The sequence below is a fragment of the Marinobacter xiaoshiensis genome (assembly GCF_031631795.1).
Lineage (GTDB): Bacteria > Pseudomonadota > Gammaproteobacteria > Pseudomonadales > Oleiphilaceae > Marinobacter > Marinobacter xiaoshiensis.
This window is the reverse complement of the sequence record NZ_JAVMBO010000007.1, coordinates 673577-731247: the sequence shown is the minus strand read 5'-3', so window position 1 is coordinate 731247 and position 57671 is coordinate 673577. Positions and strand designations below refer to the sequence as shown.

55 protein-coding genes, 2 tRNA genes and 1 pseudogene (2 of these 58 running past the window's edge) are annotated in these 57671 nt (G+C 54.2%); 9 read left to right on the top strand and 49 right to left on the bottom strand.

What is annotated here, in order from left to right; translation table 11 throughout:
* The 27 genes from RKA07_RS07110 to aspS form a co-directional block, all read right to left on the bottom strand.
* A protein-coding gene (locus RKA07_RS07110; protein WP_200200882.1) for an ethanolamine ammonia-lyase subunit EutB crosses the window boundary here: on the bottom strand, positions 1-903 show its 5' portion. It extends 462 nt beyond the left edge of the window; only the first 903 of its 1365 coding nucleotides appear in the window; the start codon lies at positions 901-903; its stop codon lies off the left edge, out of view.
* 14 nt (positions 904-917) lie between these two features.
* Entirely contained in the window at positions 918-2351 is a 1434-nt protein-coding gene (locus RKA07_RS07105) for an ethanolamine ammonia-lyase reactivating factor EutA (protein ID WP_310965957.1), read from the bottom strand.
* Positions 2348-3646, bottom strand: a complete 1299-nt coding sequence (gene eutH / locus RKA07_RS07100; RefSeq protein WP_310965956.1) for an ethanolamine utilization protein EutH — start codon at positions 3644-3646, stop codon at positions 2348-2350. The genes RKA07_RS07105 and eutH overlap by 4 nt, the downstream gene beginning before the upstream one ends.
* A 31-nt stretch (positions 3647-3677) precedes the next feature.
* On the bottom strand, positions 3678-4916 hold the full coding sequence (locus RKA07_RS07095; RefSeq protein ID WP_200200885.1) for an iron-containing alcohol dehydrogenase: 1239 nt from the start codon (positions 4914-4916) through the stop codon (positions 3678-3680).
* 1 nt (position 4917) lies between these two features.
* Complete coding sequence (gene eutJ, locus RKA07_RS07090; RefSeq protein WP_310965955.1) at positions 4918-5763, bottom strand: ethanolamine utilization protein EutJ; 846 nt, start codon at positions 5761-5763, stop codon at positions 4918-4920.
* A gap of 13 nt (positions 5764-5776) precedes the next feature.
* A complete protein-coding gene (locus tag RKA07_RS07085; RefSeq protein ID WP_227714593.1) occupies positions 5777-7168 on the bottom strand; it encodes an aldehyde dehydrogenase family protein in 1392 nt (463 codons plus the stop codon).
* Between the two features lie 59 nt (positions 7169-7227).
* The gene (locus RKA07_RS07080) at positions 7228-7533 is read right to left on the bottom strand and encodes a EutN/CcmL family microcompartment protein (RefSeq protein WP_200200888.1); all 306 of its coding nucleotides are present in this window, start codon (positions 7531-7533) and stop codon (positions 7228-7230) included.
* Positions 7534-7564: 31 nt separating this feature from the next.
* On the bottom strand, positions 7565-7885 hold the full coding sequence (eutM, locus tag RKA07_RS07075; protein ID WP_200201290.1) for an ethanolamine utilization microcompartment protein EutM: 321 nt from the start codon (positions 7883-7885) through the stop codon (positions 7565-7567).
* Positions 7886-7976: 91 nt separating this feature from the next.
* Positions 7977-8273 (bottom strand): ethanolamine utilization microcompartment protein EutM, encoded by a 297-nt coding sequence (eutM, locus tag RKA07_RS07070; protein WP_200200889.1) that lies wholly within the window; start codon positions 8271-8273, stop codon positions 7977-7979.
* A gap of 23 nt (positions 8274-8296) precedes the next feature.
* A complete protein-coding gene (gene pta / locus RKA07_RS07065) occupies positions 8297-9280 on the bottom strand; it encodes a phosphate acetyltransferase (RefSeq protein ID WP_200200890.1) in 984 nt (327 codons plus the stop codon).
* Entirely contained in the window at positions 9277-10101 is an 825-nt protein-coding gene (gene eutT, locus RKA07_RS07060) for an ethanolamine utilization cob(I)yrinic acid a,c-diamide adenosyltransferase EutT (protein WP_200369434.1), read from the bottom strand. Before eutT ends, pta begins: the two co-directional genes overlap by 4 nt.
* Before the next feature lie 14 nt (positions 10102-10115).
* Positions 10116-10811: an ethanolamine utilization acetate kinase EutQ gene (eutQ, locus tag RKA07_RS07055; protein WP_200369433.1), complete on the bottom strand. Its 696-nt coding sequence runs from the start codon at positions 10809-10811 to the stop codon at positions 10116-10118.
* A gap of 24 nt (positions 10812-10835) precedes the next feature.
* Positions 10836-11372, bottom strand: a complete 537-nt coding sequence (locus RKA07_RS07050) for a EutP/PduV family microcompartment system protein (protein ID WP_200201291.1) — start codon at positions 11370-11372, stop codon at positions 10836-10838.
* Between the two features lie 11 nt (positions 11373-11383).
* Positions 11384-11746 (bottom strand): ethanolamine utilization microcompartment protein EutS, encoded by a 363-nt coding sequence (eutS, locus tag RKA07_RS07045; protein ID WP_310965953.1) that lies wholly within the window; start codon positions 11744-11746, stop codon positions 11384-11386.
* Between the two features lie 346 nt (positions 11747-12092).
* A tRNA-Lys gene (locus RKA07_RS07040) sits at positions 12093-12168 on the bottom strand.
* Positions 12169-12243: 75 nt separating this feature from the next.
* A tRNA-Lys gene (locus tag RKA07_RS07035) sits at positions 12244-12319 on the bottom strand.
* An 83-nt stretch (positions 12320-12402) separates the two neighbouring features.
* The gene (gene ybgF, locus RKA07_RS07030; RefSeq protein WP_310965952.1) at positions 12403-13173 is read right to left on the bottom strand and encodes a tol-pal system protein YbgF; all 771 of its coding nucleotides are present in this window, start codon (positions 13171-13173) and stop codon (positions 12403-12405) included.
* 27 nt (positions 13174-13200) lie between these two features.
* Positions 13201-13770 (bottom strand): peptidoglycan-associated lipoprotein Pal, encoded by a 570-nt coding sequence (gene pal, locus RKA07_RS07025; RefSeq protein ID WP_200369430.1) that lies wholly within the window; start codon positions 13768-13770, stop codon positions 13201-13203.
* Between the two features lie 67 nt (positions 13771-13837).
* A complete protein-coding gene (gene tolB / locus RKA07_RS07020; RefSeq protein WP_435404612.1) occupies positions 13838-15094 on the bottom strand; it encodes a Tol-Pal system beta propeller repeat protein TolB in 1257 nt (418 codons plus the stop codon).
* Positions 15095-15167: 73 nt separating this feature from the next.
* Positions 15168-16199 (bottom strand): cell envelope integrity protein TolA, encoded by a 1032-nt coding sequence (gene tolA, locus RKA07_RS07015; protein WP_435404611.1) that lies wholly within the window; start codon positions 16197-16199, stop codon positions 15168-15170.
* Positions 16200-16221: 22 nt separating this feature from the next.
* The gene (gene tolR / locus RKA07_RS07010; RefSeq protein WP_200200898.1) at positions 16222-16668 is read right to left on the bottom strand and encodes a protein TolR; all 447 of its coding nucleotides are present in this window, start codon (positions 16666-16668) and stop codon (positions 16222-16224) included.
* 34 nt (positions 16669-16702) lie between these two features.
* Positions 16703-17392, bottom strand: coding sequence for a protein TolQ (gene tolQ / locus RKA07_RS07005; RefSeq protein WP_200200899.1), 690 nt, complete (start codon positions 17390-17392; stop codon positions 16703-16705).
* Between the two features lie 37 nt (positions 17393-17429).
* Positions 17430-17864, bottom strand: a complete 435-nt coding sequence (ybgC, locus tag RKA07_RS07000) for a tol-pal system-associated acyl-CoA thioesterase (RefSeq protein ID WP_200200900.1) — start codon at positions 17862-17864, stop codon at positions 17430-17432.
* Positions 17861-18898, bottom strand: a complete 1038-nt coding sequence (ruvB, locus tag RKA07_RS06995) for a Holliday junction branch migration DNA helicase RuvB (protein ID WP_200200901.1) — start codon at positions 18896-18898, stop codon at positions 17861-17863. The genes ybgC and ruvB overlap by 4 nt, the downstream gene beginning before the upstream one ends.
* Positions 18899-19038: 140 nt before the next feature.
* Positions 19039-19668: a Holliday junction branch migration protein RuvA gene (gene ruvA / locus RKA07_RS06990; RefSeq protein WP_200369426.1), complete on the bottom strand. Its 630-nt coding sequence runs from the start codon at positions 19666-19668 to the stop codon at positions 19039-19041.
* Positions 19669-19698: 30 nt separating this feature from the next.
* Positions 19699-20226, bottom strand: a complete 528-nt coding sequence (gene ruvC / locus RKA07_RS06985; RefSeq protein WP_200200903.1) for a crossover junction endodeoxyribonuclease RuvC — start codon at positions 20224-20226, stop codon at positions 19699-19701.
* A gap of 27 nt (positions 20227-20253) precedes the next feature.
* Positions 20254-22056, bottom strand: coding sequence for an aspartate--tRNA ligase (gene aspS / locus RKA07_RS06980; RefSeq protein ID WP_310965948.1), 1803 nt, complete (start codon positions 22054-22056; stop codon positions 20254-20256).
* Between the two features lie 197 nt (positions 22057-22253).
* Between aspS and fabR the strand changes: the two genes are divergently transcribed.
* Positions 22254-22877: an HTH-type transcriptional repressor FabR gene (gene fabR, locus RKA07_RS06975; protein ID WP_200200905.1), complete on the top strand. Its 624-nt coding sequence runs from the start codon at positions 22254-22256 to the stop codon at positions 22875-22877.
* 23 nt (positions 22878-22900) lie between these two features.
* On the opposite strand, the gene RKA07_RS06970 is transcribed toward fabR, so the two are convergent.
* The 7 genes from RKA07_RS06970 to RKA07_RS06940 form a co-directional block, all read right to left on the bottom strand.
* On the bottom strand, positions 22901-23332 hold the full coding sequence (locus tag RKA07_RS06970; RefSeq protein WP_310965947.1) for an HIT domain-containing protein: 432 nt from the start codon (positions 23330-23332) through the stop codon (positions 22901-22903).
* Positions 23333-23354: 22 nt separating this feature from the next.
* Entirely contained in the window at positions 23355-24698 is a 1344-nt protein-coding gene (locus RKA07_RS06965; RefSeq protein WP_200200907.1) for a UDP-glucose dehydrogenase family protein, read from the bottom strand.
* Positions 24699-24732: 34 nt separating this feature from the next.
* Positions 24733-25731: a UDP-glucose 4-epimerase GalE gene (gene galE / locus RKA07_RS06960; protein ID WP_200200908.1), complete on the bottom strand. Its 999-nt coding sequence runs from the start codon at positions 25729-25731 to the stop codon at positions 24733-24735.
* A gap of 6 nt (positions 25732-25737) precedes the next feature.
* Positions 25738-26241 carry a tRNA adenosine(34) deaminase TadA gene (gene tadA, locus RKA07_RS06955; protein WP_200200909.1) on the bottom strand — a complete coding sequence of 168 codons (504 nt, stop codon included), beginning with the start codon at positions 26239-26241 and terminating at the stop codon, positions 25738-25740.
* A 124-nt stretch (positions 26242-26365) separates the two neighbouring features.
* Positions 26366-26977 carry a TetR/AcrR family transcriptional regulator gene (locus RKA07_RS06950; protein WP_200200910.1) on the bottom strand — a complete coding sequence of 204 codons (612 nt, stop codon included), beginning with the start codon at positions 26975-26977 and terminating at the stop codon, positions 26366-26368.
* 25 nt (positions 26978-27002) lie between these two features.
* A complete protein-coding gene (locus RKA07_RS06945; protein ID WP_310965946.1) occupies positions 27003-30104 on the bottom strand; it encodes an efflux RND transporter permease subunit in 3102 nt (1033 codons plus the stop codon).
* On the bottom strand, positions 30101-31468 hold the full coding sequence (locus RKA07_RS06940) for an efflux RND transporter periplasmic adaptor subunit (protein WP_200200912.1): 1368 nt from the start codon (positions 31466-31468) through the stop codon (positions 30101-30103). Before RKA07_RS06940 ends, RKA07_RS06945 begins: the two co-directional genes overlap by 4 nt.
* A gap of 180 nt (positions 31469-31648) precedes the next feature.
* Between RKA07_RS06940 and RKA07_RS06935 the strand changes: the two genes are divergently transcribed.
* Positions 31649-32680 (top strand): zinc-dependent alcohol dehydrogenase family protein, encoded by a 1032-nt coding sequence (locus tag RKA07_RS06935; RefSeq protein ID WP_310965945.1) that lies wholly within the window; start codon positions 31649-31651, stop codon positions 32678-32680.
* 111 nt (positions 32681-32791) lie between these two features.
* Here the strand turns inward: RKA07_RS06935 and RKA07_RS06930 are convergent, their stop codons facing one another.
* From RKA07_RS06930 to guaB, 3 genes are all read right to left on the bottom strand, one after another.
* Positions 32792-34372: a phospholipase D family protein gene (locus RKA07_RS06930; RefSeq protein WP_227715067.1), complete on the bottom strand. Its 1581-nt coding sequence runs from the start codon at positions 34370-34372 to the stop codon at positions 32792-32794.
* Positions 34373-34416: 44 nt separating this feature from the next.
* A complete protein-coding gene (gene guaA / locus RKA07_RS06925) occupies positions 34417-35994 on the bottom strand; it encodes a glutamine-hydrolyzing GMP synthase (protein ID WP_200200914.1) in 1578 nt (525 codons plus the stop codon).
* Positions 35995-36056: 62 nt separating this feature from the next.
* Positions 36057-37520 carry an IMP dehydrogenase gene (gene guaB, locus RKA07_RS06920; RefSeq protein WP_200200915.1) on the bottom strand — a complete coding sequence of 488 codons (1464 nt, stop codon included), beginning with the start codon at positions 37518-37520 and terminating at the stop codon, positions 36057-36059.
* A 223-nt stretch (positions 37521-37743) separates the two neighbouring features.
* Here guaB and xseA point away from each other — a divergent pair, with 223 nt between their 5' ends.
* From xseA to RKA07_RS06905, 3 genes and pseudogenes are all read left to right on the top strand, one after another.
* A complete protein-coding gene (gene xseA / locus RKA07_RS06915) occupies positions 37744-39099 on the top strand; it encodes an exodeoxyribonuclease VII large subunit (RefSeq protein ID WP_310965942.1) in 1356 nt (451 codons plus the stop codon).
* 107 nt (positions 39100-39206) lie between these two features.
* Positions 39207-41084 (top strand): annotated as a pseudogene (locus RKA07_RS06910) (acetate--CoA ligase); the annotation flags it as partial.
* A gap of 100 nt (positions 41085-41184) precedes the next feature.
* Complete coding sequence (locus RKA07_RS06905; protein WP_200200918.1) at positions 41185-41394, top strand: cold-shock protein; 210 nt, start codon at positions 41185-41187, stop codon at positions 41392-41394.
* An 84-nt stretch (positions 41395-41478) separates the two neighbouring features.
* Here the strand turns inward: RKA07_RS06905 and leuA are convergent, their stop codons facing one another.
* On the bottom strand, positions 41479-43185 hold the full coding sequence (gene leuA, locus RKA07_RS06900) for a 2-isopropylmalate synthase (RefSeq protein WP_310965941.1): 1707 nt from the start codon (positions 43183-43185) through the stop codon (positions 41479-41481).
* 146 nt (positions 43186-43331) lie between these two features.
* Here leuA and RKA07_RS06895 point away from each other — a divergent pair, with 146 nt between their 5' ends.
* Both RKA07_RS06895 and RKA07_RS06890 read left to right on the top strand, forming a co-directional pair.
* Positions 43332-43829, top strand: coding sequence for an Lrp/AsnC family transcriptional regulator (locus RKA07_RS06895; RefSeq protein WP_200369417.1), 498 nt, complete (start codon positions 43332-43334; stop codon positions 43827-43829).
* A gap of 99 nt (positions 43830-43928) precedes the next feature.
* Entirely contained in the window at positions 43929-45659 is a 1731-nt protein-coding gene (locus RKA07_RS06890) for a proline--tRNA ligase (protein ID WP_200369416.1), read from the top strand.
* Positions 45660-45751: 92 nt separating this feature from the next.
* On the opposite strand, the gene murB is transcribed toward RKA07_RS06890, so the two are convergent.
* The 9 genes from murB to RKA07_RS06845 form a co-directional block, all read right to left on the bottom strand.
* The gene (gene murB / locus RKA07_RS06885; protein ID WP_310965940.1) at positions 45752-46780 is read right to left on the bottom strand and encodes a UDP-N-acetylmuramate dehydrogenase; all 1029 of its coding nucleotides are present in this window, start codon (positions 46778-46780) and stop codon (positions 45752-45754) included.
* On the bottom strand, positions 46777-47256 hold the full coding sequence (locus tag RKA07_RS06880) for a low molecular weight protein-tyrosine-phosphatase (protein ID WP_310965939.1): 480 nt from the start codon (positions 47254-47256) through the stop codon (positions 46777-46779). Before RKA07_RS06880 ends, murB begins: the two co-directional genes overlap by 4 nt.
* Complete coding sequence (kdsB, locus tag RKA07_RS06875) at positions 47253-48068, bottom strand: 3-deoxy-manno-octulosonate cytidylyltransferase (RefSeq protein WP_200369413.1); 816 nt, start codon at positions 48066-48068, stop codon at positions 47253-47255. Before kdsB ends, RKA07_RS06880 begins: the two co-directional genes overlap by 4 nt.
* Positions 48069-48095: 27 nt before the next feature.
* Positions 48096-48284, bottom strand: coding sequence for a Trm112 family protein (locus RKA07_RS06870; protein ID WP_200369412.1), 189 nt, complete (start codon positions 48282-48284; stop codon positions 48096-48098).
* 19 nt (positions 48285-48303) lie between these two features.
* Entirely contained in the window at positions 48304-49341 is a 1038-nt protein-coding gene (gene lpxK, locus RKA07_RS06865) for a tetraacyldisaccharide 4'-kinase (protein WP_310965938.1), read from the bottom strand.
* The gene (msbA, locus tag RKA07_RS06860; RefSeq protein WP_200369410.1) at positions 49338-51116 is read right to left on the bottom strand and encodes a lipid A export permease/ATP-binding protein MsbA; all 1779 of its coding nucleotides are present in this window, start codon (positions 51114-51116) and stop codon (positions 49338-49340) included. The genes lpxK and msbA overlap by 4 nt, the downstream gene beginning before the upstream one ends.
* Positions 51113-51538, bottom strand: a complete 426-nt coding sequence (locus RKA07_RS06855) for an ExbD/TolR family protein (RefSeq protein WP_200200928.1) — start codon at positions 51536-51538, stop codon at positions 51113-51115. The genes msbA and RKA07_RS06855 overlap by 4 nt, the downstream gene beginning before the upstream one ends.
* Before the next feature lie 5 nt (positions 51539-51543).
* Complete coding sequence (locus tag RKA07_RS06850) at positions 51544-52170, bottom strand: MotA/TolQ/ExbB proton channel family protein (protein WP_200200929.1); 627 nt, start codon at positions 52168-52170, stop codon at positions 51544-51546.
* Between the two features lie 72 nt (positions 52171-52242).
* Positions 52243-54648 (bottom strand): DNA internalization-related competence protein ComEC/Rec2, encoded by a 2406-nt coding sequence (locus RKA07_RS06845; protein ID WP_310965937.1) that lies wholly within the window; start codon positions 54646-54648, stop codon positions 52243-52245.
* Between the two features lie 98 nt (positions 54649-54746).
* On the opposite strand from RKA07_RS06845, the gene RKA07_RS06840 reads away from it, so the two are divergent.
* A complete protein-coding gene (locus RKA07_RS06840) occupies positions 54747-55277 on the top strand; it encodes a DUF2062 domain-containing protein (RefSeq protein WP_227714590.1) in 531 nt (176 codons plus the stop codon).
* Here RKA07_RS06840 and lolD read toward each other — a convergent pair.
* Positions 55265-55954: a lipoprotein-releasing ABC transporter ATP-binding protein LolD gene (gene lolD / locus RKA07_RS06835; RefSeq protein WP_413785000.1), complete on the bottom strand. Its 690-nt coding sequence runs from the start codon at positions 55952-55954 to the stop codon at positions 55265-55267. The genes RKA07_RS06840 and lolD overlap by 13 nt on opposite strands.
* A gap of 13 nt (positions 55955-55967) precedes the next feature.
* Positions 55968-57209 (bottom strand): lipoprotein-releasing ABC transporter permease subunit, encoded by a 1242-nt coding sequence (locus RKA07_RS06830; RefSeq protein ID WP_200200932.1) that lies wholly within the window; start codon positions 57207-57209, stop codon positions 55968-55970.
* Positions 57210-57333: 124 nt separating this feature from the next.
* Between RKA07_RS06830 and RKA07_RS06825 the strand changes: the two genes are divergently transcribed.
* Positions 57334-57671: the 5' portion of a PilZ domain-containing protein gene (locus RKA07_RS06825; RefSeq protein ID WP_200200933.1), read on the top strand. It continues 250 nt past the right edge of the window; 338 of the gene's 588 nt are visible here — the first part of the coding sequence; the start codon lies at positions 57334-57336; its stop codon lies off the right edge, out of view.

The following is a 57671-nucleotide window of genomic DNA, read 5'->3' as shown; positions in this document are numbered from 1 at the left end:
GCCGTGGTGGGCATTGGCAGAAAGCGCAGAGCCCTGCCCCGTTTCAAAGTACATCATGTTGGAACCGGCCAATTTGCAGTAATGCTTGCCCATCTCATAGGCTTCATCGAGCAAATCGACAGTAACACCAAATTCGGTCAGGCCTTTTTCAGTGCCAGACAGACTCTGGAACAGCAAGCCGCCCGGTGCGCCTTTTTCAAGTGCTGCCATCTGGTTGGAGATGTGGGCCAGCACGCAACCCTGGGTGGGTATGTTCCACTTGTCGGTCGCTTCCTTGATGGCGTTCAGAATCCGCAGGGTATTCTCTACGGACTCGGTCACCGGGTTAACGCCAATTACCGCATCACCGCAGCCGTATGTCAGCCCTTCGTAGACCTGCACCATAATGCTGTCGAGATCGTCACGGGTGTCGTTGGGCTGCAGCCGGGCAGAGAAGGTTCCAGGGGTGCCGATGGTGCAATTTGCCTTGGAGATCACGTAGAGCTTTTTAGCGCCCACCATGAGATCGCCGTTCGAGCAAATCTTGCATACGGCGGCGACCATTTCGGCAGTCAGACCTTTGCGCAGGCGTTCATAATCCTCGCGGGTCGGCACATCCGAGAGTATGTACTCTCTCAGCTCGCTGACGGTCCAGTGTTTGATCTCATCATAGATCCCGGTGTTCACGGCATCTTGTATTACCCGGGTTACGGCGTCTTCCTCATAGGGCACTATCGGGTTTTCCCGCAGCACTTCCAGGCGCATTTCACTCAATACCTGCTTGGCAGCCACGCGCTCCTGAGCCGTTTCTGCAGCAACACCCGCAAGCACATCACCCGAACGAAGTTCGTTGGCTTTTGCAAGCACATCCTTTACGTCACGGAACTGATAAACCTGCCCGAACAGTGTTGTTTTTAAGATCATGAAAACCTCCCCCTCTAGGCAGGAAATGCCAGAGATTTGATGGTTAATGGCACAACTTCCCCGCCAAAAAAACTTTCGCCGACATCGATATAGTCACCGGCAACGGCACGCACTTCATCAATAACCAGTAGCTTCTGGGGGTCGATCAGGGGCTGCAACTCCATCCCCAACACTTTCCCCAGGTCGTTCTCCGTCACGATGATTGCAGGTGCCTGGCGATTGCCATGCTGCTGATAATATTCTGCAATCTCTATTGCTGTGTGATGCACCACGCGATAGCTCATGGGCATATCCCTTCCCAGCGCAATGGCGTAACTATCCTCTCGCAAGCGCAGATCCATACGTTCTGCTGCTTCGATAATCTGCTGGCAAACCGCTGGCAGATCGGCTGTCTGCCAATCAATCTGCGGCTCTACTACCGGTATATTGCGGATAGGTAGCGAATCAACATTCAGCCAGATCGAGCTTCCGGAGAGCGACATGGAATAGGCGCCTGCGCCAATAACTGTGGCCTGCTGGGTCTGCAAAGGTACGCGGACATTCATGGCAGACAACGTGGGATGCTTCAGTAACGCACCGCCGAGCAATATGCCTATGTCTTGCCAGTGGAACGGCTCGAGTGCTTCGGTTTTCAAGCTGTAGTAACTGGTACCCACGCCTCCGCTTATAAATACAGCGTCGAACTCACCTGGTTCCTTCAGATCAGACGTCATCATCAGCTTTTGACACAACTCTGAGCGGTTGCCGACGATGACATCGACAACCAGTTGCGCCATGCGACTGACAATTTTTTCAAGGTGATCTGCGCTTATCCGGGCTTCCGGCAACGACTCACCGAACAGGGACTCGATAACCCACTTCGCCGGCTCACGGATTTTTGTTACCGATCCTGAGCGGTCCGTTTTGATCAGGTTCCCGCCGATATTAAGGCAGGCGGTGTCTTCTACACGACCACTGTTAAACACCACGTAATTGCTGGTGCCACCGCCAATATCGATGTTCAGTACCCGTGCATGGTTTTGTTTGGAGTAGTCTCCGGCGCCGCTGCCCCTGCCTGCAATCACAGACTCCAGGTTCGGGCCTGCCGTGGCCACCACAAAATCGCCCAGCCGCTCTGCAAGGTTCAGAACAGTATCCCTGGCGTTCTTCACCTTGGAGGTTTCGCCGGTGATGATAATGGCCCCGGTTTCAATATCGCTGAGTGTGATACCAGCGGCCGCAAACTGATCGTCGATGAACCGCTGCAGCATGGGAACATTCACGGTTCCATCCTCCTGCAGAGGCGTGGGGCTGACAGGGCTCTGGAAAAAGATCTCCCGTTCCACAAACTCATACCGGGGCACCTGAGTAACAGGCGCCCGGTTGACCATGGTGAGCCGTGAAAAGATCACCTGGGTTGTGGTGGTACCGATATCAATACCGACACTGTGTACGGTTTTTCTATTCACAGTTGTCCCTTCGCCTCCTCTGGCGTGGATGAATCAGAGGCCGGCTTGCCGTTCTTTTCAATAGACGCAATCATCCGGTCTGCAAGCAGCATGGCGAACAGTACGGCAGTGATGCCACCAACGAGCTTGCCGATGATGACAGCCATGATCATGTCTGGCTTATTCGCTGCGGTGAAACCCAGGTGGTCACCAAAGGTAAACGCGGCGCTGACGGCAAATGCGGAGCAAAGAATCTTGCCGCGGCTGTCCATATCCTTCATTACCTGGAACATGGGGATGTTGTTGGCGAGGGTAGCAATCAGGCCAGTTGCTGCGGTGGGGTTTACATTCAGCACGTTGCCCATCTTCAGCAATGGCTTCTCGAACCAGCGGGTCAGCAACAACACCATGGGGTAAGCGCCCAACAGGATGATGGCGATGGAACCAATGACTTCGATGGCTCGCATATCTATGCCCGGCTCATCACCCGGGGACATGAAAATCGGATCCATACCGGGAATCAGCGTAATGCCCAGTGTGGTTTTCAGCACTGCAGCCGCAAGGCCAATGGTGATAAAGGCAACCAGAAACTTTGCAAAAATTGAAAACCCGTTGATCATCTTGTTGGGCATAAACCACAGGCCGGCTGCAATCAGGGCAGACACAATAATGACCGGAATAAGGTTCATGAAAATCAGCGGCAGGTTGAACTGTATGGCCTCTTCAGTGCCGGGAATCAGAACCGTAGACGCCATGGCAGCCAGCCCGCCTGCAATACAGCCAATGGGAATGGTCACAATACCCGCGAGTACCCCGGACGCCAGGTAGGGGCGATCCTGTTCTTTGATGATGCCAACGGCAACGGGAATGGTGAATACAATGGTTGGGCCCATCATGGCGCCGAGAATCAGACCGGCGTACATCCAGGCACCATAGTTAACGGTGCCGTCTACAGCCGTGGCCATTTCCTTGGCCAGAAAGTATCCTCCCATGTCGTTGGCAAGCAGTGTAGTGGCGAACATGGCCGGATCAGCACCCAGGAAGGTGTAGATGGGCACAACGACCGGTGACAGTATTTTGGCCAGTACCGGTGCCATGGCGATAATACCGACCATGGCCAGAGCCAGAGCACCCATGGCCTGAAAGCCTTCTTCAAACTCGTTGCCGGCGCCGGAGATGGATTTCCCCACCCGGCCTAGCCCAAGCTTGCCAAGCACCAACCCGGATCCGCCAAACTGCATGAATACCCGGTCCAGAGCGCCGATGACCATAAAGGTCATCATGATATAAAGAATGATCTGGTTTAACGTTTCCATATTCGGCTCTCCGCCTTCTAGCAAAGGGTTGTTATTTGGTACTGCATGCCTCTTCAAGTAACTGCACTATGTCCGCTTCAGTAACGTCCCTCGGGTTGTCCCTGATACACACATCGTCTAATGCATCCGCGGCAATGGCGGCAAAGTCCTCACGCTGAATGTTTGTCCCCGCAAGGCTTCCAGGCAATCCGATATCTGAAAGAAGTTGCCGCACGGCATCGATTGACGCCATACACTGCTCTCTTTGTGTCATTCCGGTGCGAGTCACACCGAGCATGTGCGCAATGGCCGCATACTCCTGCTGACACACCAGTGCATTGAATCGCATCACATAGGGAAGAAGGATCCCGTTGGCGATGCCATGGGCCAGGCGATAACGGGCACCTATCTGATGAGATATGGCATGAACCAGACCAAGCCCGGAATTGCTGAAAGCCAGCCCGGCTTTATAGGCCGCAGTTGCCATGGTGAGACGGGCTGCAACATCGCCACCGTTGCCCACTACCACTGGTAGCGCCTCTGCAATGCTCTGCACGGCGCAGATAGCCAAAGCCTTTGCCAGAGGATGTGAGTTACGTGCCGCGTAGGCCTCAATGGCGTGGGTCAGCGCATCAATGCCGGTAGCCGCAGTCACCAAAGCTGGCAGATTCAGCATAAGACCCGGATCCACGATGGCGAAATCCGGCATCAGATCGACCTGTTTGATCACGAACTTGTGCTTGCGATCAGCGCGCATGATCACACTGATGTCGGTTACTTCGGATCCCGTGCCAGCGGTTGTCGGCACAGCACCTAACCCGATAACCCGGCGACCTTTGAATCCCGGCTCTGCCAGTTGCTGCAAGCTGCTCTGGCAGCTTCCCGCTAGCGCAATGGCCTTGGCGGCATCAAGCGCGGAGCCGCCTCCAAAACCCAGTACAAAATCCGCGTGATTGCGGGTAAGCAATTCTGTGGCGGTCGCAATAACAGTTTCATCGGGCTCCCGGGTAATTCCGGGATAGATAGTGAACTCAATGCCTGCTCGCTCCAGGCTTCTCTCCATGCTCCGCATCAGGCCTTTTTCATGAACCACGCGGTCAGCGACCACCAACACATGCATTACGCCAAGATGACTGAGCATCTCGCCAATTTTGAGAATCGCACCTTCGCCCATCAATGTCTGGCGCGGAGCGTTGAAGTTGAACAGACCACGCGGCGCCAGCTCGTCTACCGTGCGGGTGACGATGCTTTCGATCAGGGCGTTATCGGGCGACTGCTCGGGCGTTCTCATATCATCCGACCCTCTGTTCCTTGGCTCGAATCACGTCCGAATAGGTTGCTATGGCAAGGGGTGTGAGGTAAAGCGGGTGCGAAGGCATCACAATTTCGGTGCCGGGAAACTCAGCCGCGAAGACTTCCAGGAATCCGGGCAGCGCGCACGAACCGCCTGTCAGATAAATGGCTGGTACCTTGTGGCCTTCAATGTGGCCGTGAACAATATCAGCCATTTTCCCAATCACCGGTGCAGCAAGCCGGCACAGTGCCAGGTCTTTACTGGTGCGTTTCATCTCTTCGGCTTCCTCGTAAGGCAAACCGAAATGCCCAGCAAGCGTCAGCGTAATATGCCGACCGCCAGTGGCGTCATCCATCGACCGAACCACCCGGCCTTGCTCAATAATGGCCGTGCCTGTAGTTCCTCCACCAATATCCACTACGGCGGCATGATCAAGCTGCAGCAACTGTGCAACGCTACTGGGTTCATCAATAACGCCTGCCACTTCCAGGCCAGCGGCTTCAATGACATTGGTCGAGATACGTGAATCGGTACCGGGAGGAAAAGACGTGATGACCTGTTCAATATTAATCCCCAGCTTCGCGTTAGCTCGCCGGACCTGCTCCCGGACAATCTGGCTGGCACCGAAGAAATCCACAACCACACCGTCGCGGACAACGTTGGTCCAATCCATGAATGCCGCAATCGGATTACCGGCTGCATCGAGCACTATTGTCTGAATGTCTGCGGTACCCAGGTCAACACCTACTCTGAACTCACCCTGAAACAGGCTTTCAGTGTCGTTATTGATCAGACCAGCGGTCTTCTTCAGTAATCGGTTGACCTCGGCCATTGTCCTGCTCATTTCACTCTCCTTGTCAGACGATCCGGAACGAATCCACCATGGTGCAGCGCCGTTTGCGTACAAACGTGCTGGCGTTGGTAACGCCCTCGCCGGTGGGTGTGGAAATCGTCATGGACGTCCAGCCTTCTCCGCCCGCGCCCAGTCCCGCAAGGCACGGCCCATTCTTCACAAACAGGCTGCAGTTGATTTCCAGCGCCATACGGGAAAGGTTATCGATATTGCGGGAGTGCATAGCTGCCGTGTGGCGATTGCCGGCTTCCAGTTCCACTGCCCAATCAATTGCCTGGTCGGCGTCACGGGCACGTATCAAAGGTATAACAGGGAGCATCATCTCTGTTGTGGCGAACGCGTGATCCCGCTCGGTTTCCGTGACGAGCAAGCGAGTGCCTGCCGGAACGCTGAAACCTGCGGCAGCCGCGATTTTTTCAGCGTCGCGCCCTACCCATTCCGGCTTCGGATGCGGGTTCGGCCCCGGGTATCCTGCAAGAACGAGCCTGGCCACTGCGTCAGCCTGATCGGCATTGATCTCCGCAGCTCCGTGCCGGCACATGGCCGTTTTCAACTCTGTCGCAATCGACTCTACGGCGATGATTTCTTTCTCATCAACACAGATGATGTTGTTATCAAACGATGCACCCTGAACAATGCTGATGGCCGCCCGCTCTATATCAGCGGTTTCATCCACAACCACCGGAGGGTTGCCCGGCCCCGCAGCAATCAGGCGTTTGTCGGTGACCTTGCGGGCTGCATTCACTACTGCTTCACCACCCGTAATGGTCAACAGGTGTATACCGGGAAAACTGAACAGCCGAGTGGCCGCTTCAATCGTGGGTTCTTCAACACAGGTTACGAGATTTGCAGGCCCGCCGGCGCTTACAGAGGCACGGTTGATCAGCTGGATAGTGCGCTGTGAAACGGCCCTGGCTGCTGGGTGCGGAGAAAACACAACCGAGTTGCCTGCCGCAATCATGCTGATCGCGTTATTCAGAATGGTTGCAGACGGATTGGTTGACGGTGTAACAGACGCTATTACACCCCAGGGCGCGTTTTCGATAAGTGACAGCCCGTGATCACCTGTCAAAGCCATAGGCACTACCGCTTCGGTGCCCGGCGTTTTGTCCAGAACCAACTGGTGCTTACGGATTTTATCGTCTACCCGGCCAAATCCTGTCTCCTGAACGGCAAGCTCAGACAGCGCCTGAATATTCTCGCGTCCGGTGCGCCGGATAGCCGCGATGATCGCTTCTCTCTGCGCCATCGTTCTTATCTTTCTATAAGCATCCTGAGCCCCGGCTACGGCATCATCAAGTGTTCTGAAAACGCCGTAGCTTTCACCGTCACGCTGCGGAGAGTGCAACTGCTCAATAACCCTGCGTACGATGGACTCAATCTGCTGTGCATCCATTTGCATCTTCCATCTCCCCCAGGCTGCCCGAGAACTGATGACAGCCCGATAACGGTGGCCTAATAGTTTCGCTGGTATTTCTTGAACCAGGTTTTAGTGCCCCCGGTGACTTCGTCGATAATCCCGACGATACTCAGGTCAACAGGTGTCTGGCCGGTGCCATCCACAGACATCCGGGCGGAACTGCCACTGACTACCAGCACCCACTCACCTTCCCCTGCGCCAAGCCTGTCAGCTGCCACCATGACTGAGCTCTCTTCCTTACCGTCCTGATCGATAAACTTGATCAACGCCAGCTTATCCATCCCCAAACGCTCGCTGCGGACAGTAGCAACGACTTGACCGATAACCTTTGCAAGTCTCATGGGATTTCTTCCAGTTCAGTTAGCCTTGGCCCTATGCTTTCTTACCCTGGTTGGGTTTTCCCGGCTCTACCGTCTTCTTCGGCACAATCGGGAAAATAGCTTCCAGATCCGCGTGAGGCCGTGGAATAACGTGGACAGCTATCAGCTCGCCGAGCCTTTGTGCTGCCGCTGCGCCTGCATCTGTTGCCGCCTTGCAGGCCGCCACATCACCCCTGACCAGAGCAGTGACATAGCCAGCTCCGATCTGCTCATAACCCACCAGTTCAACCCGGGCGGCTTTCACCATGGCATCCGAGGCTTCAATAAGAGCTGTCAGACCCCTGGTTTCAATAATGCCTAGTGCTTCCATCATGCTAGTACCCTCGCGCCTTACGGCTTGTTCTGAAGCCTGCTTCCAGACTGCGTTCATCTGAATAAACCTTTGTCAGGGCCTCCTGATTTCCTCAGGAACCGGAAGGCTTGACCGCCGGATTGATCGGGAAGATCGCTTCCAGGTCTCCGTGCGGACGTGGGATCACGTGTACAGCCACCAACTCGCCCAATCTCTGTGCGGCAGCTGCACCGGCATCTGTTGCCGCCTTACAGGCCGCCACATCACCTCGTACCATCGCAGTCACCAAACCACTGCCAATCTGCTTATAGCCAACAAGCTCAACTCTGGCGGCCTTGACCATTGCGTCAGACGCCTCAATCAGAGCTGTGAGACCTTTTGTTTCAATAATTCCAAGTGCTTCGTTCATGGGTAGTTCTCCTCAGGGTGTTACTACACTTTGTTTACCAGGCATGACGCCACTACGGCCACGTCGACGATTTCGTCGGCAGTGCAGCCTCGTGACAAGTCATGCATAGGTTTCGACAAACCAACCAACATAGGCCCCAGCGCCGTGTAGTTACAAAGGCGTTGGGCAACCTTGTATGCGATATTCCCGGCATCAAGTGACGGAAATATCAAAACATTCGAGTTACCTTTCAGGGGGCTTTCGGGCGCTTTTTTCAGAGCAACCGAAGGCACAATAGCCGTATCAAACTGAAGCTCCCCATCAATAATCAGTGATGGATCCAGGGTGCTCGCCAACTCAAAAGCTTTCCGTATCCGCTGGGCTGCTGGATGCTGCGAACTACCCTTGGTAGAAAATGACAGAAGCGCAACTCGCGCCTTCTCGCCAGTGAGAGCCTCGAAGCTACGGGCAGAATCGATGGCAATACTCGCAAGTTGCTCAACCGTGGGCTCAGGTATCACCCCGGCATCTGCGAACAATCTGAAATCCTGACCCTCCGCAGAAGACATCAGAAAAAATGAGGACACGGTTTTATCACTGCCCTTAACTCCGATGACCTTGATTGCTGCCCGGATTACGTCACCACTGGTGGATACATTTCCGGCGATGCATATATCTGCTTGTTCGCACTTAACCATCATGGCGCCAAAATACAGCGGATCACTCAGGAGCTTATAAGTTTCCTCCCTGCCCACTCCCTCGTTTTCAGCAAGGTAGGCGTTGACGAATGAATCCATCCAGCGTGAGCGCTGCGGGTCGACTATTGAAAAAGACGACATTGCCAATCCTGCGCTTTGGGCGTAATCACGAAACTCGAACGGATTACATAAGAAAATCGGTTGCGCCAGCCCTTGCTGCTGAAGTTCATTTGCAGCCTGCAGAACACGCGCATCGAGCGCATCAGGAAAAACGATGCGCTTGGGCGCTTCGCGGCAGGCTTTTTGGCACTGCTCCATCATCCGGATCATGAAATTCCTCCAAAGTCGGGAAGAGATCCGGTTGTTTCCACCACCAGAGTCATCAGCATCAAAACGTAAATAGCGCTGCTAAGCCGGTTCAGCCCCTGAACAATATCCGGCCGGGTGAGATCAAAGCTGTCTGTCTGGAAGGTTCTGCAGGCTTCTACTTCCGCCTCTCGGGCCATCGCCCTGAGGACGTTCAGCAATGACACATTTGCACCGTGCTTCAGCTCCGGAACGATATGGTCGTGCCCGAGATATTTCAGGGGGTTATGGGAAATGCGGTGAATGATTTCATCAGACAGGTCACCCATGCTGATTTCATCCTGAGCCTCACCGGTCACTTCGCTGCGCAGAAGATTCCCCATGAAAGAACGTAGGTCTGCGAGCCCATGGCGCAGCATCGGATACTTTTCAAAGCTCAGGGCGAACTGGGTCTGCACCCAAACAGTTTGGGAAATGAGCGTATCGAGCTTGCCACGCAGAGCAATTCTGGGGTGTGTCTTGGGAACCAGTTTCTCGCCGTCCAGCAGCGTCAGCAGTTCTGTCTTCTTTTCAACCTGGCTATGGCAAACCGAGCAAAGATTGCCCGGGCGCTTGTTCGCACTTGTGAGGGGGTGAACGGAAGATTTCTGCTTAGCGCCGGTTTCAGATTCATCAGGAAGGAAAACCCGGCCGTCATCACCGATATATTTGATGCGAATTTTGCGCTCAGCGAGCAACTGACTTGCAGAAGGAGTGAGCCTGGCCCCTGCAGGCAGGTGCACCTCACTGCCATGGGCCAGACCATGCTCGGCTCGCAAACTGGTTTCTGTAATCCAGGATGGCATCAATACAACCCCTTTTATTGCGCTGACCAGTCCGCTGGGTAAGTCACATATACAAAGCGTACTTTCCCTGGCGATCCAAATTCGATAGCCGCGCCCTTGGGTATAAAAAACACATCCCCCGGCTTTCCGATATGCGTCTTATTGCCGCAGGTGATGTGCAGTTCACCTTCCAGAACCACGTCAATTTCGTCGTAATTCAGTGTCCATGGAAAACTGCAGTTGTCCCACTGCATGTAGCCGGCCGCTATAGAGCTGTTGTCGGCAGAACCAATCACATCAGTCAGCCCTATAGGCTTGCCACCCGCGCCATCAAACTTTCCGGGTTTAACAGAGGCGCCGCGCACAAGAACAACACCATTGGGCGCTTTCTCCCGTTCGCACGAGGGGCCTTCCGTGTCCTGGTGCTGTAACTCCTTCAGGGCTTTTTCAATCAACTGGTCAAGCAGACTGGAATTCTGATGCGCGGCCGGAAGCTTTTCCCTGACGGCCTTTTTAATAGCTTGCAAGCTATCAGGGCGGCTGCCTGCCAAGGACATGCTGTCCTTTTCAGGTACGCTGTTGATCGGAACGTCAACAATTTTCAAACCCAGCTTTTTGGCGACATCGCGGGCTTCTGGCGTGATGATGGTGCGCTGAGGCGCAACCTCCACAGCAGTCTGCCCGTTCCGGTGAAGCTCCTTGATCGTCTCAGCCGTTAGCAGAGATTTCATAATCCGGCCCCTATCAGATTCAAATCAACATTCGTTTTCACCAACGCCCGCACTTTCAGCAGGTTTTTCGCTGGCTCCCATACTGGCGTCTGGCATTTGCAAACTGATCAGAAAGGACCTCAAAGCAGCAACACCTTCACCTGTTGCTGTAGAAGTCAAAAAATATGGTGGAGAAATATTGTGATCTGCCAATATTCGGCAGGCTTTGTCAGTATCGGCATCCGGTAAATCGATCTTGCTGACGACACCAATCACCCGCTTGCCAGGGTAAACCTGCAACAGGCCAGGAGGTAAAGAGAAAGCCCTGCTATTCGCGGGCTGGAGGTACACAATCGTGCTGATCTCCGCGATGGTCGAGAGCAAGGCGCCGTAATAGGCGGGACGGCTGATGAACTCCCCGGGCGTATCCACAACCTGGCTAGGATGAAAGACAACAGCCTGAGTTTTCAGCACTTGCTCACCGGACTCCAGTAGCGCCAGAGTGAGCGCCGTTTTGCCGCTGCCGACATCGCCCACCAGAACAAAATCTGCCAAGTCAGGATGAAGTGGTTGTTTGCTCACATCCCTGTCCTTCAAGTCCGAGTTGCCTGACATACTCTGTATCCCAGTGACAATTCCAACGTAGACAGAATGGAGCCCAATGCTTCTTCTACCGAACCGATGCTACCGGTAAGGACGAGGGCGCCCGAAAATCGATCCAGAAATCCGATTTTCACCGATGCGAACTTGGTTGCCACATCTCCGGCAATAATGGCCGTTTCGCCAGGCGTAAGAGTAAGAATGCCAATTGCCTCTGCATGCTCAACCCCAACTTTGTGACACAGCTCCTCAGTCGGGTTCGCAAGCAAATGCGCAAGAGTTACCTGCTTACCAGGAACATACTCCTGAATAATCCGTTCTATATCGGATGTACCACCGGAATTACTCGCAGACACTATAAAATGCTCCGCTTCGTTAGGCGCTTGAACGGCCTAATCGACCAGCATAAATCTCTGGCGTCGTATTCACGTTAGTCTGTTATCGTTTAAAATCCAGTCCTCCCTCATGCAATGTGATAAGGAATTGACGCTGGTCAATACATGATAAAGGTGGGGAAAGGGCTTTCGAAGGCTTGGGTGGGCAGCGCAGCTGAGGTGCACGAAAAGCAGGAATGCAGGGATATATTGGCAAAAAAAAAGGACTGCATCTCTGCAGCCCTTAAGCTTTAACTCGCAATGCTTTTCAATCTACCGAATCAAGCTTTGTAAACTAACGAACCTTGATTCTTGGTACTACTGATAATGGTGGGTCGTGATGGATTCGAACCATCGACCAATTGGTTAAAAGCCAACTGCTCTACCAACTGAGCTAACGACCCTAAAACGGTTGATCAGTGCCTGGTGACCCTGATCGATCCCGGAGCGGCTCAGCAACTGCTCCGAAATATCGAATATGGTGGGTCGTGATGGATTCGAACCATCGACCAATTGGTTAAAAGCCAACTGCTCTACCAACTGAGCTAACGACCCAAGCGAGGCGCATATAGTAATGATTTTTCCCTGACGATCAACCCCCTCTCGTCATGTTTTCTGTTTTTTTTCCGATTATCAGCTTATTGAGCCTGACCTGACCCCAAAAATTTTCTGGCAAGTCCTGCTGCATCACTCTCAGGGTAGTCGCTTACAACTTGCTCCATTTGTCTGCGTGCTTCGGCTTTCTTGTCAAGCCGATCAAGGGTTACACCCAGTTTGTACACGGCATCCGGCGCCTTGCGGTGGTCCGCATAACGGGTTGCTACAATGGAGAACGCCTGCCTGGCTTGCTCAAGCTGAGGCTTGACCAGATACACCTCACCCAGCCAATAGTATGCATTGACCGTAAGATCCCCTTCGGGATACTTGTCTATAAACTCATAGATGCGGCTAATGGCTTCGTCGTATTTTTTCTGACTATGAATAAGGTCCTGAATGTCGTTGTACGCCTTCCGCTCTTCAGCTTGCGGCTGACGATACTCTCGTATAGCTGCAGGCTTGCTCTTTCCGGCAGCCCCGCTGGCTGTTTCTGTGGCTTGCGGTTGGGCAGATACTTTCTCTGAAAGATCGAGTATGCGCTGGTCGAGATCAATGTAACGATCCCTGCCCTGATCCTGCAAACGTTTTATCAGATGCCTCTGCTCTTCCGATTCCCCCTGCAGACGCCGTACTTCACCCTGGAGCTGCTGAATCATGTAAAACAATTCAGACGTGGCCTGGCTGGTATTGGCCTTGCGCTGGGCTTCTGAGGCATTGTTCTGGAATGCGGGCGTAGATGATTGCGCCAGCGTTATCCCCGCCTGCCCTAAGGCAAGCGGGAAAATCACTGCCGCCATGAGCTGTTTTCTCATGGGTTTAACCTGATGTTGTATGTGCGTTTACTCGAATACGAGCTCCACACGGCGATTTTGTGCCCATGCGCTTTCTGTAGAGCCCATAACCGCCGGTTTCTCTTCACCATAGCTTACGGTTTCCATCTGGCCCCGTGAAGCGCCATTCACAATCAGGAAACGCTGAACGGCATTCGCACGACGCTCACCCAGTGCCAGGTTATATTCTTTCGAGCCGCGCTCATCACCGTGGCCTTCCAGACGAACCTTCTGGCCAGGATTGCTGGACAGGTAACGGGCGTGAGCCATGAGTACGTCACGGGCTTCCGGCTTGATTTCAGATGTGTCGAAATCGAAATAGAAGGTCGTAATGTCGCGCAGGGCTGCCTGCTCTGCCTGCCTCTCAATCTCCATGCGCTCATCTTCGCTCATTGCTGATGAAGAAATCCCGCCCTGATCACCACCGCCATAAACGGTAGAGCCGCCATCCTGATCGATGGGCTGAACATCGGAGCCGTAACCTCCTTCGTCCATGTTTTCGCCAGTGGTACTACAACCGGCGAAGAGGCCTGCGGAAAACAGCAGTGCAATTACTTTGGCTTGAGCTGACAGCTTCATGATTCATTCCTTTCCGTTGGTTGATTTGAACTTCGACTTTTCAGATGGATGCCGTTGCACCCACCCACTACCGAACAATAGGCCCCCACGCCGGGTCGCGAACATCCCCTTCCGTAGCGGGAAGGCTGTATGCGGCACCGCCATCTGCTGAAATTACAGTCAGAACGCTTTCACCACTTTGCTTGGTGGCGTATATCAACATGCGGCCGTTTGGCGACACGCTGGGAGACTCATCGGATTCTGTGCGAGTGAGGACTGTTTCCTCATCGTTCTCAAGATTAGTGCGAGCGATCGTGAATGCCCGATCGCGCTGGTGTACGTAATACACATATTTGCCTGTGCTATCAGGGCGCGGGCGAGCGTTGTATCGGCTGCCAAAGGTGATCCGCCGCGGCTCCGCTCCAGGCTTTGCCATGTAGTAGATCTGCGGCCCACCTGAACGGTCCGACGTAAAGAAAATACCCTTACCTGCACTATCCCATGCGGCTTCAGTATCAATTGCCCAGTGGTTACTGAGTTTCGTCACCTTGCGGGACTGAAGATTCATCTCATAGATCTCGGCGTTACCGTCTTTGGACAAAGTCATCAGCAGCGACTGACCATCTGGTGACCACGCAGGCGCCGAGTTCAGCCCTGGGAAGTCAGCTACCTTGGTGCGCTGCCCCGAACTGAGCTCATGAACAAATATGGCAGGCTTGCCGGTTTCAAAAGAAACGTATGCCAACTTTTTACCATCCGGAGACCAGGCCGGCGACAGAATCGGCTCCTTGCTCTCAAGGCGAATTCGCGCGCGCTTGCCATCTATATCGCTCACCTGTAACCGGTAGCGTGATTTGCCGTTTTCCCGCTCAAGCGTTACGTAAGCCAGTTTGGTGGAAAATGCTCCGGGAACGCCCGTAATCGCTTCATACACCTTGTCGCTAACGTGGTGGGCCAGTGAGCGAATGTTCGAGGCGGGCGCGGCGGCTGTTTCACCAAGAATGCGCTCTTCACGGTTAACATCAAACAACTCATAGCGCGCCTGCACCCTGTCGCCGTTGCGGGTAAGCTCGCCCACAAGCACATAGCGCTGACCAAGCAAACGCCAATCCCGGAAATACACCTCAGAGCGTTTCGACGGCAGGCTTAGCATTTTCTCTGGCGCCAGCGGGCGGAACTCACCACTCATTGCCAAGTCCGCCTGCACAATGCTGCTTAGCTTATCCCCTACCGGCATGCTGCCATTTTCTGAAAACGGCACCACAGAGACCGGGATGGCAGAGTCTGCGCCTTCAGTAATACGAATCAGCAGTTCGGCCTGAGCGCTGGAGGTTGCTAACAGCATCACGATCAACGCTGCGAAGATCCTTGTGGGTAGCCTGAATGAGAGGTTCTGTTTCATGGTAATGCCCGCATCCTTATCTCATTTCTCGAGGATTGAACTCGATCGTAAACTGACGAAAATATGCTTCAAAGGTATCCCGCTCAGAAGGCACCGGGTATCGCGTCAAAGACCTTACTGCATTTAAAGCCGAGTTATCGAACGCTTTATTTCCACTGCCAGCCAACAGTTTAACGCTAGCAAGTTCGCCAGTTGGCAACAGGGTGATTTGCAGTCGTGCTGTCATCTCATTAGTTGCTGACGAAGGCATGTACCATGCGTTAGATAGCTTCTCACGAATCAGAGCCTGATATTTCTGGCTATCAGTCAGCATTTGGCTTTCACGGGCTTTGGCGGCTGCCGCTTGTTCCTGGCGACGCGCCTCATCTGCGCGGGCTTTACTGGCCTGCTCTGCCTGAGCTTCCAGCTGCTGCTCCTGTAGCCTGCGCTCTGCTTCCAGCCGTTTGCGCTCAGCTTCTTTGCGAGCCAGCTCTTCCTGTTTTTTACGTTCGGCTTCTTCGCGCTTTCGCTGCTCTTCCTTGCGCTGTTTTTCCGCTTCCGCCTTGCGTTTGGCTTCTTGCTGTCGCTTTTTCTCAGCCTCTGCTTCTGCCTTGCGGCGCTCTCGTTCTTTAGCCTCTGCTTCAGCTTTTTGGCGGGCGGCCTCCTGAGCTTTTTTAGCCTTCAACTCTTCAGCCTTGGCTTGCTCCTGCTTGCGCTCCTGTTCTTTACGCTTCACTTCTTCAAGCTTTTTCTGCTCCGCAGCCTTGCGTACTTCTTCCTCTTTCTGGCGCTTCTGCAGCTCCGCCTGTTTCTGTTTTTGCAGCTCTTTACGTTCCTGCTCTTTGTCTGGCTGGTCAACAGGCTCCAGAACCGGGCTTGGCTCAGGCTTCTGCTGGGTGATCAGGCGCGCTGAAATACTGTTGGGGGGCGGTTCCTGGATAGGATTCGACCACGACCAACCCGCAAGGGCCACGCCCGCAATGAGCAGATGCAAAGCCACTGAGAGCGCGACTGGCGATTTCCAGGCCGGCACTCCCGTACTGGTGTATTCCCGTTCCTGACCTGTCACAACCATTCCGCCTGCACTGATGTCACGTTTCGTCCGGGGCTGAATCAGTAATCAGCCCTATACTGGTCGCACCTGCGCCCTGTAAAGCCGCCATCAAGCGGACAACGGTGCCGTAATCAACGTTTTCATCACCTCGCACAAGAATTTCGCTGGAGGTTCTTTGGGAAAGGATTTTTGCCACCTGCGCTCGAACTTCAGCCAGGGGCATTGGATCACTCCCCTTATCTCCAACTTCCACGTAATAGGCACCATTTGAGTCCACCGACACTATGATGGATTCCACATTTTTGTCGGCGGTAATTGGCGCGGAAGAGGTCTCCGGAAGATCAACCTTCACGCCCTGGGTAAGCATGGGTGCCGTAACCATGAAAATAATCAACAACACCAGCATCACGTCAATGTACGGAACAACGTTGATTTCCGACATCGGCTTCTTTCGGTTTTCGGGCATCATCCCCATGCCTTTCATAGCGCTGTGCTCCGTCTGTTAGCCGAAAATGTCATCAGGCTGCGCCCTTCTCGGCGCTGTGTACACGGCGATGCAGAATGCTGGAAAACTCTTCCGCAAAGGTTTCGTAGTTTTTGAGCAGGGCGTCTGACTTGGCGGAAAACCGGTTGTACGCGATAACGGCGGGAATTGCTGCGAACAAACCCATGGCCGTTGCAATCAAAGCTTCCGATATGCCCGGAGCAACCGTTGCAAGCGTGGCCTGTTGAACCTGGGCCAACCCGCGGAACGAGTTCATAATGCCCCACACGGTACCAAACAGACCAACATAAGGGCTCGTAGAGCCAACCGTTGCCAAAAACGGCAAGTGGGTCTCCAGCCGTTCCTGCTCACGGGAGAAAGCCACTCGCATGGCGCGCTGCGCACCTTCCATCACTGCATCGGCATCACGGCTCTGCTGGCGCAGTCGGGAGAACTCTTTGAACCCGGCACGGAACAAGGCCTCCATGCCCGAGAAAGGAGTGGGTTCGGCGTTTACTTCACGATAGAGTTGCCCCAGATCCATGCCAGACCAAAAGCGCTCTTCAAACGCCAACTGTGCCTGCCGGGCTTTACGAAATACCTGCAAGCGCTGAAAAATAAGCGCCCAGGACATTACCGATGCAGCGGCAAGTAACAACATAACCAGCTGAACCAACACACCGGCATTTGCAATCAGACTCCAGACTGACAGTTCCGAATCCACCACTTACTCCTGGGTTATTTCGTGTTTTGTTTCGTTTTTAAAGCGTCGGGCAATTACTGCCCAACAGCTCCAGCATGTTTTCAGGCAAGCGCCTTGGTCGCCCGCTATCAAGGGCTATACAAGCAACTCTTACGCTTGCTTCGCACAGCAGCTTGCCGTCCTTTGCCCGCACCACCCGCTGCCTGAAATCCATCCAGACGCGGCCAAAGGCCACTGGTTCTGCGGTGACAGTAAGCTCATCGTCAAGCACAGCTGGCAAGACATAATGAATCGACAAACGTTGCACAACATAACTTATGTTGTCAGCCAACCCGGCCCGAAGGCCTATTCCGCAACTTCGCACCCACTCGGTGCGTGCGCGCTCCATGTAATGCAGGTAGCGGGCATGGTAAACAATGCCGCCAGCATCTGTATCTTCGATATACACCCGGACTGGCAGCCCAAAGGTTGCCGCAGTTTCGCCTTCACTCAAAGAGCACCTCCGTCTGAAGGCGGTGAATCCGGCGCTTCCCGCACAATGCCAAAGTGCTGATACGCATGGGATGTCACCATACGACCCCGAGGTGTGCGTAGCATAAAGCCTTGCTGGATCAGGAAGGGTTCGAGAACATCCTCGATTGTTCCTCGCTCTTCGCTGATCGCGGCTGCCAGGCTTTCAACACCCACTGGCCCGCCATCGAATTTTTCGATCATCGCAAGGAGCAGCCGGCGATCCATGTGGTCAAACCCCTGACTGTCTACTTTCAGCATGTTCAAGGCCTGATCAGCAATGGCCGCATTAATGTGCCCATCTGCTCGCACTTCCGCGTAGTCTCGCACCCGTCGTAACAGGCGATTGGCGATCCGGGGCGTGCCTCTTGAACGGTGCGCTATTTCGTAGGCACCCTCTTCATCAATATCCACACCGGAAAGCCGTGCTGAGCGACTCACAATGTGCGTGAGATCCGCCGTGTTATAAAATTCCAGGCGTTGAACGATTCCAAACCGATCTCGCAACGGGGATGTCAGCAGGCCAGCCCGTGTGGTTGCGCCCACCAGCGTAAAAGGCGGCAAATCAAGCTTGATCGAACGGGCTGCCGGCCCCTCGCCAATCATAATATCCAGCTGATAGTCTTCCATCGCTGGATACAGTATTTCCTCTACCACAGCGCTGAGGCGATGAATCTCATCAATGAAGAGGACATCACCCTCTTCCAGATTGGTTAGCATTGCCGCTAGATCTCCGGCCTTCTCAAGTACCGGCCCGGACGTTGTCTTTATTGAAACACCCATTTCATTGGCAATGATATTGGCTAACGTAGTTTTCCCCAGCCCCGGAGGCCCGAAGATCAGAACATGATCCAAGGCTTCCCGACGACCGCGAGCCGCCGAGATAAAGATATCCATCTGCTCCCGCACCGCGGGTTGCCCAACATACTCCGCAAGCAACGTTGGCCGGATAGCGCGATCCTGAACCTCTTCGTTTTCACCGGCCCTGGCTGAGATCAGTCGGTCGGATTCAATCATGAACTTATCCGCTTATCGGGAATCAATAGATTGCCACTTAAAACCAAAAAGTGACCCAATTGTACAAACAGCCACCTGCGTGTCACGTTACGCTCTCTACAGGTTTGGCGCCATACAGGCGACATATTAAAGTCACGTCATCAAGCAGGAATCATGTTGCGCAGAGCCAGACGAATCAGCGCCTCGCTGGTCATCCCCTCTTCTGCCACCTTGCTAATCGCCCGTGCAGCTTCCTGGGGTTTATACCCAAGCGCTATGAGTGCGGCCTCTGCTTCGTCGGCAGGGTTGTGTGAGGTAATTGTAAGCTGAGCCGGGTCTGCAAGACCGCCCTCGGCACCTGCAGAAGCAGGTATAAACTGCCCTTCAAGCTGTTTGATGCGGTCTGTCATCTCAATCAGCAGACGCTCAGCTGTCTTCTTGCCAACACCAGGCAGCTTCACCAATGACTTGATGTCGCGAGCCTCCACGCAGTGTATGAACTGCTGCGCCTCCAACCCTGAAAGTATGCCGGCGGCCATCTTCGGACCAACACCGTTCACCTTGATCAGCAAACGAAACAGGTCCCGATCAAGCCTTGAGGCAAACCCATACAGGCTTTGAACGTCTTCTCGAACCACAAAATGTGTATGAAGGGTAACTTCCTGCCCGGGTTCTGGCAGGTGATAGAAAGCAGTGAAAGGAATATCAACTTCGTAACCCAGACCGCCACATTCTACCAATGCTTGCCCGGGTGTTTTTTCGACCAGAATACCTCGGATACGACCTATCAAGGATTGCCTCCTGCCGCTCCGTAGAGCAGTTTATTGTTGTCGCACGCGCCCGCTGCGCGCCTTACCCGCACCGTTTGCCACTCTCAGTATGCTTTGATTCATGTGTGCGTGACACAACGCAATAGCCAATGCGTCCGCGGCGTCTGCCTGGGGTTTTCGGGAGAGTGACAGCAACACTTGAACCATGTGCTGTACCTGGGATTTTTCGGCACTGCCCTTGCCAACCACAGCCTGCTTGACCTGTCGGGCAGAGTACTCGTGTACCGCCAGCCCACTGGTTGCGGCACCAACAATCGCCGCTCCACGGGCCTGTCCAAGCTTGAGAGCTGAATCCGGATTTCGAGCCATAAAAACCTGCTCGATGGCAAACTCCTGCGGCTGAAATTCAGTGATCAGGCTTACCAGGCTCTGAAAGATGATCTTCAGGCGCTCCGGCATGGGCTGTTCACCCATGCGGATACAACCACTGTCGATATACTCTATGTGCCGACCCTCGACGCGGATAATACCGTAACCGGTGATCCTTGAGCCGGGGTCGACACCCAGAATAATTGCCACATCAGAGCCCTGTTATTGCCTTAAATTTTACTCTTCGCCAGAGATTGGCACATTGCCTTCAACGGGCTTTACTGGCTTGCGTAGGCGAATATGAAGCTCACGCAGTTGTTTTTCATCTACTTCGCCCGGTGCCTGAGTCATCAGACAGGTTGCGCTCTGGGTTTTCGGGAAGGCGATCACGTCCCGAATGGAGCTGGAACCGGTCATAAGCATGATCAAGCGATCAAGGCCGAACGCCAAACCACCATGTGGCGGGCAACCGTACTTGAGTGCATCGAGCAGGAATCCGAACTTGGCGCGAGACTCTTCTTCACCAATGCCCAGAATGCGGAAGACTTCTTTCTGCATTGTGTCACTGTGAATACGAATAGAGCCACCACCCAACTCGGTTCCGTTAAGAACCATGTCGTAGGCACGTGACAAGGCAGTTTCGGGATTTTCAGCCAACTCTTCCGGGCTACAGCTTGGTGCCGTGAACGGGTGGTGAATAGCAGTCAGGCCGCCATCCGGCAGAACTTCAAACATCGGGAAGTCCACCACCCACATAGGTGCCCACTCGCAGGTCAGCATCTTCAGGTCGTGGCCAACCCGAATACGCAGCGCGCCAAGCGCTTCGTTTACAACGGTGGTCTTATCGGCACCGAAGAATACGATATCACCGTCTTCTGCGCCGGTGCGTTCGATAACAGCCATGGCAACATCATCGCCCAGGAACTTGACGATAGGCGACTGCAAACCTTCCACGCCTTTGGCCAGCTCGTTCACTTTGATGTAAGCCAGGCCTTTTGCACCGTAAATACCAACAAACTTGGTGTATTCGTCGATCTGCTTACGGCTCAACTCGCCGCCCTTGGGCACGCGCAGAGCGGCAACACGACCTTTTGGATCATTAGCAGGGCCGGCGAATACCTTGAAATCAACACCGGCCACGAGATCGCCTATATCCTGAAGCTCCAGCGGTATACGCAGGTCCGGCTTGTCGCTACCGAAACGATCCATGGCTTCTGCGTATGGCATACGCGGGAATGCAGGCAGATCAACACCCATAACATCTTTAAACAAAGCGCGAATCATGCCCTCGTTCAGGCTCATCAAATCTTCTTCGTTGATGAAGGATGCTTCGATATCGACCTGGGTAAATTCAGGCTGGCGGTCAGCACGCAAATCTTCATCACGGAAACACTTGGCAATCTGGTAATAGCGATCCACACCCGACACCATCAGCATCTGCTTGAACAGCTGGGGCGATTGAGGAAGCGCAAAGAATGACCCTTCGTGGGTACGGCTGGGCACCAGATAGTCGCGGGCGCCTTCCGGCGTGGCACGGGTCAGGATGGGGGTCTCCACATCCATAAAGCCGTTGCTGTCGAGGTAGTTACGGATATAGCTGGTTACCCGTGAGCGAAAACGCAAGCGGTTCAGCATTTCCGGACGGCGCAAATCCACGAAGCGGTAGCGCAAACGCACGTCTTCTCCGACATCCACATGCTCATCCAGCGGGAACGGAGGCGTTGCCGCGGCATTCAGGATGGTGACCTCTTTACCAAGCATTTCAACCTGGCCCGTGGGCATGTTGCTGTTTTCAGTGCCTGCAGGGCGACGACGCACCAGGCCTTTGATCTTCACCACGTACTCGCTGCGCACTTTCTCGGCAAGGGCGAAACTTTCGGGTGTATCCGGGTCTATAACCACCTGGGAAATACCATCCCGGTCGCGCAGATCCAGGAAGATAACCCCACCATGGTCACGGCGGCGGTGTACCCATCCGCAAAGTGTAACTTCCTGATCTATGTGAGATTCGTTGATCCCACCGCAATAATGACTGCGCATACCGGTTCCCGTAGTGTCTGGTGTCTGAGAATAAAGTTTAAAAGCCGCCTATTATAAACATAATGGCGGCGAAAATCAGGCCTGTTTAGCCTCCGAACAAAAACTGCAAACACCCGGATGCAGACTTTCTTCAAAGGTTCCCTCCCGGTTAACAGACCGCTAGACTACAGCATTCATGAGTTATTGGAGCCCCAACCTTGTCAACCAGAGCCGAGCAGAAACTCCTCACCCGGCGCTCCCTTATGGATGCGGCCCTTGCCCAATTGAGCCCGGACCGTGGATTCGGAAGCCTCAGCCTTCGGGAAGTAGCGCGAGAGGCTGGCATTGCGCCGACATCTTTCTATCGCCATTTTGTCGACCTGGACGAACTGGGGCTGGTATTGGTAGACGAAGGCGGAGTGGCTTTGCGGCAGTTGATGCGCCAGGCCCGCAAGCGGATCGCCCGGGATGGCAGTGCCATTTCAACCTCTGTAGAAACGTTCATGGAGTATCTTGGCAAAAACGCCAACCTTTTCCGGCTGATGCTCCGGGAGCGCACGGGCGGTTCCAAACCCTTTCGGACGGCTATCAAAGCCGAAATTGATCATTTCGTAACAGAACTGGCCGACGACCTACGGCGATTTGCGGAAGAACAGAACAAACCCCTGTCTGATGCACGAATGGTTGCTGAAGCTATGGTAACACTGGTATTCAACCAGGGAGCAGACGCGCTGGATGCTACGCCGAAAGAGCGGGAGGAATTAAAAGTCAAACTGAAGACCGAGCTCAGGATGATTTTGATCGGCTCACAAATGATGGCCCGGCACGCATCTATACGATAAAGGCCGCCAGCAAACAAATATGCTCAGCTGGCGCCGATTTCAGACAACACAGCTGCAAAGGCGCGCCTGACTTCCGCCAGCTCGCACTCTTCGTAAGGTACCGGAGGCTGCTTACCCCACACAGGCCCCGGCCAGGCAGGATCACCCTCAAAACGGACGATGTGATGTAAATGTAACTGGGGAACCATATTCCCGAGGGCGGCCACGTTCATCTTGTCACCACCGAAGGCTAGCATCATCCCACGACTGAGGGCTGAGGATTCGCGCATCAACTGATGCTGCTGCTCTGCGCTTAACTCGTAGATCTCGCGAATGCCGACCAGCGCCGGCACCAGCAAAACCCAGGGCCAGGTTCTATCGTTCATCAGCCGGATTTCGCATAGGCTGGTACGACCCAGACTGACGGTATCGGCAGCCAACCGCTCGTGAAGATGAAATTCCTGATCCTGAGTCATCACCGGGCTCCTGCCTGACGGATTACTTCGACTGGAATTGATTGCGTCCGCGACCGATGGCGTAGTAAACCAATCCGTGGCGATCCAGTATTTCCGGCTCGTAAAGATTTCGACCATCAAATATAACAGGCTCGCGCAGTGTTGATTTGATGGCATCGAAATCCGGAGAACGAAACTCTTTCCATTCCGTACAAATCGCCAGCACGTCTGCACCGCGAAGTGTCTGCTCTTTTGTACCGCAAAGCGTTAAACCTTCGTGATCACCGTAGATGCGTTGGGTTTCTTCCATGGACTCAGGATCAAACGCCTGAACAGTAGCACCGGCCTTCCAGAGATCTTCCATCAACGTGCGTGCCGAAGCTTCGCGCATGTCGTCGGTATTTGGCTTGAAAGCCAATCCCCAAATTGCCACGACTTTACCCTTCAAGTCGCCATCGAAATAATGGCTGATCTTGTCAAACAGTACATGTTTCTGAGCGTAGTTCACTGCTTCTACAGCATTGAGCAAACGGGCATCGTACCCGGAGTTTGCAGCGGTCCGGGCCAGCGCCTGAACATCTTTGGGGAAACACGAGCCACCGTAACCACAACCAGGATAGATGAAGTGGTAGCCGATTCGGGGGTCTGAACCTATGCCACGACGGACCGCTTCAATGTCGGCGCCCAAGCGCTCAGCCAGGTTCGCAATCTCGTTCATGAAGCTGATCTTGGTTGCCAGCATGGAGTTGGCTGCGTACTTGGTCAGTTCTGCCGAACGGATATCCATGAAAATCATACGATCATGGCTGCGGTTGAATGGGTAATACACTTCCCGCAGCAGGTCTGCAGCCCTTTCGCTGTCTGTACCTATGACGATGCGGTCCGGCTTCATAAAATCGTTGATCGCCGCGCCTTCCTTGAGGAACTCCGGGTTGGAAACCACATCAAACTCAAGCTCAAGACCACGGCTTTCAAGCTGGGCACGAACGGCAGCAGCCACCTTATCGCCTGTACCAACCGGTACTGTGGATTTGTCCACAATAACCTTGTAATCGTCCATGTACTGGCCGATAGACTTGGCGACGGCCGTTACATACTGCATATCTGCAGAGCCATCTTCATCCGGTGGTGTACCGACTGCGATGAACTGAAGCGTGCCGTGCTTAACGGCTTCCTGAACATCCGTTGTGAACGCCAGGCGCCCGGCCTCCACAGTATGTTTTACGATGTTATCCAGCCCAGGCTCAAAAATAGGTATCTGGCCATTCTTCAGCTTGTCGATCTTGGCCTGATCAACGTCCATGCAAAGTACTTCATGGCCAACATCTGCCAGACACGCTCCGGTAACAAGCCCGACATATCCGGTACCAAAAATCGTTATTTTCATCCGTTAAATCCCGATATTTTAATTTAAAAACAGTTTAGTGCTGGCCAACCGCATCTTTTTTCTTTTGCCAGATCGCTTCCCAGGCCAGCGCAGTACCAACAATCGTTTCCAGATTATCGTAGACAGGCTGCCAACCAAGGGTCTTTTTAATCAGTGCATTATCCGCCATCAGTGCTCCGGGGTCACCGGCTCTGCGGCCCGTTTCAGTTACCGGGAAATCCACACCGGACAGTTTACGGACCACATCAATCACTTCGCGAACGGTAAACCCACGGCCATAGCCGCAGTTCATAACTTTAGACTCGCCACCACCGGCCATATAATCCAGCGCCATTACATGGGCACTGGCGAGATCTTCCACGTGAATATAATCGCGCACGCAGGTGCCATCGCTGGTGTCATAATCTGTGCCGAAGATGCTCATGCCGTCTCGCTGCCCGGTTGCGCATTCGCAGGCCACTTTGATCAGGTGAGTCGCTTCCGGCGTTGCCTGACCCAGTAGGCCATCCGGATTGGCACCAGCCACATTGAAGTAGCGCAGCACAACATAGTTAAGGCCAGAAGCGGCTGCCAGATCCATGATCATCCGCTCGCTCATCATCTTGGATGCGCCATAGGGGTTGATGGGGGCAAGGGGCAAATCTTCCGTGAGAACGGTCTGCTCCGGCATTCCGTAAACTGCGGCGGTTGAGGAAAATACCATGTACGGCACTTTATACTTATCAACAGCCTTCAGCAGGTTCAGAGTATTGCGAGTGTTATTGCTGTAATACTTGAGCGGGTTGGTTACAGACTCGGGTACAACGATGTTCGCAGCGAAGTGCAGTACTGCTTCAAATTGGTGGCTGGCAAACACCTGGTCAATCTCGTCTTCGTTAGCCAGGTCACCCACAACCAGCTCACCGGCAGTGACTGCCCAGCGGTAACCTGTTGAGAGATTATCAAAAACGACAATATCATGACCGGCCTTGGCCAGTTGGCGAACCACATGGCTGCCAATATACCCGGCACCGCCGGTTACTAATACTTTCATGCAGAACTACTCCTTCCCTGAATTCTGTTTGCGCCGCTGCCGGATTTCGGCCCGTCTACGGCTGAAAAAGTCGCTGATTATCTGGCTGCACTCATTCTGCAAGATGCCACCCGTGGTTTCCACTTGCCAGTTCAGCTGAGGTTCATCCAGTGTGCGCCGGGCGGATTCAACCGCGCCAGCCTTGGGCTCAAGAGCACCATAAACAAGACGACTGATGCGGCTGTGCACTATGGCGCCAACGCACATAGTGCAGGGTTCCAGGGTGACATAAAGCGTTGCCCCAGTAAGACGATAATTCCCTTCCCGAGCTGCAGCATCGCGTAATGCGCAGATCTCTGCGTGAGCAGTGGGGTCGCAGCCGGTAATTGGCACATTGAAGCCGGTGCCCAGCTCTTTTCCATCACGGACAACAACCGCACCAACGGGCACCTCGCCCACGGAAGCCCCGCGGGCTGCCAAAGTAAGCGCACGGGCCATCCAGTACTCGTCAGTGTTGTGTATATCCGGCATAAACGCGGCTCTGCTGATAGCGCCCTGTACAAATATGATACTGGCCAGGCCAGAAAGCGCCACGAAAATACCATTATACGGTTTTTTTACCAAGCGATCCGCATATGCATCCCCTGCTTTCGCCCTATTCGACGTTTGCAATACCGCGCCGGTATATGGAGAACACGCCGGGCGCGTCTCTTCGCATTTGTTCCATCTCACCGGAGATCAGCGATTGCATGATCAACCCCTGAATAGTGCCAATAAACAGGATGGCGGCTGCATGGTTATCCAGGTTTTGTGGTAACTCTCCGCTCTCCTTCGCCAGTTCAATAAGTCGGTGCAAGCGCTCCGCATACTGCTTGAGCAACTCATGCGCCAAGCGCTTTGCCGGTGTCGATTTGGCCCCCTGAAGCTCGCCAAATAGCATCCGTGGTGCACCGGGGTGCGCTGAAACAAAATTGATATGAGCCAGAAACATGGCCCGCATTGCCTCAAGAGGTGAGTCAATGCCCTCTGCAGCTTTCTCAATGCGCGACATCAGGCGCTCAGCGACCCACTGCATAACCGACGCCCAGATAGCCTCTTTGTTCGGAAAGTGCCTGAACAACGCTCCCTGTGTCAGCTTCATGTGTTTGGCGATAGCTGCCGTTGTTATGTCGCCAGGGTTTGTCGTTGCAGCAAGGTCGATAACAGCCTCAACTGTAACGTTTCTGCGCTCGTCGGCTGGAAGGTTCTTCTGTCTGGTTTTTTGCATCACACTCTCTGAAAATCGCTAACAATTATTCCGGTTTAGCAGGCTCTTTACTTGTCCAGCCCCAGTCATCGAACAGCACGTACACTGCAGGAATCATCACCAGCACCAGCACGGTAGTGGCCAGCAAACCGAAGACCACGGAAATCACCAGAGGTTTTATTGCCGCTGACTGAACGCTGGTTTCGGCCAACAAGGGTAATAGACCTGCAATGGTGGTGATAGACGTAATCAGAATTGCCCGAAGCCTGTCGCGACTGGCCTGCCCTGCGGCAACAATTGCACTCATGCCCTTGCTACGGTGTTCCTTGATGAACTGGACCAGCAGGATGGAATCGTTAACGACTATGCCGGCTAACGAGGCGGCCCCAATCATTGACGGCATTGAAATATACCAACCCAGCAGCACATGCCCCCACAAGGCGCCCACAAAAGCCAACGGGATGGCCAGCATCACGATAAGCGGCTCGGCGTAACTGCGGAACTGAAATGACAGTATAACGAACACACCCAGCAGCCCGATCAGCAATCCCCTCGCGATGGAACCGCCGGTTTCTGCGGAACGGGCAACCTGCCCCTCAAAGCTGATATCAACATTCGGGTGGCGCTGCTTGAACTCCGTCAGCCATTGACCGCTCATATCATTAACAACCGCTTGGGCACTGGCTTCGCGGGCGTCCACATTGGCCTGAACTGTCACGGTACGTTGGCCACCCACCCGTGTGATCATGGCCCAGTCGCGCTGGTCGTGTATTTTCGCCACAACTTCCAGCGGCATCTGACGACCATCGGGCATTAAAATGGTCTGATCGGCAAGGTCTTCGAGGCTGGATCTGTCTTCTTCCCCTTGGCGTACCAATATGTCCACATCGCGCCTGCCAATGCGCTGGGTATCTACAATTTCCCCAAGAAAGGCCGCACGCAACTGCGAAGCGACCATCTCGGCAGTCAGCCCTGATGCCAGTGCGCCGTCTGTCAGGGTGAATGTTCGCTGAGGTTTGCCGGGGCGCAGATCGTCGATGATGTTATAGACAGCCTCATAGCCGGTCAGATGCTCACTCACATCCAGCGACGCCGCTTTGAGATCTGCCAGATCCGCGCCTTTCAGGCGAACCTCAATGGGTATTCCCGCCGGGCCAAAGCCAGGCTCCTGAATGATCAGGCTGGACAGCCCCGGGATATCACCTATCTGCTTGCGCCATGCGACGGTCAGCTCATTCAGGTCCATGGTTCGGCGTTCGGCGCTCAATAGATCAACCATGACCGTTGCAACATGAGCGCCCGCCTCCCGGGCGCTGGGGTTGTAATTGAAGCGAACCTGAATGGCATCAACCAGCGGAGCCTCATCTGGCTGTTCCGGGGTATAGACATCATTGAGGTGCCACATGGCATCTGCTATCCGGGTTGCAGCAAGTTCTGTACGGGCCAGCGGTGTTCCCTGGGGTAAGAGAATCCGGGCTTCCAGAGTATCGCCGTCGAGATCTGGCATGGCTTCGGTGCTGACATGGCCGCCAGCCATGAAGCCCGCCGTACCCAACAATACGAGCAACACACCACCCAGCACTGCATAACGCCAGCTAACCGCTTTGTCTGCGAGCCTGCCAACGCGCTCCTGAAACACAGCAAAGTGTCGCTCAAACGCTGTCCGGAAACGGGACTGAGTGCTGGCTTGCAAGGGTAAAATACTGCCCCTGAGATGATGAGGAAGAACCCAAAGCGCTTCTATAAGGCTGGCAAACAAGGCGGCAATCAATACCACCGGCAATACTTTAAGTACCGCGCCCAATTCGCCCACAAGAAACGCCAAAGGCGCAAATACCCACACGGTTGTCAGGAAGGACGACACAACGCCCGGCAGCACCTGTCGAGTGCCTTCAACCACGGCATCCAGTGGTGAGGCTCCCGCTTTCGCTTGCATTGCGATGTTATCGGCAATCACAACGGCATCGTCCATCACGATACCAATCGCCATCAGCAGAGCCACCAGCGTAATCATGTTCAACGACAAGCCACTCAGGCTCATCACAAAGAAGGCGCCCATAAAGGCAACGGGGAGACCCAGCACCGCCCACAGAGCCAGGCGTGGGCGAAAGAACATCCCCATCACAACAATCAGCAAGGCAAGCCCCGCGATACCGTTGCTGACCAACATCTCCAAGCGCTCACGCACGATGCTGGTCATGTTCTGGGTTAGCGTTAGTTGCAATGGCCCGTCGATACGCTGGTGCTCTGTGTCTATCAGGGTTGTCAGCTCTTCAAGCACATTTAGCGAGTCATCCCGGAGTGTCTTGCTGACTTCCAGTACGATCGCGCGCTGGTTATTGAAATAGATCTGCGCCTCGGGCCGTTCGCCGGTTTCCCGCAGTGTTGCGATCTCCCCCAGGGTGAGCTCGCCACCGCCACTGCCTGAAACCACCACCAGATCTGCAAGCTCCTGCACGCTGCGCCGCTGGTCTGTAAAGCGCAGCAATATGTCGCGGTCCGGAGTTTCCAGGGTGCCCAGCGGCACATCGATGCTCTGTTGCCTGAGGCGCTGCCCCAAATCGCTGGCCGATAACCCATATTGAGCCAGCACGGCCCGTGGCACCTCAACCTGCCACTGCCGCTGGGAAAGCCCCTGCAGAGTTACCTGAGCCACACCAGGCAGCGTCATGATGCGCTCTTCAAGTTGCAGTGCGTAGTCTTCGAGCTGATTAGTTGCCATGTCGCCATAAACAGCAACGGCGGCTACCAGATCACTGCGATGAAGCTCCCGAACTACCGGCCTTTCAGCTCTCGCTGGCAGATCCGTAAGCGCATTAACTTCAGTGTCGATATCGCTGAGAAAGCGGATAGAGTCCCCAGCCGCTTCCATAGTGACTGTTGCACGGGCAAGATTATCCTGCGCCACACACTCAATTTCATCGAGAAAATCCACGCCTTTGACGGCATCGTACAAGCGACGACAGACCGCATCTTCAACGTCTGCCGCGCTGGCGCCGCGATAGACAACATCGATACTGACTTCAACCGGGCGATAATCAGGAAAGGTTTCGCGCTTGAGCGTTGGCGCTGCAAACAAACCTGCCGCCAACATCAGCAATAGCAGCAAGTTAGCCGCTGTCGGATGGCCAGCAAACCAGCGGATCATTGTGCTATACCCAGTGCACGTCGCTGCAGGTGTTTCTCAAGGTCCTCATTGCGATGGGGCTCAACCTTCATGCCTGTAATCGCAGGCACAGGGTCGTCTGTGATCAGCAGCTCTCCGGCCGCCAACCCACTTTCAATCACCGCCAGACCATTCTGCTCAAAGGCCACCTCAACCGGGCGCCGCTGCAGAAGGTTGTCCTCACCCAGAATGTACACCTCACCCTGGTGCAGCGCAGAGGAAGGCACCGCCAGCATGGACGTTGGGCTATCGGCTGCAAAATTGACCTGAACGTGCATATCACGCTGCAGTGCGGGGCGCTCGGGTAATTGCACAAGGCTGTATGGCTGGTCCACGGTGACCACGACTCGCCCGCTACGCGTGCCGGGGTCCAGACCACTGGCTACCCTGCTGACAGTTGCGGGCCAGCGCACGGCAGGAAAACCTGTCAACTGCACCTCGCTCTGGATGGCCAAAAACTCGAACTTCTCGGTGATATCCAGTGCAGGTTCCTGGGAATTATCGGGCTTTGATACCGCGGACATGAGCCTGCGCAACATAGTGAGTGGCACCTGCGCTTCTATTTCAGCCTGCTCAATCCCGTCAGCAAGAAACAGCGGTTGCCCGAGGCCCGCGTATTGATGCTCTTCTACCTCAACGGCACGAACACGCAAATCGTAGGGGGCAATAAAGCGGGTATCTTGAAGATCCTGCTGCCCCTGCTCCATGCGTGTATTTGCGCGCTGTATCTGGGCATCAAGATACTGCTGCCGCGACGGCAACAGCGAAAGCTGGTTATCCAAAGACTGCACAAGTTGGCGCTGTGAAAGCGTTGCGCGCAACTGTTCATCAAGGCGTGATCGGGACACGGCACCTGTTTTAAGAAGTCGCTCAATACGGCTGAGCTCGCCTTCAGACAAGGCCAGCCGCTCGCGTTCCAGCTGTATCAGGTGGCGGGTATTTTGCGCTTCAGCCGCAAGCTTGGCTTGCTCTGCCGCCAGGGATGCCAACTCGGCTTCCGTCTCTGCTATTGCTAACTGGTAGCGACCTGGATCCAGCGCCAAAAGTAATGTGCCTGCCGGCAGTAATGTACCGCTATTCAGCTCCGGATGACGATGCACAACACGCCCGGCGACATTGGCCACAGCCTGCCAGGTTTGTACCGGGCGAGTAATACCAAAGCCCCGCGCCGTCAGCTTGAACGGCATTGGCTGCACCTCAATAACGGTCAGGTGCAGAGGCTGGGAGCTGGTCTCATTGTGAGCCGGCCCCTCGCGCAAGAAAACCAGAAGCGCAATCAGAAGAACGCCCCCAATCAGGCCAACCAGAGCCAACGCCTTTCTGTTACCAAACTGCCGCAGCGCCATTTTATCTTCTCTTCATTAAATTACTCGATATAAAAGATAGTAATCAGTCACTATCTTTTATACAACCCACGCATCGGCTCGGATTTTGATGTGGATCAAGCGCCCTTCATGCCGCCCGTGCAAGGTTGAAGCAGCAGTACTTGGTATTGGCAGTTTTGAACCTCCAAAGGAGAAAGTGTCATGAAAGCACTGGTATTTCACGGGCCCGGCAAGCGCAGCTGGGAAGATAAACCGAAGCCAATGATTGAAAACCCCACGGATGCGGTGGTTCGCATCACCCACACAACCATCTGCGGCACAGACCTTCACATACTGAAAGGCGACGTGCCTGCAGTAACGCCCGGCCGCATTCTTGGGCACGAGGGGTTGGGCGTTGTTGAGCAGGTAGGTGAAGGGGTAAGCAACATCAAGGTTGGAGACGAAGTGCTGATCTCCTGCGTCACTTCCTGTGGCCGATGTGACTACTGCAAACGTGGTATCTATGCCCATTGCCGCGATGGAGGCTGGATTCTCGGCCACCTGATCGACGGAACCCAGGCCGAATACGTGCGCATACCACATGCGGATAACAGCCTTTACCTGCTGCCCGATGATATGGACCGCGCTGCAGCCGTCATGCTCAGCGACATCCTTCCCACAGGCCACGAGATTGGCGCGCTGAACGGCGAGGTAAAACTCGGTGACACGGTGGCTATCGTCGGCGCCGGCCCTATAGGACTGGCTGCTCTGATGACATCGCGCTTCTATTCTCCAGCGCGGATCATTATGGTCGATCCGGACGAGAACCGTCTGGCCATGGCCAAGATGCTAGGTGCCACTGACACCATTGCCCGGGACCCCATTGAGGCCATCAAAAAACTGACAAATGGTGAGGGCGTAGACGTAGCCATGGAAGCGGTCGGTATCCCCGAAACCTTCGATATCTGTCAGAGCATTGTGCGCGCGGGCGGCCATGTGGCCAACATAGGTGTACATGGCAAGAGTGTCGAGTTCAAGCTGCAGGATTTGTGGATCAAGAACATCACTCTGCGCACTGGCCTGGTGAATACAGACACCATCCCGGTTCTGATGAAAGTGGTGGAGAGCGGCGGCGTGAAGCCGGAGGATCTTGTCACTCATCGCTTCATACTCAACGACATCGAAAAGGCCTACGATATCTTTGCAGAAGCGGCGAAGGAGAAGGCGATCAAGATGTTGCTGACGGCTGAGTGATCGCATAATAAGCAATAAACACAGTGCACTGAAACCCACCTCACGAGACGTGAGCCATGGGTTTCAGTGGCGTGTTCTGCATCTGGAGTGTGGGCAAGCCATTAGTCGAGGCTACAAATATTTCTCTATCGGCAACAGCCTGAACAGGCCGGACTTGAAGCGCCGCCAAAATCCTGTGGTCGGTTCGTGAGTCCAGGATTGCTCCTCGCCCGCCGACCAAAGCAATTGCCCATCCGCCTCCCGGGTTACCTGCCAGCTGTTCTCCGGCGCCATTGCGGCTTCAATATCGTGCGCAAGCTGCGCTGCCAACCGGGGGCTGTGGATTACTAACGCGGTTTCAGAATTCAGATAGATCGAACGAAGATTGATATTGAGCGAACCGATGTATACGATTTTACGATCGAATACTGCGGATTTGGCGTGCAAACCCACCATTCCTTCAGTGCAGAAATCCGGCAGCTTTATCCAGCTCGAACAGGCGGCTGCATCCGGCCGCAGTTCATACAGTTCCAGCCCATTATCGAGCATCGCGCCGCGACGGCGTGCGTAGCCCGCATGGTTCGTGGTGAGGTCGTTAGAGGCCAGGGAGTTGGTCAGGGCCAGGACACGAACACCGCGCTCCCTGATCTGTTCCAGTATATCGAGCTGCTCATCACCCAGAATGAGATACGCGGATTCAACCAGGATTTCCTCATCGGTCTGCTCAACGAGTTGGTGCAGTGTCTGGGCAGCGCGTTGAGGCTCGTCCGTATCCGTTTCACCATTTACCACCGGCGAATCGAACACCAGTTCCGCTTCCGCCCAAGTTACGTCCGAAAACACTTGCGCCATATACTCAAGCGCTTGAGTTGCATCTTGCGGCGGCACCCGGGTGAGCCCGGTGGTACCGGAAGCGCTTGCACGCAGCTGATCCAATTGTGAGCTCAAGCCCAGCTCCTGCTCAGCATCAGGCTCCAATTGGCGAATGGGGTAGCTTGACGCGCTGTTCCAGAACGCATCGAAATTTGCGGAAAGGTCAGCAACAATCGGCCCTGCAATCAGAACGTCCCGGTCGCGAAAATTCATCTGTGGGTGTAGATCGAAGTACTCATCCCCGATATTACGACCGCCCATGATGCCCAAGGCGCCGTCGACCACGAAGGTCTTGTTGTGCATGCGCTGATTGAGACGCTGAAAGTCGGTTATGAAGCTCAGCCATTTACCAATGCCCGAGCGAACCGCAAAGGGATTGTAAATGGAAATCTCGATATTGGGGTGATGGTCCAGCGCGGCGAGCATGGTGTCGCGACCGTCCAGGTTCACATCATCGAGCAACAGCCGCACACGCACACCGCGGTCAGCAGCTACCAAAAGACGTTGTGCCAGATAAGACCCTGACACGTCTGTGTTCCAGATGTAGTACTGGGCATCAATACTTTGTTCGGCGGTTTCTATCAGCGCAGCTCGCTGTAGAAAAGCCTGGCGACCAGTACCCTGAATGAAAAACCCGGAATAACCTGATCGGTCCTGCAGGTGGGGCTGAATCTGACGGCCCAAGCGCGTTTCACTTGGGCGATCAAACGCATATGACGGCAACAGTGCATTTTGAGGGGGCAGCTGGGCGCACCCCTGCACAAACAGGATAACGAGCAGAATACAAATACGTCTGGCACGCAGCGCGTGCCTTGAAACGGTCGCCACCCTGTCAGGCAAACCCTCTACTCCGGTTTATGCATTTGCCCTTGCGAACTCCAGACTCATTCCCACTCAATCGTAGCCGGCGGTTTGGAAGACACGTCGTAAGTCACCCGTGATATACCGCTGATCTCATTGATAATGCGGTTAGACACGGTTTCCAGAAGTTCGTATGGCAGATGCGCCCAACGAGCTGTCATGAAGTCGACGGTCTCAACGGCGCGCAGTGCAATCACCCACTCATAGCGACGGGCATCGCCCACAACACCCACAGATTTCACCGGAAGGAATACGGCAAACGCCTGACTGGTTTTGTGGTAAAAGTCTGCGCGGTGCAGCTCTTCAAGGAAGATGGCATCGGCGCGGCGAAGAATTTCAGCGTATTCCTTTTTCACTTCACCCAGTATGCGCACGCCCAAACCTGGCCCCGGGAAGGGGTGGCGATACACCATGTCGTAAGGCAGACCCAGTTCAAGGCCAATGCGGCGTACTTCGTCTTTAAACAGTTCGCGCAGGGGCTCTACCAGCTTCAGCTTCATGGTTTCCGGCAGTCCACCCACGTTGTGGTGGGACTTGATCACATGAGCTTTGCCGGTTTTGGATGCGGCTGACTCGATTACGTCCGGGTAGATGGTGCCCTGGGCTAACCAATTTACGTCCTTGATACGGGCGGCTTCTTCATCGAACACATCAATAAAGGTGTTACCAATAACCTTGCGCTTCTGCTCCGGGTCGCTAACACCTTTGAGGTTGGCAAGGAAGAGATCTTCCGCATCGGCCCGGATGACTTTCACGCCCATGCTGTTGCCGAACATATCCATTACCTGATCACCTTCGTTCAGGCGAAGCAGGCCGTTATCAACGAATACGCAGGTAAGCTGGTCGCCAATCGCCTTGTGCAACAGCGCCGCTGTGACCGAGGAGTCCACACCGCCAGACAAGCCCAGCAGAACTTTGTCAGTACCCACCTGTTCGCGAATCTTGGCGACAGCATCATCAACGATCTTGGCGGGGGTCCACAAAGCTTCACAGCCACAAATGGACAGTACAAAGTGCTCGAGAATGCGCTTGCCTTGCAGGGTGTGGGTCACTTCCGGGTGGAATTGCAGCCCGTAAAGGTTGCGAGACACGTCTTGCATGGCCGCAATAGGCGCACTTTCTGTTGAGGCCAGCAGCTCAAAGCCCTCTGGCATAGCGACAACCTTGTCACCATGGCTCATCCACACGTCGAGCAGGGAATCGCCCGTTGACGTAAGGTGATCAGTAATATCTTGTAGCAGCGGGCCCTTGGCGCGCACTTTTACCTGGGCATAGCCAAACTCACGCTTTTCAGAACTTGCAACCCGGCCACCTAGCTGCTCGGCCATGGTTTGCATGCCATAACAGATACCCAATACCGGAATGCCACGTTCAAACAGCCCGTCCGGGGCGCGCGGGCAATCCAGCTCTGTAACCGATTCAGGACCACCAGCCAGCAAAATGCCTTTCGGGTTGAACTCTTTGAGTTCTTCATCTGTGATATCGAACGCGCGAACTTCGCAGTAAACACCTATTTCGCGCACACGGCGTGCAATCAGCTGAGTGTACTGAGAACCAAAATCCAGAATCAGGATACGGTGGTCGTGAATGTTATTGGCCATAGAGTCCTCGAAAAAAATAAGCTGTGCGGCTCAAATCCGAGCCGCACTCAGGCAGTCTGTTCTCAGCTAACGCGGTAGTTTGGCGCTTCTTTGGTGATGGTTACATCGTGCACGTGGCTTTCACGCATACCAGCACCGGTAATGCGAACAAACTTGGGTTTGGTGCGCATTTCAGGCATGTTCGCGCTACCTGTATAACCCATGGATGCACGCAGGCCGCCAATCAACTGATGGATGATATTGCGCATGGGGCCTTTGCAGGCAACACGGCCTTCAATACCTTCCGGCACAAGTTTTTCAATACCTTTGCTGGCATCCTGGAAGTAACGGTCGCTTGACCCCTGCCCCATAGCGCCCAACGACCCCATACCACGGTAGGCTTTGTAACTTCGGCCTTGATAGAGTTCGATTTCGCCAGGCGCCTCATCGGTTCCCGCCAGCAAGCTGCCAATCATCACGCAGTGGGCACCCGCAACAATCGCTTTGGAGATATCGCCGGAGAAGCGCACACCACCGTCTGCAATAATTGGGATATCACGGTCTTTCAGTGCTTCAGCAACGCTGGAAACGGCAGAAATCTGCGGCACACCTACGCCAGCCACAATCCGGGTAGTACAAATGGAGCCCGGGCCTATGCCCACTTTAACAGCATCCACTCCCGCGTCAGCCAATGCGATAGCCGCTTCTCCGGTAGCAATGTTGCCGCCAATCACCTGAAGATCCGGATAGTGCTTTTTAACCCAGCGAACGCGATCGATGACACCCTTTGAGTGACCATGAGCTGTGTCTACAACAATCACATCCACGCCGGCATCGGCCAGTGCAATAATGCGTGCTTCAGTGTCGCCGCCGGTGCCAACGGCAGCACCCACACGCAAACGCCCCTGACTGTCTTTGCACGCCATCGGGTAGTCTTTCGACTTTTGAATATCTTTAGCGGTAATCAGGCCGCGAAGCTGGAAATCCGCATTAACCACCAACACTTTTTCAATGCGATGGCGATGCAGCAGTTCTTTGACTTCGTCGAGGCTTGCACCTTCCTGCACGGTCACCAGTTTGTCTTTCGGTGTCATAATCTGGTGTACAGGTGTATCCATACTGCTTTCAAAACGAATGTCGCGGCCAGTCACTATGCCAACCAGTTCGGTGCCATCAACCACAGGCAAACCGGAAATGTTGTTGGCCATGGTGATTTCCACCAGCTCACGCACGGTGTTTTTCGGGCTAACAGTAATCGGGTCCTTTACCACGCCACTTTCGAACTTTTTCACTCGGCGCACTTCCGCAGCCTGATAGTCCGGGCTCATGTTTTTGTGCATGATGCCTATGCCACCCTCCTGGGCCATGGCAATTGCCAGCTCTGCATCGGTTACCGTATCCATGGCCGCAGACACCAGCGGAATGTTCAGCGTGATCGTCCGGGTAAGTTTGGTACGCAGGTCCACCTGGTGTGGTAGAACCTCGGAGTAACCGGGCACCAACAGAACATCATCAAATGTGAGAGCTTCTTCGACAATTCGCAGCATTGGGATCGGCCTTTTGAACGTGCTAAATTTAAACCTTCCGGGGAGCACCCATGACTAAAAAGGGTGCAGCCGCAAAGTAAAATGCGTAATCGGCCTATTATAAAGAGGTGTCGCAGGTCAGTAAACTGCACAATTTCCTGTCACTTACCGCATGCGTTTGAAATTCCAGCAATTTACACTCAAATTTTTCGGCTATTGCGTATAAGCCGGTTAGGAGTTTTTGGTGAAAAACGTGTTTCCGGACACTCGGCCCAGGGCCCTCTCCGTCAGTGAGTTGAACCATCAGGCCAGACACCTGCTGGAATCCAGCTTCATGCAGGTGTGGGTTGAGGGTGAACTGTCAGGCTTTTCCCGGCCGTCTTCCGGGCATTGGTATTTTTCCCTGAAGGACCAGAAATGCCAGGTTCGCTGCGCCATGTTCCGGGGGCTGAACCAGCGTATTCGTCCGCTACCAAAGGAAGGCGACCAGGTTCGCATTCGCGGCAAGGTAACCCTGTACGAAAACCGGGGCGACTTTCAGATAATTGTTGAACACATGGAGCCCGCCGGCCTTGGCGCACTGCAACAGGCATTTGAAGAGTTAAAACGCAAGCTGCAGTCAGAAGGCTTGTTCGAGGTGGGCCGTAAAAAGCCGATCCCGACCTTGCCGACCCACATTGGTGTTGTCACCTCCCCTACCGGTGCCGCCATACACGATATCCTCACCGTTCTGGCAAGGCGTTGCCCTGCGATACCAGTGACCCTTTACCCCACAACCGTTCAGGGCAAGCCGGCTACAGCGGAAATTGTTCGAGCGATAGAGATAGCCCAAGCTCACGGTGTGGCCGATGTTCTGGTTATTGGGCGCGGTGGTGGCTCTTTGGAAGACCTCTGGTGTTTCAACGAAGAAGCCGTTGCACGAGCCATTGCAGCCTGCGCCATACCCACCGTAAGCGCCGTTGGCCATGAAACAGACGTTACCATTGCAGATTTTGTGGCAGATTTGAGGGCACCGACACCGTCGGCCGCTGCCGAAAAAATCTCCCCCGACCAAAACGACATGCTCCGGCAGGTGAATGATTGCGAGTTCCGGCTAGCCAACGCTACCAGACGAGCCCTTCAGCGTCTGAATACAAAACTGGAGCATCTCTCTGCGCGTTTGCGCGACCCAAGGCGTGAGCTGCTGGAGAAGGCCCAGAGGCTGGACGACCTGGAGATGCGCCTTGGTAAAGCCATAGCGCAACGCATGGATCGCTCCCAGGTGCGAAGCACGCATCTGACCCAACGGCTTGCCATGCAATCTCCCCGCAAACAACTTGCCAACAGCCGCGAAGCGCTTGATCGCTCTTGCTTGCAACTGGGCAAAGCCATGGAGCGAATTCTGGCAAAGCTTCAGGACAGACTGGAACACACCGCAGGCACGCTCAACGTTGTAAGCCCATTAGCCACGCTGGGGCGTGGGTATGCCATCGTTCGCGATGATCAGGGCCGCATCATCCGCAACGCAGCAGACCTTGCAGCTGGCGATCAAATCTCCACACGGGTTGCAAACGGTACAATTACAGCCGAGGTAACATCCGTGAGCCAAGGAAACGACTAACCCCGAAACCCTTTCGACTAATCCGATGGTCTACTGGTTCACTGCTTCAAAGCGCCTAAAGTTGGACAACTGACAACAAAAATTCCAGCAGGTACTACGAGGCAGATTGTATGAACTACAACTCAGAGTTCCGGAGATCGATTGATAAACCGGAAGAGTTCTGGCGTGAAAAGGCAGGCGATATTGACTGGATACAGTCGCCTGAAGCCATCTGGCAAGCTACCGATAATGGACATGGCCAGTGGTTTCCTGACGCGACTCTTAATACGTCTGACGTAGCCCTGGATGCCAACGTTCGAGCTGGCCGGGGCGACCAAAAAGCGCTCATCTACGACTCACCGGTTACAGGCACCAAGTGCAGCTATACCTATACAGAGCTGACGAACGAAGTCGCACGTTTTGCCGGCGCCCTCGCCGCTCAAGGCGTAGCAAGGGGCGATGTGATCATCATCTATATGCCGATGATTCCGGAAGCCGCCATTGCAATGCTCGCCTGCGCGCGGATCGGTGCAATCCACTCAGTAGTGTTTGGTGGGTTTGCAGCCCACGAACTCGCAGTCAGAATCGATGACGCGCAACCCAAAGCGGTGATCACGGCATCCTGCGGCATAGAAGTTGCCAAGGTTATCGAGTACAAGCCTCTGGTGGACAAGGCCATTGGGCAGGCATCACACAAGCCCGATTTCTGTGTGGTCTATCAGCGCCCGCAAGTAAAAGCTCAAATGCAGGATGGCCGCGACCACGACTGGAGCAACCTGATGGCCACTGCTGAACCCGTTGAACCGGTTCCAGTGAAGGCGACCGATCCGCTCTACGTACTATACACCTCGGGCACCACCGGCAAACCCAAAGGCGTGGTAAGAGACAACGGTGGTCATGCGGTGGCTCTGAAATACAGCATGAAGCTGGTTTATGACGCCAACCCGGGTGACGTATTCTGGGCCGCCTCAGATGTAGGCTGGGTAGTAGGTCACAGCTATATTGTGTACGCCCCCTTGTTTGCTGGCTGCACGACCATTCTCTATGAAGGCAAACCGGTAAGGACCCCTGATGCCGGGGCATTCTGGCGCGTTGTTCAGGAGCACAATGTAAACCTGCTGTTTACCGCTCCCACTGCTTTCCGAGCTGTCCGCAAGGAAGACCCGGAAGCCGATCAGCTTTCACGCTATAACATAAGCTCTCTCAGACGCATTTTCCTGGCGGGTGAGCGCCTGGACCCGCCCACGTACGACTGGCTAAGAGAGCATACGCAACTCCCCATCCTGGACCACTGGTGGCAAACGGAAACTGGCTGGGCTATTTGCTGCAACCCGGTAGGCATTGAAACCATGCCTACCAAACCGGGCTCGGCGACATTTCCGTCACCTGGCTATAACGTACAGGTTGTTGACTCGCGTGGTAGCCAGGTACCTGCAGGTGAGCAAGGCCAGATTGCCGTCAAACTTCCACTTCCTCCAGGGTGTCTGGTAACGGTTTGGGGTGATGACAAGCGTTTCCAGGACAGCTACCTCAACCTCATACCTGGCTTTTACAGCTCCGGTGATGGCGGTTACGTTGATGACGATGACTATGTCTTTGTTATGGGCCGTACAGACGATGTAATTAACGTTGCCGGCCACCGTCTCTCTACGGGTGAAATGGAAGAAGTGGTTGCCTCTCACCCGGCGATTGCAGAATGCTGCGTGGTTGGAGCACACGATGACATGAAAGGCCAGATTCCTCTTGGCCTGGTGCTCATCAAGGACGGCGCAACCATTGACCACGACGAGCTGGAAGAAGAGCTTGTTGAGATGGTAAGGGAGAAAATCGGAGCAATTGCCTGTTTCCGCAGGGCACTCGTGGTAGATCGTTTGCCCAAGACCCGCTCCGGAAAGATACTGCGACGGGTTATCCGCCAGATCGCTGACGGAGAAGAATATGCGGTTCCTAGCACCATTGATGACCCGGCAATTCTGGAGGAAATCAGCGAACAACTCCGCCGCTGAGATTGATGTTGACGACCTTCAAAGTCGGTCTATACTCAATTTGCTGTGGAAAATCTTCAGTGCCCCGTGGGGGGAAATCTCAGAGATACAGGAAAGTTCAATGTCAGATACAGTAACAGGCACGGTAAAGTGGTTTAACGAAGCCAAAGGTTTCGGCTTTATAGCTCAGGATGGTGGAAGTGACGTTTTCGTGCACTACAGCGCCATTACCTCAAGCGGCTTCCGCACACTGACAGAAGGTCAGCAGGTGCAGTTCACCGTAACACAGGGGCCTAAAGGCCCTCAGGCGGAAAACGTAACACCTGTTTAAGGCGTTATTTTTCCTCCCTCTGCCCCTCACGGGCATGAGACCCAACACTAAGCCGGCACTTGTGCCGGCTTAGTGTTTTATTGGTTACGCGCTTACAGCGCCCGCTGTAATCTTCTCCGACTTACCTTGCATTGATTCAATATCTCCAGCCGTTTGGGCAACAGCTGAAAACAGTGCTTGTAGCGTTGCAGACGTTGTATCTTCAGCCAAAGCAGCTGCGCTGCAATGCTTGCCTCCAGCTGTCAGGCGTATGCAGGCAAGCGCGTTGGCACGGGTACCCTCTCCCAATGCAAACTCATCGTAGGCCTCCACCGCTATAGCCAATCCAAAACGCTTATCAAGTGCGGCAGAAACTGCCTCTACTGCCCCAAGCCCTTGCCCCTCGAGGCGCACCGGCGCTGACTCGCTACCAAAGGTTACTTCAGCGTGCACGCCGTGTTCGTCTCTGCGCAGATCATAACCACGCAGCGCCCAGGCATCGTGAACCTTCAGGTAGCGTTGCTCAAACAGGTTGTGGATGGCCATTGAATCAATTTCACCGCCATTGGTTTCTGCAGCTTTCTGAACTACCTTACTGAACTCGATTTGCAACCAGCGTGGCAAGCTGATGTTGTAATCTCGTTCAAGCACATAAGCCACTCCGCCTTTGCCTGACTGGCTGTTGATACGTACAACTTCTTCGTACCGGCGACCCAGATCAAACGGATCAATAGGCAGGTAGGCCACATTCCACGGATCACCCTCTTTTCTCAGAGCCAGGCACTTGCGGATGGCATCCTGATGGCTACCGGAGAAGGCTGTGAACACCAACTCACCTGCATACGGATGGCGCGGATGGGTGGAGATTTCGGTACAAGCTTCTACAACCTCGGTAATTTCCGCCATACCCGACAAGTCCAGCATCGGGTCGATGCCCTGGGAGTAAAGGTTCATGGCCATGGTCACCAGGTCCATATTGCCTGTGCGCTCACCGTTACCCATCAGTGTGCCTTCTACGCGATCTGCACCGGCCATCACTGCCAACTCGGCCGCAGCTACGCCACAACCCCGGTCGTTGTGAGTGTGAACACTGATACTGATGTGTTCCCGGTGGCGAATGTTGTCGCACACCCATTCAATCTGATCCGCAAACACGTTTGGCGTAGACATTTCCACAGTTGCAGGCAAGTTGATGATAACCGGCTGCCCTTGATCCGGTCGCCATACTGCGGATACCGCATCAATAACATCAACGGCAAAATCCAGTTCTGTGCCGGTGAAACTCTCAGGAGAATACTGGAATGTCCACTCGGTATCCGGGTTCTGGGCAGCCAGGTCTTTAACCACTTGCGCGCCGTTTACTGCTATATCACGAATGCCCGCACGATCCAGCCCGAACACCTGCTCCCGCTGCACCGTTGAGGTAGAATTATATACGTGAACAATGGCGCGCTTTGCACCTTTAAGCGCCTCGTAAGTGCGCTCAATCAACTCAGGGCGGGCCTGGGTCAGCACCTGGATTTTCACATCTTCAGGAATCCGATTTTCTTCAATCAGTTTGCGGCAAAAATCAAAATCCGGCTGGCTGGCTGCCGGAAAGCCGATTTCGATCTCCTTGAACCCAAGCTTTACCAGCAAGTCGAACAAGCGCTGCTTCTGGGCAACATTCATGGGCTTGACCAGTGCCTGGTTGCCATCGCGAAGATCCACCGCGCACCACACAGGTGCTTTTTCGATAACCTTGTCTGGCCAGCGACGGTCGGGTTTAGCGACCGGGCGGAAGGCTACATATTTGCGATGATCAAAAGCCATGTTTGTTGTACTCCGTAGCAGTTCAGATGTATTCCAGTAAGGACACCAGTTTAACGCTTTGCCAGCGCCATGGGATTGCGAACTTACGCCAGAAAGCGTAGTTTATTAGCCATATATTCTACAAGTAAGCGAGATTCGGCAATTCTATGCTTAAGAACAAAGAAACCCTCATACAAATCGACAAAATTGACCGGCGTATTCTGGAACAGATACAAAAAGATGCGTCCTTAACCAACCAGCAGCTCGCCGAAAAAGTGGGGCTATCTCCGTCACCCTGCCTCAGACGGGTGCGCGCCCTTGAAGAAGCCGGCATTATTGTGCGCACGGTTACCGTGCTTGATCACAAAAAGCTTGGCCTTTCGCTGACTGCAATCATTCTCATCGGGATGGACAGACACACCCCCGAGCGCTTTGCCGCATTTGAAGAGCAGGTAAGCGAATTCCCGGAAATTCTCGAATGCTATCTGGTGACAGGTCACGATGCCGATTATATGTTGAAGGTGGTGGTGCCAGACATGGATCACTACCACCACTTTCTGCTTAACCGCATTACCCGGATTCCGGGGGTAAGCGGTGTTCACTCGAGCTTTGTCTTGAAGCGAGTGCTAGACAGCACCGCCCTGCCCCTGGGCTATTTATCCTGATACCACATTCGCTATCTGTACCTTGTGCGGCAGGCTCCGTACAATAAACACCACTTTACGAAACATCCTTCTACGAAACACCAATGAACGGAAACCACAATGCGAGCAAGCCGTTATCTGATTGCAACCCAGAAAGAGACACCGTCTGACGCGGAGGTTATAAGCCACCAGTTGATGCTGCGTGCAGGTATGATCCGAAAGCTGGCAGCCGGCCTTTACACCTGGCTACCCATGGGCTTGAGAACCTTGCGCAAGGTTGAACGAATTGTTCGGGAAGAAATGGACAAAAGCGGCGCTCAGGAAGTTCTGATGCCAGCAGTTCAGCCCGCAGAGCTTTGGCAAGAGTCTGGCCGCTGGGAAGAATACGGCGGTGAACTGCTGCGCATGAACGACCGCCACGGCCGTGAGTTCTGCTTCGGTCCTACCCACGAAGAAGTGATTACTGATCTGATCCGCAATGAGCTGAAAAGCTACAAGGAATTGCCTGCCAACTTCTATCAGATCCAGACCAAATTCCGTGATGAGCGCCGCCCACGCTTTGGCGTTATGCGCGCCCGTGAGTTCATCATGAAGGATGCCTATTCCTTCCATATAAATGCCGACTCGCTGGATGAGACCTATCAGGTAATGCATCGCACCTATTGCGCCATCTTTGACCGCTTGGGCTTGAATTACCGCCCGGTACAGGCTGACTCAGGCGCTATTGGAGGCAGTGCTTCCCATGAATTCCACGTACTCGCAGATTCTGGCGAAGACGATATCGTATTCAGTACAGACAGCGACTATGCGGCAAATATTGAAAAGGCCGAAGCGGTAGCTCCAGCGGGAGAGCGAGCGGCTCCCGCTGAAGAGATGACGCAAATTGCAACACCGGATCAACGCACTATTGATGCCATTTCCGAGTTTTTGAATATCGATGCTACCCGCACGGTGAAAACCCTGCTGGTTAAAGCAGAAGCCGATGAAGAAGGCAACGCGGGCCTCATCGCCTTGATTTTGCGTGGCGACCACACCCTGAACGAGATCAAGGCAGAGAACCTGAAAGGCGTGGCAGAACCTCTGACCATGGCGACCGATGAAGAGATCGAGTCCGCTGTTGGCTGCAAAGCCGGCTCCATCGGCCCGGTAAACCTGAAAGTCCCGGTTATCGTGGACCGCAGCGCAGCGCACCTTGCAGATTTTGTATGTGGCGCAAACAAAGAAGGCTACCACCTGACGGGCGTAAACTGGGAGCGTGATCTGCCACTGGACCGGGTTGAAGATATCCGTAATGTTGTGGAAGGCGACGCCAGCCCGGACGGCAAAGGCACTCTGGAGATTCGCAGAGGCATTGAGGTTGGGCATATCTTCAAGCTGGGCAACAAGTACAGCACGGCAATGAACGCCACAGTACTGGATGAGAACGGCAAAACCGTAATCATGGACATGGGTTGTTACGGGATTGGTGTTTCTCGCATTGTGGCGGCTTCTATTGAGCAGAACCACGATGACAAAGGCATTATCTGGCCAGATGCCATCGCTCCCTTCCAGGTGGCAATCGTTACGCTGAATGCCCACAAAACACCCGCAGTGGCGGAAGCCGGCGAGAAGCTCTACGAACAGTTGCAGCAAGCTGGTTATGATGTGCTACTGGACGACCGTAAAGAGCGCCCTGGCGTAAAGTTTGCCGATATGGAGCTGATGGGCATTCCCCACCGATTTGTTATTTCTGATCGTGGGCTAGCTGCCGGTACGTTGGAATATAAGGGCCGCAGAGACGCTGACAAGCAGGACATTGCAATTGAAGAGGCTCTGCCTGTTCTTGCCAAGGCATCACCACAAAAAGGCTGAAGTAAGCGGAAGTAACCAAGCGGGGTTCAAGGCCTGAAACATGGCCTTGGACTACTGTTAGCATGTGTGGGGCTGGACGTTGTTTGAGACTGTCAGCCCCCTACAATTCCTGGCTCCATTTCCAAAGCCACGCCAAAACGTTCCCGCACTGACTCGCGAATCTCTGAAGCCAAATCCAGCACATCCTTCCCTGTCCCGCCGGAATGATTTATCAAAACCAGTGCTTGCCGGTTATGAACACCCACGGTGGCATTCCGAAAGCCCTTCCAACCGCATTGGTCAATCAGCCAAGCGGCTGCGAGCTTTACGGTCTCAGCCTGCGGATAACCAACTACGTCGGGATACATAGCTTGTAGTTCTTCAAACTTCCCGGCTGGGACCACGGGATTTTTAAAAAAACTGCCTACGTTAGGAATCATCTCAGGGTCTGGCAATTTTCGACGGCGCACTGCCATTACCGCTTCAGCCACGGTCAGTGCATCCAGATCCTGCGAGGTAGCATCCCCAAAGTATTCTTCCAGATCTCGGTATCCAAGCTTTAGAGGTTTGGTACGGGACAAACGAAGCCTGATCTCGGTAATGATGTAACGCCCGGGTGAGCGTTTGAACAGGCTATCCCGGTAGGCAAAGCCGCACTCTGCGTTATCAAGACAAACCAGTTGATCAGAATCGCGATCCCAGGCTGTTACCGAAATTAGCGTATCGCATAGTTCTACGCCGTAAGCACCTATATTTTGTACTGGTGCAGCACCCGCCGTTCCGGGAATAAGCGCCAGGTTCTCTATGCCCTTGTAACCAGATCCAGCCGCATAGAGAACCGCCTCATGCCAGCTCTCGCCAGCTCCCAGAACCAGGGTAGCGCCAGTGTCGTCTACCTGCTCCCAGTATCGGGCTGCTATTCGCACGCGAATCACCAGGCCATTAAAGTCTCCGGCAAAAACCAGATTACTGCCACTTCCGAGGACCAGTGTCTGGTGGCCATTTTCGCGGGCCCATGCCAGTGCGCTGCGCAAGTCGTCCAGGCTTTCGACATCCATGTAGTATTTTGCTGTAGCGGACACGCTCAGGGTGTTGAGTTTCAAAAGCCCCACGCTCTCCTGAAGTTCCGCCCCAAAACTCACGCCATGCGCTCCTGAATATCCCGTAGCAGGCCCTCGCCGGCATCCTGAATCAGATCAAGCACATGCTCAAAACCCTCTTCACCACCATAATAAGGGTCAGGAACTTCAGTGAGGTCTGAGCTGCCGTATTCCAGAAAAAGCGTCGGTTTAGTGCCTCCATTCTGGTGCCATATATCCTTTACATCAGCCAGATTCTGACGGTCCATTACGATTATATAGTCGAAGGTATCCAGATCTTTTTCTGTAAACTGACGCGCTTTAAGAGCACTAATATCAACGCCACGGTTGTTGGCAGCTGAAATTGAGCGGGCATCAGGCCCCTTTCCTATGTGCCAGTTACTGGTTCCGCAGGAGTCGATGAAAACCTTGTCCTGCAATCCAGCTTGTTGCACCAGCCTCCGAAACAGCCCCTCTGCGGTTGGCGACCGGCAAATATTACCAAGACACACAAAAAGGACACTGACCTGCTTACTCATGCCTTACTTTCTCCTGTTTCAACCGACTTAGCCATCCAGGCTCTTACCCGCTGTAAGTCAGCCTCTGTATCAACGCCCGCCGGCGGCGTTCCAGCGGCCACTTCAACATGAATGCGCGCCCCGTTATACAAGGCTCTTAGCTGCTCCAGGGACTCCGCCTGTTCGGTAGGCGCAGGCGGCCAGGAAACGAACTGGCTCAGAACGCGCGCACGGTAACCATAAATACCAATATGGCGGAAATACCCGGTGCCATCCTTAAGGGCGGCTCCCGCATTGGGCGATGCAAGGTTATCTTTTCCAAAATCACTCCAGTGATCCCGTGCCCAGGGGATTGGCGCCCGGCTGAAGTAATGGGCCATCCCCTCTGCATCAAACACAACCTTTACCACGTTGGGGTTGAACACATGTTCGATGTCATGGAGCCGTTCACAGAGCGTTGAAATTGCCGCCTCCGGATAGCGCTCCAGGTTTTCAGCCACCTGATCAATCAATGCCGCCGGAATCAAGGGTTCATCTCCCTGCACGTTCACCACACGGTGATCAGGATCCAACCCGAGTTGGCGTACTACCTCCTCAAGGCGATCAGTACCACTAACATGGTTGGGAGACGTCATGACGACTTCAGCGCCAAAAGCTTCACAGGCGGCCTGGATACGCGAATCATCCGTAGCAACAACCACGCGGCTTGCCCGGCTTTCTGAAGCACGCTCACACACGTGCTGAATCATGGGCTTGCCTGCAATATCCAGCAGCGGTTTACCAGGTAACCGGGTAGAGGCATAACGAGCTGGAATCACAACCGTAAAAGACATGGGACTTCAATCCTGCAGAGAGCTTACTCAGTTTTTGTGAAGACGTTCATCGGTGCTTAAAGTGCGCGCCTCAGTGGCCAGCATAACCGGGATACCCTCGCGGATCGGAAATGCCATGGCGTCCGCAAAGCACGTCAGTTCGGTTTTTGCGTCATTCAATTTCAGCTCGCCCTTGCATACCGGGCAAGCAAGCAGAGCCACGAGTTTTTTGTCCATAGTGCTATCTCACTGACAGTTAGGAAGCAGGCGTTCCGGAGCTCGCCCGCAATTTTTCAAGTACAGCCGCTTTAAACGCCTCAGGCAATGTTGCTTCAACATGAAGCACCCAGGCATTGTCCGGTGCAAAACTGCTGCATTTAACGCCATCTTTAGCCGTCATCACCAGCATGTGACCAGATTCGGATCCAAGATCTTCCGGGCGGAAACGATGATGATCAGGAAAAGGCACAGCAATCAACTTTGCGCCAAGGCCTTTGAGCGTATCAAAAAAGCGTGTAGGGTTTCCTATACCCGCTATGGCACGGATCTTTTGCCCCTGAAGGCTTTCGGGAGAGCGGGTTTCACCGGTTTTGAGATTTACCAGGCGCGTTGGCTGAAGCTTCATAGCATACAAGTGTGGGTGCTTGATGCCCGCCAGTACTTCCGGAGGCACCCGCCCCGTCTCATCTGCAGAGATTGCGCCGTTAACGATCACAAAATCAACCGAATCCAACCGGCTTACCGGCTCCCGCAATGGACCTACAGGTATCAAGGCACCGTTGCCTACTCCGCGGGCACCATCAAATACTGATAGTTCGATATCCCGTGGTAGCTTGTAGTGCTGCAGGCCGTCATCGCTGATCAGTACATCGCCTAGCGCATTGTCGAGCACAAACGCAGCACCTCTGCGTCTGTCTGGGTCAACAATCACTGGTACGCCGGTTGCCTGAGCCAGCATAACCGGCTCGTCTCCTGCAAGAGAAGGCAAGGTATCCGGGGTTACCAAAAGTGGGTGGTCAGGCGCTCTGCCTCCGTATCCGCGACTAAGAACCACGGGATGCCAGCCTTCAGCTTTCATAGTGCTGACCAGCCAGGCCGTTAACGGCGACTTACCCGTACCGCCAGCTGTGATGTTACCCACCACCACGACCGGAACCGGCAGCTTTTCGGTATAAGCCGCTATCGCTTTGCGCCGCCGCGCTTCAGCAATGGCCCGATAGAGACATGAAAACGGTGCTAACAAGGCCAAGGGGCGGCCTTTGCCATACCATAGGCGATCGACAAGGGATGTCATGAGTGTTCACTAAACTGCATTTGATGCAGCTGGGCATAAGCGCCTTTCTTGGCAAGAAGCTCTTCATGGCGACCGGATTCAACAATACGGCCGTTGTCCATAACCAATATTCTGTCAGCGCTCTCAATGGTTGAAAGCCTGTGGGCAATAACCAGTGTGGTTCGGCCCTGAATAACGGTTTCCAACGCCTTCTGAATATGGCGCTCAGATTCAGTATCCAAAGCGGAGGTGGCTTCATCCAGGATCAGAATTGGGGCATCTTTCAGCAAGGCCCTTGCAATAGCCAGTCTTTGCCGCTGCCCACCTGAGAGCATCACACCGTTATCACCAATCATGGTGTCGAGCCCTTCAGGCATTCGGTCGATAAACTCCAACGCGTGGGCTTTGGCCGCCGCTTCACGTATTTCTTCCCGGCTGCAATCCCGAAGCGCGCCATAGGCAATGTTGGCGGCAATCGAATCGTTAAACAGCACCACGTTCTGCGTCACCAGTGCAATCTGGCTTCGCAAGGCTTTCAGGGAGAAGTCTTTGAGGGAGTGCCCATCAATGCGGATATCACCACCGGTATATTCATAAAACCTGGGCAGCAGGCTCACAAGGGTTGATTTACCGCTACCGGAGCGTCCCACCAGAGCCACACTCTGCCCCGCGGGAATATCAACAGAGATACCCTCCAGCACATTGTCAAGTTGATCACGGTAGCGAAAAGACATGTCATCAAATTCAATATTGCCTTCCACACGCTCGGGGGCAAAAGTGCCAGGATCCTGCTCGGGGGCCTCATCGATGGTTTCAAACACATCGTAGGCCGCTGCCACACCCTTCTGTATTTGCGCGTGAACAGAAGTCACCTGACGTATCGGCTTGGCCATGGTAGTGGCTGCAGTAATGAAGGCAACCAACTGACCAGTGCTCATCTCGCCCCGTATCTCCGGGGACAACATGGTCCATACAAGCGCGGCTATTGCCACTGCCACCAAGGTCTGAATCACCGGAACACTGATCGCCTGGGTTGACGCCATCTTCAGGCTTTGCTTCAGGTTTCGGTCGTTAACCTTCTGAAAACGTTGCTGTTCATACTCCACGCCACCAAAGGTTCGAACAACCCGATACCCGGTAATGGACTCAGAAGCCACGTGGGTTATGTCACCCATCGAACCCTGAATGCGCTGGCTGATTTTACGAAAACGCTTGCTGGCATAACTCACAACCGCCCCGATCAGCGGCCCAACTGCGAGGAATATCAGGGTCAATTTCCAGTTGGTATACAGCATAAAGCTGAGAAGGCCGACGATTGTCAGACCTTCCCTTAGGGTTATGGTGACGGCATTGGTAGTGGCTTCCGCCACCTGTTCTACGTTAAACGTGAGCTTGGACACCAGCCTTCCGGCAGCGTTTTCGTCAAAATACCGGGATGGAAGGGTCATCAACCGGTTGAACACATCCGTGCGGAGGGAGTTGATAACCTGTCGGCCAACATAGCTGATGAAATACTGGCTCAGGAAAGTCCCAATTCCACGGAAGGTAAACATACCTATGATCAAGGCGGTCAGCAAAATGCGGTTTTGTTCAGTGGGATTTTCGATGGCCGCTATAACATATTCCATGGCAGCGGCCATGCCCGTAGAGGCCGCTGCATAAATAATGTTACCGACAACCGCAAGCGAGAACGCCAGCCAAAACGGTTTTACATACGCCAACAAGCGCTTGTAGGTTTCCCAACTTTCGCCAGGTTTAACCGGTTTGGGTTCTGTTGGCGGAACAGCCTGGCTCACTGGGTTTCTGCCTCGCGTTCTGTCGTAATACTGAGCTTTGCAAAACCAAGGCGCCCGGCAACATCCATAGCTCTGACCACATATTCATGGGGCGTTCGGGCATCTGCTGTAATTACGAATGGCAAGGCCGTATCGCCTGCAGCCAGCTCACTCACTCCCCGCTCAAGCGTCTCACGACGATTATTCACGAGCGCTTTATCGTTGAGTATGTACTGGCCTTCAGCATTGATTACAACGTCAATCTGCCTCACTTCGGATGCGGCAGACGGCTCACCGCTGGCCTCTGGCAGTACCACCTGTAAGTGGCTTTCCCGGGTGAAAGTCGTTGAGACCATAAAGAAAATCAGCAGCAGGAACACCACATCGATCAGCGGCGTCAGGTCTACCCCAACTTCCTGGCTTCTCTGGCGTGTGAACTTCACGGCGTTCAGGCCCCTTCTACGTCGATTTCACGGTCACCGTGCACAACTTCAACCAGCTTGATAGCTTCCTGCTCCATCCCCACCACCAGCTCATCTACCCGGCGGATAAAATAACGGTGACAAATCAGTGCAGGGATAGCGATGCTCAGCCCGGCCGCAGTGGTTATCAAAGCTTCGGAGATGCCCCCCGCGAGGTTGCCGGCATTACCCACACCTGCAAGCTGGATTTCAGCAAACACCTTGATCATGCCAATCACAGTACCAAGAAGACCAAGCAATGGTGTAATGGTCGCAACTGTGCCTAAAGGATTCAAAAAGCGCTCCAGTTCGTGAATTACCTGAGTAGCTTCATGCTCAATACTCTCCTTCATGATCTCACGGCCATGTTTGGCATTCATGAGACCCGCCGCAAGTACGCGGCCCAAAGGTGATGAGCCTTGCAGTGCCTTCAGCTTGCGACTATTAAGCTCTTTTTTCTTGATCCAGCGCCAGAGTTCATTAATGGTCTGCGGCGGTGCGACACGTGACGCCCGAAGCGTCCAGAAACGTTCCAGAATAATCGCGAGTGCCAGGATGGAACAGGCAACAATTGGCACCATAAGAATGCCACCAGCTTTCAACAGCTCGAACACGCTTGATCTCCCTGATTGTTAACAAGCCGCGCTACTTTAGCATAGCTGCAGGTCGAGGCTACACCCGCAATGTCACGGTATTTTACACTCGGCCCTGGTAAGACCCGGGCCGCCAATCCAGAAGGGCGCGGAGTGACGGGCTTCGATGGTTTTTACAGTGCCATTGTCCAGGGTCAACACTAACCCGCCCGAGCAGGCCGTGTTGAACGCTGTTGCGCCCGCACTCCGGTAGCGCGCCGTTACATCCTTGTGGGGATGCCCGTATCGATGCCGGTATCCAGCCGTGTAGATCACCACGTCGGGTTTCAGTTCATCAACCCAAGCTTTGGATGACGACGTTTTACTGCCATGGTGCGGCGCGATAACAACACGTGCACGGGGCTGACTCTTGGCCGAAAGGTTACGGGATACTCTAAGATATTTCGCCTCAACACGGGAACTGATATCACCAGGAAACACCCATTCTGCTTCCATACCCCGCCGGGCGGTAAGAACACAGGATGCGTCATTACCTTTTAACTCGCCTTTTGCACGCCAAAACGAGAGTGCCAACTCACCGCCCAACTCATCCTCGCCCCCACACTCAACGATGCTTACCGCCCCTGCCCGCTTCAGCTTGTCACGAACAGCCTTTGGCTCGCCTGTCACAATATGGCCAACGTCAAAATGCTCCAGTATCTGGTTAATCCCGCCGGAATGATCATTGTCGGCATGGCTTATAACCAGCGTGTCGATGCGCGCTACCCCCAAGGCTTTGAGATTGGGTATCAGGACGGACTCTGCAGCAGAAAACACACCTTCAACTTCAGGGCCTGTGTCATAGAGCAACACCTGGTCGCCTGCCCTCAACATGGCTGAGAGGCCCTGACCAACATCCCAAACCCGGACTTCGGGCTCAGCAAGGTGCGGATTATCAGGCCTCTCCTGGAAACTCGCTGCAACCACCCAGGTCGCCACAATAGCAACCCCAACCAGCTGGAATGTCCGGATCGGCACCAATGCAATTAACAGCACCAATATGGCAAACCCGATAATTTCCGGGGTGCTGCCATAGAGATCGGGCCAACTCATGTTGGCAACCCCGCCAAGAAATCTCCAAAGGACGTCAAGCAGCGCATCCATCAACGGGACAATCAGCCCTGTCAGAGCCGGAAACAGGGCGACAGCAATCCCACCAATGAGAAGTACTGGCATGAGCACGAGAGAAACCCAGGGAATAGCTAAAATATTCGCCAGCAGGCCAGCAACTGGCTGCCCCTGGCCGACCAGCTCAAGCAGTGGCCAAAGCCCGGCAAACACAGCGACCTGAGCAATAAACAGGCCGGCCAGCCAGCCTGTACCTCCCAGCCGACCCGCAAAAACACACATGAGGACAGAGACGGCTCCAAAGGATAGCCAGAACCCTTGGTCCAGGGGCGCAAAAGGGTCAAACAGGAGTACAGCCCCAAGCGCAATCACAAGCGAGTGCCAAACAGGCACCTGCCAGGCGTTCAAGAGATACCAGCTACCAACGGCCACCATAATAAGGGCTCTGCGGGTTGGCACCGTGAATCCTGCCGCTAATGCATACAACAGACTACAAACAAGCACCACAGCAAACACTGTTACGCGAACAGAGCGTTCGCTGAGCCGGGTCGACGACACTGCCAATAGAACACGACGAGCTGCAAACCCCGCGCCCAAAGCAACCAGCCCCAAATGTAGCCCCGATATAGCCACCAGATGTATGGTTCCCGTTGCCTTTAGCACATCCCAATGTTCCGAAGACAAATGCCCACGATTGCCGATCAGCAACGAGGCGATTAATGCTAGGTGACGGGCCTCGGCAAACTGACTGTCTACCCAATCCGCCAGTCGGGCATGAAGGCGATGATACTGGCACTCTGGCGTACAAACGACAGATGGATCCGGAATCGCACTGCGCACACTACCTGTTGCACGATACCCCTTGCGGAACAGCCAGTCTTCGTAGCGGAAACCCTCAGGATTCAGTGTGCCGTGGGGATTTTTCAAAACTACGTCAAGTCGCAGGCGATAATCCGGAAGCACAAGATCGGGCTTACCATACCAGGCAAGACGCAATGTCGTGGGCAGTGAATCATAAGCCTCTGGGGTCAGTGAAAGCCCGTACCAGCGAGTCACGCAAAAGCTGAAGCGGATGCTGTTAAAACTTCCAACAGAAGGGAGGTCGCAAATATAACCCGAAACCTGGGTGCGATCCCCCTCAAGCCCCTCGGGGAGCCTGTGTTCCAGACGATCGCTGGCCCACAAAAATGCCCAGGCGATACCTAATGCCATGCCAATTACAAGCGCCCGGAATGATCCGGGCAGCATCCTGCGAATGGGCAAAAACCACAACAAAGCCGGGATTATGGCCAGGAGCAGGCATACTTGAGCTGGCAACACCGCCAACCTATAAAGTAAGATAACGCCGCAGGAAAAAGCGAAAACGCCTATTACTGTAGAGCTTCCGGACAATCCGTGTCCTCCCGATGACCTTATCCGTCGGCGACTTCCTTGACGCCGGATGTTTCATTCTACTCGAAGGTAGAGCATTCCCAATGCCGAAGAAGTTCATGAAACGTTATCTGCCAACACCTGAGAAGGTGCAAGCGATGCAGTCGCTTGATTTTCTTGGCGATATCCTGCATGAACCCAACTTATGGCATATCAACCGTCACAGTGTTTCCAGAGCATTCCTGATCGGGGTGTTTTTCGCTTTGATTCCCATGCCTTTCCAGATGATTGCCGCAGCCTTCTTTGCCATCTGGTTCAACGCCAATCTGCCGCTATCCGTAGTGCTGGTCTGGATCAGCAACCCGATTACCATGCCACCCCTGTTTTATTTCAATTACAAGGTGGGAGCCTGGGCACTAAATCGGCCCGTTCTGAGTTTCGATATACATCTCTCGTGGTCGTGGCTCAGTGAGCGCTTGGTGGATATCGGCATTCCCCTCTACCTGGGTTCGCTGATTGTCGCCACAATTTCAGCCTGCATAGCGTATCTGGCAATTCAGTTTATCTGGCGCCGGAAAATCCGCACCGACTGGCAACTGCGCCGCCGGGCCCGCAGAGAGCTCCGGCGCTCCCGCGATCAGGCCTCCTGAACCAACCGACCCTGTTCAAGCCTCAGCACCCGCCCCAGGCTCCGAGCCATCTTCATATCGTGGGTCACCATAACAAACGCAATCCCAAGCTGATCCCTCAAAGACTCTATAAGTGCACGAACCCCTTCACCTGTGTGTTCGTCAAGGTTGCCCGTGGGCTCATCCATCAGCACACAATCTGGCTCGTTAACCAGCGCCCGGGCTATAGCAACACGTTGGCGCTCGCCACCGGATAGCTCCCCAGGCTTGTGCTCCAGGCGCTCCGCCAATCCAACCCTCTGCAAAATTGACTGTGCACGGGAACGGGAATCATTAATGGACATCCCGCCCAGTGCACAGGGCATCATGACGTTCTCTAGCGCAGTGAATTCCGGCAACAGATGATGGAACTGATATACGAAACCAAGATGACGGTTGCGGAAACGAGCCCGCCCCGCTTCAGACAGGCGGTGAATATCCTTGCCACAAATAGAAATCTGCCCGGTAGAGGGCTTGTCGAGCCCACCAAGAAGGTTAAGCAGTGTAGTCTTGCCGGCACCACTACTGCCAACGATGGCCACAGTTTCCCCCGCTGTAACTTCAAGCGAAATGTCGGAGAAGATGGTCAGCTTTTCCGGCCCCTGAGTGTAGGTGCGGGTAACCTGTCGGCAATCGATTACCAAGGGGACATCCTTCATGGCATCAGGTTCCTTATTCATAACGAAGAGCCTCCGCAGGATCCACTCGCGACGCTCTCCACGCCGGGTAGATAGTCGCCAACAAACTCATTGCAAGGCCTGCACCGCTGATTATGGCTACGTCATTCCATTGCAACTGGGAAGGCAAGTAACTGATAAAATACACATCCGCACTCAGGAATTGCTGCCCAAGCGCGCTTTCGAGCCACGAAATAAATGCGCTGATATTGAGAGCACCCAAAACGCCAAGCGTGGTGCCAATCAGAATGCCAAACACACCGATGACCGCCCCCTGTACGATAAAAATCCGCATAATGTGCCCTGGCGTAGCGCCCATAGTACGGAGAATGGCGATATCCGCGGTTTTATCAGTCACCACCATCACCAGCGTGGACACGATGTTGAACGCAGCCACTGCAACGATAAACATCAGCAGAAGACCAATCATGGTTTTTTCCATGCGAATGGCCTGGAAAAGATTTCCGTGGGTGCGCGTCCAATCTGAAATGTAATAACGGCCAGAGAGTTCTCTAGCGGCCTCTTCTGCAACCTTGGGGGCGGCAAAAAGGTCATCGACCAATAACCGAACACCCTGCGCTTTACCTCCGGTTCGCATCAGCTTCGCAGCGTCATCCATGTGAATAAGCGTGTAATTGCCATCCAACTCTGCACCAACACTGAAAACCCCTTTTACGGTAAAGCGCTTGAGACGAGGCAACACGCCGGCGGGGGTAACTGAGGCTTCAGGCAGCACCACGGTCACTTTATCGCCCAGCTGCAAACGCAAGCTCGCCGCCATGGTACGGCCCACAATAATGCCGAACTCGCCAGCAACCAGATCGTCCAATTTGCCTTCAATCATGTGGTTTTCGATGATGGAGACCGAGCGCTCTTCCTCAGGAAGTATGCCGTTGAGCATAACGCCCCGCACGTCACCACCACCGGTAACCATGCCCTGCCCCTGAATGAACGGAGCAGCGGCTAACACTCTGGGATGCTTCTGCACCTGAGCATCTACCGACTCCCAATCATCCAGTGGCCCGCTGCCCTGAATAATGGCATGAGGAACCATGCCCAGGATGCGCTGCTTGAGCTCCCGGTCAAAACCATTCATTACGGACAGCACAATAATGAGTACTGCCACGCCGAGCATCAGCCCGATCATGGATGTGAGAGATATAAAGGAAATAAAATGATTACGCCTTTTGGCCGCGGTGTAACGCAAGCCGATATAAAACGATAAGGGTCTGAACATGGAGAGGTGCCTGTCGCTACCTTCAGATCGGTCGTGGTCTGGAATTCCCATCGCAGCCTTTCAGTGCGGTAGGAAACTGCTAAACTTTTACTACTGGCTGAAATCCTTGCTTGCGGAGCCCTGAATGCACACCGAAGACACGCCTTACGAAACCACAGACAATCTACCTGAGCGCCGGGAATTTTTCCGCATCGAAGACCGGATTGGCCTGGAAGTCCGTAAGCTGTCGCCTTCAGCCGAGTTCAACGACAACCACTTCAACGACGAGCATATCGAGACGCTGAAAGCGGACTTCAGACGTCTGGATCAGGACATCAAATCGCAGCTCGCCAGCCTTGCCGATCAGGACCGCCTGCTTACCGGTCTGGTAAAGTCGTTGAATGGCAAGCTGGATACGCTAGCGCGCATTATGGCCTTTCAGCAAAATCCCTTGCAACCGGGCGACTGGCAAGACGTAACACT

Bases quoted from the DNA above. Each gene is read 5' to 3' on its own strand.
- eutM (WP_200201290.1), bottom strand. From the start codon at position 7,885: ATGATGGAAGCACTAGGCATTATTGAAACCAGGGGTCTGACAGCTCTT.
- RKA07_RS06870 (WP_200369412.1), bottom strand. From the start codon at position 48,284: ATGGACAAAAAACTCGTGGCTCTGCTTGCTTGCCCGGTATGCAAGGGC.
- guaB (WP_200200915.1), bottom strand. From the start codon at position 37,520: ATGCTGCGAATTGTCGAAGAAGCTCTCACATTTGATGATGTTCTGTTG.
- guaA (WP_200200914.1), bottom strand. From the start codon at position 35,994: ATGGCCAATAACATTCACGACCACCGTATCCTGATTCTGGATTTTGGT.
- tolB (WP_435404612.1), bottom strand. From the start codon at position 15,094: ATGCTGTTAGCAACCTCCAGCGCTCAGGCCGAACTGCTGATTCGTATT.
- eutM (WP_200200889.1), bottom strand. From the start codon at position 8,273: ATGAACGAAGCACTTGGAATTATTGAAACAAAAGGTCTCACAGCTCTG.
- RKA07_RS07095 (WP_200200885.1), bottom strand. From the start codon at position 4,916: ATGAGAACGCCCGAGCAGTCGCCCGATAACGCCCTGATCGAAAGCATC.
- pta (WP_200200890.1), bottom strand. From the start codon at position 9,280: ATGATCCGGATGATGGAGCAGTGCCAAAAAGCCTGCCGCGAAGCGCCC.
- pal (WP_200369430.1), bottom strand. From the start codon at position 13,770: ATGAAGCTGTCAGCTCAAGCCAAAGTAATTGCACTGCTGTTTTCCGCA.
- ybgF (WP_310965952.1), bottom strand. From the start codon at position 13,173: ATGAGAAAACAGCTCATGGCGGCAGTGATTTTCCCGCTTGCCTTAGGG.
- aspS (WP_310965948.1), bottom strand. From the start codon at position 22,056: ATGCGCAGTCATTATTGCGGTGGGATCAACGAATCTCACATAGATCAG.
- eutT (WP_200369434.1), bottom strand. From the start codon at position 10,101: ATGCCATCCTGGATTACAGAAACCAGTTTGCGAGCCGAGCATGGTCTG.
- RKA07_RS07080 (WP_200200888.1), bottom strand. From the start codon at position 7,533: ATGAGACTTGCAAAGGTTATCGGTCAAGTCGTTGCTACTGTCCGCAGC.
- RKA07_RS06970 (WP_310965947.1), bottom strand. From the start codon at position 23,332: ATGACTCAGGATCAGGAATTTCATCTTCACGAGCGGTTGGCTGCCGAT.
- RKA07_RS06965 (WP_200200907.1), bottom strand. From the start codon at position 24,698: ATGAAAATAACGATTTTTGGTACCGGATATGTCGGGCTTGTTACCGGA.
- RKA07_RS06905 (WP_200200918.1), top strand. From the start codon at position 41,185: ATGTCAGATACAGTAACAGGCACGGTAAAGTGGTTTAACGAAGCCAAA.
- tadA (WP_200200909.1), bottom strand. From the start codon at position 26,241: ATGCCGGATATACACAACACTGACGAGTACTGGATGGCCCGTGCGCTT.
- galE (WP_200200908.1), bottom strand. From the start codon at position 25,731: ATGAAAGTATTAGTAACCGGCGGTGCCGGGTATATTGGCAGCCATGTG.
- RKA07_RS06895 (WP_200369417.1), top strand. From the start codon at position 43,332: ATGCTTAAGAACAAAGAAACCCTCATACAAATCGACAAAATTGACCGG.
- RKA07_RS06880 (WP_310965939.1), bottom strand. From the start codon at position 47,256: ATGAGTAAGCAGGTCAGTGTCCTTTTTGTGTGTCTTGGTAATATTTGC.
- RKA07_RS07085 (WP_227714593.1), bottom strand. From the start codon at position 7,168: ATGGATGCACAGCAGATTGAGTCCATCGTACGCAGGGTTATTGAGCAG.
- RKA07_RS06945 (WP_310965946.1), bottom strand. From the start codon at position 30,104: ATGATCCGCTGGTTTGCTGGCCATCCGACAGCGGCTAACTTGCTGCTA.
- kdsB (WP_200369413.1), bottom strand. From the start codon at position 48,068: ATGTCTTTTACGGTTGTGATTCCAGCTCGTTATGCCTCTACCCGGTTA.
- RKA07_RS06840 (WP_227714590.1), top strand. From the start codon at position 54,747: ATGAAACGTTATCTGCCAACACCTGAGAAGGTGCAAGCGATGCAGTCG.
- RKA07_RS06830 (WP_200200932.1), bottom strand. From the start codon at position 57,209: ATGTTCAGACCCTTATCGTTTTATATCGGCTTGCGTTACACCGCGGCC.
- RKA07_RS06935 (WP_310965945.1), top strand. From the start codon at position 31,649: ATGAAAGCACTGGTATTTCACGGGCCCGGCAAGCGCAGCTGGGAAGAT.
- lolD (WP_413785000.1), bottom strand. From the start codon at position 55,954: ATGAAGGATGTCCCCTTGGTAATCGATTGCCGACAGGTTACCCGCACC.
- eutQ (WP_200369433.1), bottom strand. From the start codon at position 10,811: ATGAAATCTCTGCTAACGGCTGAGACGATCAAGGAGCTTCACCGGAAC.
- RKA07_RS06890 (WP_200369416.1), top strand. From the start codon at position 43,929: ATGCGAGCAAGCCGTTATCTGATTGCAACCCAGAAAGAGACACCGTCT.
- tolR (WP_200200898.1), bottom strand. From the start codon at position 16,668: ATGAAAGGCATGGGGATGATGCCCGAAAACCGAAAGAAGCCGATGTCG.
- ruvB (WP_200200901.1), bottom strand. From the start codon at position 18,898: ATGATTGAATCCGACCGACTGATCTCAGCCAGGGCCGGTGAAAACGAA.
- RKA07_RS06950 (WP_200200910.1), bottom strand. From the start codon at position 26,977: ATGCAAAAAACCAGACAGAAGAACCTTCCAGCCGACGAGCGCAGAAAC.
- eutH (WP_310965956.1), bottom strand. From the start codon at position 3,646: ATGGAAACGTTAAACCAGATCATTCTTTATATCATGATGACCTTTATG.
- leuA (WP_310965941.1), bottom strand. From the start codon at position 43,185: ATGGCTTTTGATCATCGCAAATATGTAGCCTTCCGCCCGGTCGCTAAA.
- RKA07_RS06940 (WP_200200912.1), bottom strand. From the start codon at position 31,468: ATGGCGCTGCGGCAGTTTGGTAACAGAAAGGCGTTGGCTCTGGTTGGC.
- lpxK (WP_310965938.1), bottom strand. From the start codon at position 49,341: ATGACATCCCTTGTCGATCGCCTATGGTATGGCAAAGGCCGCCCCTTG.
- eutJ (WP_310965955.1), bottom strand. From the start codon at position 5,763: ATGAGCAGGACAATGGCCGAGGTCAACCGATTACTGAAGAAGACCGCT.